Annotated in this window: 35 protein-coding genes and 1 pseudogene (1 of these 36 only partly in view); 10 read left to right on the top strand and 26 right to left on the bottom strand. The window is 55.0% G+C overall.

The features are described from left to right. A pseudogene (locus tag IEX36_RS16925) lies at positions 1-277 on the bottom strand (hypothetical protein); the annotation flags it as partial. A 286-nt stretch (positions 278-563) separates the two neighbouring features. Here IEX36_RS16925 and IEX36_RS16920 point away from each other — a divergent pair. Both IEX36_RS16920 and IEX36_RS16915 read left to right on the top strand, forming a co-directional pair. Beyond that, a complete protein-coding gene (locus IEX36_RS16920) occupies positions 564-1,811 on the top strand; it encodes a tyrosine-type recombinase/integrase (RefSeq protein WP_188760756.1) in 1,248 nt (415 codons plus the stop codon). 29 nt (positions 1,812-1,840) lie between these two features. Further along, a complete protein-coding gene (locus IEX36_RS16915) occupies positions 1,841-2,776 on the top strand; it encodes a tyrosine-type recombinase/integrase (RefSeq protein ID WP_188760755.1) in 936 nt (311 codons plus the stop codon). Between the two features lie 152 nt (positions 2,777-2,928). Here the strand turns inward: IEX36_RS16915 and hxsC are convergent, their stop codons facing one another. From hxsC to IEX36_RS16895, 4 genes are read right to left on the bottom strand one after another with little or no spacing between them, the layout of a single operon-like run. Next, positions 2,929-4,062, bottom strand: a complete 1,134-nt coding sequence (hxsC, locus tag IEX36_RS16910; RefSeq protein ID WP_188760754.1) for a His-Xaa-Ser system radical SAM maturase HxsC — start codon at positions 4,060-4,062, stop codon at positions 2,929-2,931. Then, positions 4,053-5,546, bottom strand: coding sequence for a His-Xaa-Ser system radical SAM maturase HxsB (gene hxsB, locus IEX36_RS16905; protein WP_229669091.1), 1,494 nt, complete (start codon positions 5,544-5,546; stop codon positions 4,053-4,055). The genes hxsC and hxsB overlap by 10 nt, the downstream gene beginning before the upstream one ends. A gap of 16 nt (positions 5,547-5,562) precedes the next feature. Next, positions 5,563-5,973 (bottom strand): His-Xaa-Ser system protein HxsD, encoded by a 411-nt coding sequence (hxsD, locus tag IEX36_RS16900; protein WP_188760753.1) that lies wholly within the window; start codon positions 5,971-5,973, stop codon positions 5,563-5,565. Positions 5,974-5,976: 3 nt separating this feature from the next. Further along, positions 5,977-6,264, bottom strand: coding sequence for a hypothetical protein (locus IEX36_RS16895; protein WP_188760752.1), 288 nt, complete (start codon positions 6,262-6,264; stop codon positions 5,977-5,979). Between the two features lie 970 nt (positions 6,265-7,234). Here IEX36_RS16895 and IEX36_RS16890 point away from each other — a divergent pair. Continuing rightward, positions 7,235-8,137, top strand: coding sequence for a hypothetical protein (locus tag IEX36_RS16890; RefSeq protein WP_188760751.1), 903 nt, complete (start codon positions 7,235-7,237; stop codon positions 8,135-8,137). Then, entirely contained in the window at positions 8,085-8,519 is a 435-nt protein-coding gene (locus IEX36_RS16885; RefSeq protein ID WP_188760750.1) for a hypothetical protein, read from the top strand. The genes IEX36_RS16890 and IEX36_RS16885 overlap by 53 nt, the downstream gene beginning before the upstream one ends. Positions 8,520-8,562: 43 nt before the next feature. Here IEX36_RS16885 and IEX36_RS16880 read toward each other — a convergent pair whose 3' ends face one another. From IEX36_RS16880 to IEX36_RS16805, 15 genes are all read right to left on the bottom strand, one after another. Continuing rightward, on the bottom strand, positions 8,563-9,138 hold the full coding sequence (locus IEX36_RS16880) for an outer membrane beta-barrel protein (protein WP_188760749.1): 576 nt from the start codon (positions 9,136-9,138) through the stop codon (positions 8,563-8,565). Between the two features lie 19 nt (positions 9,139-9,157). Continuing rightward, positions 9,158-12,976, bottom strand: coding sequence for an Ig-like domain repeat protein (locus IEX36_RS16875; protein WP_188760748.1), 3,819 nt, complete (start codon positions 12,974-12,976; stop codon positions 9,158-9,160). 1,085 nt (positions 12,977-14,061) lie between these two features. Continuing rightward, positions 14,062-16,254, bottom strand: coding sequence for a TonB-dependent receptor plug domain-containing protein (locus IEX36_RS16870; RefSeq protein ID WP_188760747.1), 2,193 nt, complete (start codon positions 16,252-16,254; stop codon positions 14,062-14,064). Positions 16,255-16,374: 120 nt separating this feature from the next. Next, the gene (locus IEX36_RS16865) at positions 16,375-16,623 is read right to left on the bottom strand and encodes a KH domain-containing protein (protein WP_188760746.1); all 249 of its coding nucleotides are present in this window, start codon (positions 16,621-16,623) and stop codon (positions 16,375-16,377) included. A gap of 343 nt (positions 16,624-16,966) precedes the next feature. Beyond that, positions 16,967-17,347 carry a hypothetical protein gene (locus tag IEX36_RS16860; RefSeq protein ID WP_188760745.1) on the bottom strand — a complete coding sequence of 127 codons (381 nt, stop codon included), beginning with the start codon at positions 17,345-17,347 and terminating at the stop codon, positions 16,967-16,969. A gap of 785 nt (positions 17,348-18,132) precedes the next feature. Continuing rightward, on the bottom strand, positions 18,133-18,720 hold the full coding sequence (locus IEX36_RS16855; protein WP_188760744.1) for a hypothetical protein: 588 nt from the start codon (positions 18,718-18,720) through the stop codon (positions 18,133-18,135). An 80-nt stretch (positions 18,721-18,800) separates the two neighbouring features. Beyond that, a complete protein-coding gene (locus tag IEX36_RS17635; protein WP_188760743.1) occupies positions 18,801-23,363 on the bottom strand; it encodes a beta strand repeat-containing protein in 4,563 nt (1,520 codons plus the stop codon). Between the two features lie 248 nt (positions 23,364-23,611). Further along, complete coding sequence (locus IEX36_RS16845; protein WP_188760742.1) at positions 23,612-24,841, bottom strand: efflux RND transporter periplasmic adaptor subunit; 1,230 nt, start codon at positions 24,839-24,841, stop codon at positions 23,612-23,614. Positions 24,842-24,857: 16 nt separating this feature from the next. After that, entirely contained in the window at positions 24,858-28,016 is a 3,159-nt protein-coding gene (locus IEX36_RS16840; protein ID WP_188760741.1) for an efflux RND transporter permease subunit, read from the bottom strand. A 2-nt stretch (positions 28,017-28,018) separates the two neighbouring features. After that, positions 28,019-29,527 carry a TolC family protein gene (locus IEX36_RS16835; protein ID WP_188760740.1) on the bottom strand — a complete coding sequence of 503 codons (1,509 nt, stop codon included), beginning with the start codon at positions 29,525-29,527 and terminating at the stop codon, positions 28,019-28,021. A gap of 943 nt (positions 29,528-30,470) precedes the next feature. Beyond that, a complete protein-coding gene (locus tag IEX36_RS16830; RefSeq protein ID WP_188760739.1) occupies positions 30,471-31,028 on the bottom strand; it encodes a PEP-CTERM sorting domain-containing protein in 558 nt (185 codons plus the stop codon). A 90-nt stretch (positions 31,029-31,118) separates the two neighbouring features. Further along, positions 31,119-33,569 (bottom strand): MBG domain-containing protein, encoded by a 2,451-nt coding sequence (locus IEX36_RS16825; protein WP_188760738.1) that lies wholly within the window; start codon positions 33,567-33,569, stop codon positions 31,119-31,121. A gap of 636 nt (positions 33,570-34,205) precedes the next feature. Next, entirely contained in the window at positions 34,206-35,831 is a 1,626-nt protein-coding gene (locus IEX36_RS16815) for a D-alanyl-D-alanine carboxypeptidase/D-alanyl-D-alanine-endopeptidase (RefSeq protein WP_188760737.1), read from the bottom strand. Between the two features lie 13 nt (positions 35,832-35,844). Next, positions 35,845-37,458: a D-alanyl-D-alanine carboxypeptidase/D-alanyl-D-alanine endopeptidase gene (gene dacB / locus IEX36_RS16810; RefSeq protein ID WP_188760736.1), complete on the bottom strand. Its 1,614-nt coding sequence runs from the start codon at positions 37,456-37,458 to the stop codon at positions 35,845-35,847. Between the two features lie 429 nt (positions 37,459-37,887). Next, positions 37,888-38,406 (bottom strand): bactofilin family protein, encoded by a 519-nt coding sequence (locus IEX36_RS16805; RefSeq protein WP_188760735.1) that lies wholly within the window; start codon positions 38,404-38,406, stop codon positions 37,888-37,890. 417 nt (positions 38,407-38,823) lie between these two features. Here IEX36_RS16805 and IEX36_RS16800 point away from each other — a divergent pair, with 417 nt between their 5' ends. The 3 genes from IEX36_RS16800 to IEX36_RS16790 all read left to right on the top strand — a co-directional run bounded on the left by IEX36_RS16800 (position 38,824) and on the right by IEX36_RS16790 (position 40,578). Then, a complete protein-coding gene (locus IEX36_RS16800) occupies positions 38,824-39,168 on the top strand; it encodes a hypothetical protein (protein ID WP_188760734.1) in 345 nt (114 codons plus the stop codon). Between the two features lie 115 nt (positions 39,169-39,283). Continuing rightward, positions 39,284-40,006: a hypothetical protein gene (locus IEX36_RS16795; RefSeq protein WP_229669090.1), complete on the top strand. Its 723-nt coding sequence runs from the start codon at positions 39,284-39,286 to the stop codon at positions 40,004-40,006. 14 nt (positions 40,007-40,020) lie between these two features. Beyond that, the gene (locus IEX36_RS16790) at positions 40,021-40,578 is read left to right on the top strand and encodes a pyridoxamine 5'-phosphate oxidase family protein (RefSeq protein WP_188760733.1); all 558 of its coding nucleotides are present in this window, start codon (positions 40,021-40,023) and stop codon (positions 40,576-40,578) included. Between the two features lie 8 nt (positions 40,579-40,586). Here IEX36_RS16790 and IEX36_RS16785 read toward each other — a convergent pair whose 3' ends face one another. Continuing rightward, the gene (locus tag IEX36_RS16785; protein ID WP_188760732.1) at positions 40,587-41,036 is read right to left on the bottom strand and encodes a CBS domain-containing protein; all 450 of its coding nucleotides are present in this window, start codon (positions 41,034-41,036) and stop codon (positions 40,587-40,589) included. 66 nt (positions 41,037-41,102) lie between these two features. Between IEX36_RS16785 and IEX36_RS16780 the strand changes: the two genes are divergently transcribed. Continuing rightward, positions 41,103-41,783, top strand: coding sequence for an FmdE family protein (locus IEX36_RS16780; protein ID WP_308422332.1), 681 nt, complete (start codon positions 41,103-41,105; stop codon positions 41,781-41,783). A 102-nt stretch (positions 41,784-41,885) separates the two neighbouring features. After that, positions 41,886-44,516 (top strand): capsule assembly Wzi family protein, encoded by a 2,631-nt coding sequence (locus tag IEX36_RS16775; protein WP_188760731.1) that lies wholly within the window; start codon positions 41,886-41,888, stop codon positions 44,514-44,516. A gap of 24 nt (positions 44,517-44,540) precedes the next feature. On the opposite strand, the gene IEX36_RS16770 is transcribed toward IEX36_RS16775, so the two are convergent. The 4 genes from IEX36_RS16770 to IEX36_RS16755 all read right to left on the bottom strand — a co-directional run bounded on the left by IEX36_RS16770 (position 44,541) and on the right by IEX36_RS16755 (position 49,849). Next, positions 44,541-45,587, bottom strand: a complete 1,047-nt coding sequence (locus IEX36_RS16770) for a glycosyltransferase family 2 protein (protein ID WP_188760730.1) — start codon at positions 45,585-45,587, stop codon at positions 44,541-44,543. A gap of 12 nt (positions 45,588-45,599) precedes the next feature. Continuing rightward, entirely contained in the window at positions 45,600-47,132 is a 1,533-nt protein-coding gene (locus tag IEX36_RS16765) for a B12-binding domain-containing radical SAM protein (RefSeq protein ID WP_188760729.1), read from the bottom strand. A gap of 182 nt (positions 47,133-47,314) precedes the next feature. Continuing rightward, positions 47,315-48,436 carry a glycosyltransferase family 4 protein gene (locus tag IEX36_RS16760; RefSeq protein WP_188760728.1) on the bottom strand — a complete coding sequence of 374 codons (1,122 nt, stop codon included), beginning with the start codon at positions 48,434-48,436 and terminating at the stop codon, positions 47,315-47,317. A gap of 66 nt (positions 48,437-48,502) precedes the next feature. Further along, positions 48,503-49,849 carry a hypothetical protein gene (locus IEX36_RS16755; RefSeq protein WP_188760727.1) on the bottom strand — a complete coding sequence of 449 codons (1,347 nt, stop codon included), beginning with the start codon at positions 49,847-49,849 and terminating at the stop codon, positions 48,503-48,505. Between the two features lie 291 nt (positions 49,850-50,140). Here IEX36_RS16755 and IEX36_RS16750 point away from each other — a divergent pair, with 291 nt between their 5' ends. After that, a complete protein-coding gene (locus IEX36_RS16750; RefSeq protein ID WP_229669089.1) occupies positions 50,141-51,385 on the top strand; it encodes a GumC family protein in 1,245 nt (414 codons plus the stop codon). 289 nt (positions 51,386-51,674) lie between these two features. Here the strand turns inward: IEX36_RS16750 and IEX36_RS16745 are convergent, their stop codons facing one another. Then, positions 51,675-53,711, bottom strand: the 3' portion of a protein-coding gene (locus IEX36_RS16745) for an SLBB domain-containing protein (RefSeq protein WP_188760725.1). 753 nt of this gene lie beyond the right edge of the window; the window shows 2,037 of its 2,790 coding nt (coding positions 754-2,790); its start codon lies off the right edge, out of view — the gene reads right to left on this strand; it ends in the stop codon at positions 51,675-51,677.

Here is a 53,711-nt window from a genome sequence, read left to right as displayed (position 1 = left end):
CTCGCTTGTCCTCGGAGACGGCCTGAGCGTACAGCTCCAGCGTGATATCTGCGGTAGCGTGACGCATCAACTCTTGCGTGGTCTTCACGCTTGAGCCGCAGGCCATCAGAAGCGAAGCAGCGGTACGCCTGAAGGTGTGCCAACCGATTCGTTTATGAATGCCCAGCCGTTTTGCTGCTGGCAGGATATGCCGACGTAGCAGCATGTCCGGCCAATAGGGGAGCTTGCCAAGCTCCCCTGATACCCTCTTTATCAAGGACGGATGATGGGCGAGCACGCATGTGGAGTATCCTCTAGCTAATTCACAGGCCTTGCGCCGTCGGGCCTGATTGAGACATCGACGACCTTGGAAAGGGGGCATCGCCTTATTGGGCCAAGGCCCCAGGATCGATTTGGGAATCTAAGGTCATAGCCTATCCATAACCAAAAATCTAAGGATCTTGCTAAGCATGGCAGCCAGTCGTCGCAACGCTCGATCAAATCAAGTTTGAGTCACTGCAAATCGAAGCCGCTGCCAATAATTTGAAGGGAGAGTGGCCCATGCTACTGGAACCGGAATCGTCATGGCGATAGAGACTATCTTTGCTTTCGAAAGCACTCGTAGGCGACAGCGGGTAGCACCGCTGCTCGAAGAGCGGGAGCAATTTCTCTCCTACATGTTGCATCAAGGCACGAGCATACGTCGAATGCGTTCCGTCGCGGCTATGCTCATCAATGTAATTCGCTTGATGCAATTGGAAGCTTTGCGCGACGTAGAGATAGAAGAGGTTCAAGAAGCTGCTCTGCGCTGGATTGTCGACCTCGAATCCAAAAATCGGAATGGTCAGGAAAAATCGGCCGCATTATTCACTTACGTGGCCCTCAAGTGGCTGAGATTCCATAACAAGCTATTGATATCCAGATCCCGTGTCGAACCTGATGACACATACGTTGACCAGTTCGTCCATTTTATGAGGGTTGTCAGAGGCATGGCGCAGGCAACAATTCGCGCTCATCGCTTAAGGGTGATTGCGTTCTTGAAGTGGAACACAAGTCACCATCGATCAATCGCCGACATCTCCGCGGATGAAGTAGATGTATATCTTATGTCTAAACTGAACGCCGGATACCTTCCGCGATCCATGGCATCAGTATGCTCAGCTCTTCGCTTATTTTTCCGATTTGCGGAGATGCAGGAGTGGAACAGGTCGAAAGTAGCCCTGGGCATCTATCGCCCACGAGTGCCGAGATACGATCCCGGCCCGAAAGGCCCCGTTTGGAATGATGTAAGGAGATTGCTCGATCACAACTTTGGAGCAAAACCAGCCGACGTGCGAGCAGAGGCGATTATGTCGCTTTGCTCTATTTATGCCTTGCGGAGTTGCGAGGTTGTCAGGTTCAAGCTGAGCGATTTCGATTGGGCCAACGAGATCATAACAATACAACGAGCAAAATCAGGCCGAGTCCAGCAATTTCCCATTCAGCTTGAGGTAGGAGAAAAGCTCATCCGTTATCTTAAGCAGGTGCGTCCGCGATGCAAATGCAGAAATCTCTTCTTATCGTTGAAACCACCATATCGGCCTGTGGACACAACGATACTATGGACAATCATTGCCAGCCGAATGAAAGCCCTTGGAATTCAATCGAAGAACTTTGGTGCACATTCTCTCCGACACGCTTGCGCCACACAACTCTTGCGTGATGGAACTTCATTACCGGACATTGCAGAGTTCCTTGGTCACAGCGATTTGAAGTCCGTTAGCATTTATGCCAAATACGATGTGGAGGCCCTCAGAAAGGTCGCTGATTTCAGTTTGGCGGGCATCCGATGAGGCTCTTTGATGGGATAGAACAATACATTATGTGGAAGCATGCAAATGGATACCTCTTCGAAAAAGGAGAATCTACTCTGTTTGCTTTTTCAAGACAAACGGGTGATATCCAACTCGCTGACGTCAAATCAGAGGATATTTTGGGGTTTCTCAATGGGACGCCTGTATCGACGATTACGTGGCGACTGAAATATTGGACGCTGTGTAGATTTTTTGAGCACTGGTTTAGCCGCGGAGCTATGCCGGAATTGGCACTACCCACGCCACGGCCGTTCGTGAGACAAACCTTCGTCCCCTATGTGTTTACGAAGCTTGAGCTGCGATCTCTATTGGAAGCTACCGCCCAGAACCAGAAGTTGATAATTAGGATCGATGGAGCTACTCTTCGTACGATCATCCTCTTTCTCTATGGAACTGGTGCATCCGTCGGGGAGTCCACTCGTGTTCTGCAGTCGGACGTTGATCTCCAAAAAGGCTTCATTAGAATACGCAGCCCACATTCCCATCGATCTCGCTATATTCCGATCGGTCAAGATTTAGTCGACGTATTGCGTCAGTATGTGGCTTGGCGATCTCAGATCCGTGGCCCTAGCCAACATCTTTTCGTTACAAAGAAGGGCCGTCAGGTCTGTGCCGAGAAGATCGCAAAGAACTTCAAAAGACTTCGAACAATCGCGGGCATTCATCGCCGGGATGGAAGTCGCTATCAGCCACGTGTATCTGATCTACGGTTCACTTTCGCTGTCCATCGCATCACCAAGTGGATCGAGGACGGTGTCGATTTAAACCGAATGTTGCCAGCGTTGGCTGCGTATATGGGACAAGTGGGACTTGGGTCGACGGAACGATACCTGTCCATGACCCCAGAACGGTTTCGAAAAGATTTGGACAAACTTAGTCCGATGCGCGGAAGAGGCCAGTGGTCTAACGATCCAGAATTGATGCGGTTCCTTACGTCACTGTGATTGAGCTGCGCAGAAAATGGTTTGGGGACCGAGGAATCTCCCAAACATCATATCCTATTACACTTGCAGCGTTAATCCGCGATAAGCATGCGCGGTGGGGGAGTGTGCGTAGATTTCAGTAGGACGTTTCTACCGTGTAATACCTAAGCTCCTCAAAGAGGATGAATATGCTCACTATGTTTCTTGACCGCCCACTTGAAAAGGCCACCGCAATCTTCGAGTGCCGAGCACTTTTCGCACTCCGTCAAATAGAGATTTTTCCAGTCTGAGATGGACTTTTGTGCGTACGGCCATAACGACTGTCTCAGGACGCAAAGTTGATGGTTGTAGATGGAGACTGTCATATTGCGCATCACAAGATAGTTCACAGCTCGTTCGAGTTCTGCCTGATAATCGAACGGATCAATCCATAGCTCAGCGATGTTCCTTGGCGTATATCCAACGTATTCGAGACCCATCAACGCGACATGTTCAACGAATGAAAGATTGCGGTAGATGTACTCGACTAGTCTTGTTAGTCGGGGAATAGTCAGCCGGTGCAAGACTACCCTGACTTCAACACGAATTCCGTTTCGAGCAGCCTGGTGTAGACCGGCCACGGTTTGGTCGAAGGCACCTTTCGCCTGCACGACGTAATCGTGGTCTCCTGCGCAGTCCGAATAAAGGGGGACTCCGAGGCAAAGGTTAGGGTGTTCGATGGCGGCGAATTGTCGGGTGTATTCCGGCCACGCGAATGTGCGCCCATTTGTGAGCATGTGAAGTTCAGTGTTCGGAAGAGAAGTTTTGAGTTGATCTATCAGCTCAAACAGGTGATCTCCGAGCAGCGTTGGCTCCCCACCCGTAATTGTCAGATATTCAGGGGCTGGAGACATGAGTCTGATGAGTTCTTGATTTCGTTTCGTCAGCGACTCTACGTCATCCTTATCCTTTGGTGGCTGCGAACACATGAGACAGTTGCTGCTGCACCGTTCTGTAACAAATAGGGAGTGATGCCGCTCATAAGATCTGTAAAGTGATCTGACGAATCCGTCTCTCTCAACGACAACAACATCACCGTCCCTGAAATGCTCGGACTCTCGAAGGCGGTCAACGACTGGATAATCTGTGGCGAGATCAGCATGTGACAAAATTGCGCGATAACCCGCAAAATCGAGGATCGGCGCTTCCCCTTCAGCAAAGAAACGGATGTATTGCCCCCGTGTGGCATCCGGTAGATTCTGTGTCGTGATACGCCCAACAATTGCTTCTTCGATATTCCTCGCCGATCCGGCTGTTGTCAGTCGCATGTGCCTCCCTTTTGAGGCAAAGGCCTTCCCGTAAGCCACGACCAGAAGATTCCCATCGTCTCGGGATTATCTTCCTGGATAAACGAAAACAGGTGTTTGATTACTTCCATATTACGGGTACAGAATCCGCTCGTGGGGCGATGTCCGTACATATCCCCCTGGGTCGCGTGATGATAGATCGGATCAGCTCCGCAATAGGATTGGAAGGCACAATCGGAACAGCCTGCCAGCGATTGGTTGCAGGACACCTCAAACATCCTCAGAGCGGCTTCACTCGTGAAAAGACTCCGCCGATTGTCCTTATGTACATTGCCTAGGCGGAACGTCCAGTCTTGCATCTCCGCTAACATTCGCGACTCGTCTGAAGCGAAAACGTCTCCATTGTAGTTGTAGACCAGGACGTTCCATGCCCCGCCCGCGGGAGATTGCAGGTCAACGTATCCAGTCCCCTGCGGAGTGAGGATCTTCGAGAGCAGTATCTGGCTGTAGATTTCTGCCAACCGGTACCCAGAACGGTTAATGTTCAAGATGTGGGCTAGACCCTGTTTGTAAAATTCCAGAAACCGCTCCATCTCGTAGCCAGTTCGATTCTTCGTCTTCAATGCGAAGCCATAGGGACTGATCGGCCGTAAAAAGATCGTATGAAAGTCACGCCGAACGTATTCGTCTATGATCTCTTCGACATGGTCCAGGGACGCGGCCGTGGTTGTCATCAAGGCAGCCACATTGCTGTGCCCAAGAATGGCCCTTCCTCGTTCTATTCCGTCTATGGCGCGCTCATAGCTGTCGTTGCCCGGCCGAGGACGATTTTTATTGTGGAGGAATGCTGGACCGTCCAGAGATGTTGAGATCCTTACCTCTTCATCCCTGAAATAAGTCAGCATCTCATCGGTTGCGCATGCGAGGTTCGTTGTGACAACGATATCCAGGCCTTTGTTGCGTATCCGTGCCTGTTCCTTCGCCTTCGGTACAATGTACTGGATCATATCGAAAGCCAGCAATGGCTCGCCTCCCTGCAATTCAAGCGTGACATGTGGAGAGGGAGAGTCCAACATGAGAGAGATGGAGCGGTCAGCCGTCTCTCGGCTCATATCAAATTCGCCTTTAGAGGCAGTCTGACGCGAGACCTGACAATAATGGCAAGAATGCTCACAACGCAGAGTTACGACAAAGATGTGAAGTTTTGTGCCGCCACTTAGATGGTCATACTTGGTACGGATCTTTGTCGCAAGCACGTCGAGCAGGGCAGAGGACGTTTCATCGTAGACGATATGTTTTGCTTTAAGATCTTTGTAGAGCAATGACCGAACATCCACCGCACCTTCTAGCAGTGAATAAGCAGTACCCTCCGGAGCGAAAATGAACTCGCCCGCCTCATTAACCAAGAGTTCTTGTCCAAAAAACCGAGTAAATCTGAAGGGCAACAGAGAGACCTGTTGTGGCGCAGGAGCAAAGTTCTCAATTGGATAAAAGCTACGGGCCATCGACGATTACACCGAATCAGCTATTGCTGAGGATCTTGAACATTCCATCCGGCTTTGCTTCTTCCAGAGTGTCTCCGAACACGCCTAGTGGTTGTTCTTCGAGCACTCCAGATTCAGAAAAAGCTTTTGCAAGCAATAGATCACGCACATCGGACGTTTTCGCAGCCACCCGTTCCCGAAGCGCGAAGTCCATTGCCTGAGCCAAAAACTGCTCGCGCGCGTCACCAAGAGATATTTCGCAAACAGACTTCGGCGTTAGATTCACGATCGATTGTCCACATTCGTCCTGAGTGATATCACAGACGAAATCTCGCGAAAACCAATAGCAGGTCTTTAGCAGCGCCTCTACACTCACGACTTGATGGTTGATCGGAATACGTGCGGCAGCGCCTTGGACAGGAGCTTGATTCTTGATCTTCTCGATCATCGATTAAGAGGCGCGGGATGCGTGAGAGGAATGCGACGCGTGCGAGGCGTGGGAGGAATGAGAGCTATGTTCAGCGATCAGCTTGAATCCGCTGTTCTGCCGTTTCAGCGTCAGTTTCTCCGGGAGAGACTTACGAGCACCGACAGCCTGGATCGTCATGCTGTTCGACTCAGCAGGGGTAACTGTGGCCGAGGTCACTGATGCCTGTGCACCAGTCACGAGGACCGCACCTCCCATAAGGAGCGATACCTTAGTGACGATGCCGTTGAAGAAGCTCTTTCTATCGTTCATTTTGGCTCCGCAAAATAGGTTGATTCGCCTGCCAGGTAAGTATAGGACGTAATTTTCTTAACGCAACAAAATAATTTTCTGCAGCCCGGAATACACACTGCCTGGCGTCGAGGTCTCCGCGCGTGCATCTCTCTGTAGGCTTCAGCTGAGTAATAATATGCGTAGGCAGATCGGCTGACATTGGTAGCCTTCTGAGGACGAATGAGCGTCTGACTTTGAGCGAATCCGCGTATTCATGAGCCTCGGTACTGTGTTCTCCCGTGGCTTTTCTAAGCTGCCGACACTTACCAAACGTACACGGGGGTGGGCGGAACGGCCAAGCAAGCTACAACAGACGATATTGATCGAGGATTGCGTCGAACTAGACAGGACACAACTCGGACGAGGGCCGATCGAAAACCTTGAATCATGCCCCCCCGCTTGTGTGCTGCGTGCTCACGGCATTGAGGAAGGAAGGCAAATGCGGTGAAAGTCCTTCAGGAAATCCTTACTTGGTCAGTAGAAACGCTTCGACAAGCGAGAGATAATCTCTACGGTCTTCCATGAGAAGGCCAGAGCACATCAATGGAAGTCATGCGACCGCACATCAATCTCGCTGAATTGCAGCACACGAACAGCAGACGCCTTCACCGAGATAACGCCATCCTGATTCTGGAGAACGCCTTCCACCACGAGGAACTTGCCTCGTGTCCCCTCCCAGTCGACTGGCGAAAGTAATCGCCCGGATCAAAGGGCGATTATTGGCCCCTTTTCACACCGGCTTAAGGCCCCCTACCAATCAGTGCGGGAGCACAGTTAGAACTGGCCAGGAAACTTCGCTCTATGATTTCCTGTCTATGTGTGCTAACTTCTTGGCATTGTAATTGGTGCTGGATTTGTGAGGCTGAAGGCGCACTCATCGACCAGCACCAGCGTAGGCTGATTTGCTTCATTTTGCGTTTTACGTTTCTCGATCGGCATCGGGAGGGTTATGTCTGCCACGGTTATCCAAAACTCCCTTCAAGGGAGAAGGGTTTTTAGTGTCCCAACAATATCCACGGCCAAGAAATTCATTCGGAAGATGAGAGGAGGTTCTCAGGCGATCCTCATCCAATGTGACGACGAGGAATATGTCGTCGTAAAGATGCTTGGAAGCCCTCAGGGAGCCAATATACTTGCAAATGAGATCATCGGTGGTGTGATTGCCAATGAAGCCGGATTGCCCGTCGTTCCAGGGGGATGTGTCTATCTATCCGATGACTTCATAGATAAGAACCCAAGTTTGTGGTTTGAAACACCTCTTGGCCGGCGACGTCCGAATGCAGGCCTACATTTTGGCAGCGCGTTTTTGGGAGAAATGGCCGGCCCGAATCGTCCTACAGATTTCATTAGCCGATCAAGAGTTTCGGCAATCCGGAATCGGAGTGATTTCCTTGGGATGTACGTTATGGACATTTGGGCAAATCACCAAGATCATCGACAGGCAATCTTTCGCACCAGCGACGATGGCCGCGGTCTTGACGCGTGTTTCATTGATCATGGACACATGTTTGGCGGCCCTAATTGGAACTTTACCGAATACTCGGGCGTTACGTATCATCTCGAACCTTCTCTATATTCTGGCCTCTTCCAACCCGCAGCGGTTGCGGATTGGATTTCCCATTATGAAGATGTATTGCCAAAAGCTCTGGCTTATGCGGTTTCCCTCGTTCCATCCAAATGGTACAAAGGAAACATCGATCTGCTTGAGCAGGAGCTTCTTTGCCGACTCGCTCGCCTTCAGCAGTTAATCGAGGCAGATACAACTGCAGCATGGCGATTTACACAGCGGAGCACCGCAAATGATCAACTACTACCACATTTTGGAATACACCACCTCGGAGCTACAGAGTGACGGAAAGCCCTTCGCGATTGTCCTCTACCAAGATGAAGAGAGGCCCAGCACGCTGGGGGGGTTCATCTTGAGGAATTGGGAGGAAGTTCTCTGTCATCGGGCACCGTCCGAAATCTCCGTTATTAGGGATTTCCTGAGCGATGTTGCACATTACAGCCAGGCAGAAGAAATCTTGTCCAAAGGTTTTTTCCAGCACTTAGGTGCTCTCAGCACCGGGCCGATTCGTACATTTGTGTCAGGAAATTGCTCTCTTGAAGATCTAGATAGCCTTTCAAATACTTTCTTCGGCTTAGCAACCTGTGGCAATCCATGGCAGGCTTTTTTCGATAGCGTGAGGGAAGACTCCTGGGAAATCTCTGATACGAGTGGGATCCCTTCTTGAGCTAATCCACCGCCATGATGACAATAGCCCAGCCTTCTAGATGTCACCTGTCATATGCTCCCAGCCGCGTGTGGCTGCCGGTGCAAAGACGATAACTGAACCCAAAACTAATTGTATAAGGAGTAATTGTGCCGAAGGTAAACTGCGGCCAGCGCTGGTATTCGATATCGACGAGACGGATTTTTACAGTCTCATTCAGGTTAAGGTCTACCCCCGTTCCAGTTGCTATGACAAAGTACCTACCTTGAGCCGAGTTGTACGGAAAACCAAAATATCCTAATCCGACCAAGCTTTTGACATACGGGGAAAGCCTGCCCTGTCGAATCTGGATTCTCGGACCGATAAGATAGGTGCTTTCTGATGTTTTTCCTATTCGGTCGTGCTGGAGCCATCGGCCTTCTGCCTCAATACCGACTTGTCGTCGAGGATTGACATCAACGTATGCTCCACTGCCGCTGAGCACCCTCTGCCCATAACCGGATTGTCCCACTGAAAATGTTCCTCCTACTGAGACAGAAGCGCCAGGAGCACTTGCGGTAGGAACAGCCTGGGCGAAGCTCTTCACAGGGATGCTCGCCAAAAAAACCTCTAAAATCAGGATCAGGATCGTTCTGTTCATATCAATATCCAGTTCAGCGCTACTGTGTGATCGTCATTGTGATACCGACGAACTGCGAGATGCCGGTCGGTCCTGTGGCAGTTATGAGGAAGTGATAAGTGCCTGGGGGCGTTCCGTTGCTCGTAATACTGCCGCACCCTGAAAGAGTTGTAAAAAGGCCCAGAGATATCAAGGCGATGAATAGGCCCTTCATTGGCCGCATCCGCTTCTTCCTGAGACCGAAGACCCCTAAGACAATTGCTCCAGGAAGCAAGCAGAGTACCGTCCCATCTGAGCGAGTGTGCTGTTCAGTCCGAGCCTGTGTTCCGCCGAGCAGCGGAGATCCGGTGTCGACCGTTACATCAACGGACTGGGTGCCGCCAGCTGGCAGCATAGGCTGATTTTCAGAAAACGTGCAGGTGGCGTTTTGTGGAAGCCCTAGACAACCGAGAGAAAATGCACCGGTAAAATTCTTTACAGATGCGAGGGTGAGCTTGAGGGTAAGGTGCTGTTTGCTCTGCATCGACCATGAGCTTGGAGTGGCTTCAAGATTGAAGTCTGGAGCGGGGCCAATAGCGACCTCAACGGGAGAAGAAGTAGAAGAGGAGTAATTGGCGTCTCCCGAATAGACGGACGACACTTCTGCACTCGTTCCAGGCAGAATAGCCGTTACTGTAGCCACGCCTGTGGCATCGACCGGACTAGTAGCGAGTGTCGTATTCCCCGACATGAAGGTGACGTTCCCTGTTGGAGCCGTCGACGGTGGAGGCCCAGCAGGGCTGATAACAGAGATGAGTGTGACCTGTTGGCCACCCGTAAGCGAAGTAGATGAGGTGGTGAGTACATTCGTCGTGCTGCGCGGCTGAACCGTCTGCGTAAAGGGCGCGGATACGCTCGGAACATCCAGCATATCGCCGGCATAACTGGCTACGAAGGTGTGCGACCCGGCAGGCAGCGACTGGAGTGAAATCGTCGCAACCCCTGTTGAGTCAAGCTGCCCGACGCCGATCGCCACAGAATCTTCCGAAAACGTTACCAAGCCAGTGGGTATCTGAGCGCTTCCGTTGGAGACCGAAGCAGCAACAACAACAGGAGTTAATGTAGGAAGAGGAGTTTGACTCGATGATATGGTCGTAGTTGTGGGCGCTTGAACAACTGTTATCGCTACCGCGGAGGATTCGCTCGCCTCATCATTTGAATCGCCGTTGTAAATCGCTGTGACGCTGTCCATTCCTACACCCAGGTTAGTGGTCGTAATCGTTGCTTTGCCGTTGCTGAGCGTTCCAGTACCAAGAAGAATGTTCCCATTCATGAACTTGACTGTGCCGGTCGGAACAGTGGTTTCCTGAGCCGCTACGATAGCGGTCAGAGTGATTGGTGCACCAGACGTTGAATTGGTTGCACTAGCGCTGAGGACCGTCACTGTCGGGACCTGCCAGATCGTTTCCGTGATGATCTGTGTCGAAGTGCTTGGCGAGTAGTCAGCATCTCCCTCATAAACAGCAGTTATGGTGTGTGTCCCCGCCGAGAGAGCCGAATTAACATAGGTTGCACTACCTAGTGTGCTCAAGGGGGCAGCGCCCAGAATGTTTGCACCATCCATAAACTCGACATTGCCAGTTGGCGTTGACGAGCTGACTCCGGTTACCGTGGCAGTGAAGGTAATTGGCGTCGAATACTTGGCAATGGCAGTGTTGGTACCCAGCATCGTCACGCTTGAAGCGAGATCTACTATTTCGGAAAGCTGATACTGGCTCGGGAAATCATTTGAGTCACCCGCAAACTTAGCAATGATCGTGTGTGTGCCAACGGCTAGGGGAGGGGCCGTAAAAGATGCATTACCATTGCTATCGAGGGCCACTGAGCCGAGAGAAGTTGCTCCATCCATAAAGACAATGCTCCCCGCTGGGGGCGTAGTTCCTCCTGTAAGTTTCGCGCTGAAAGATAAAGGAGCGAATACAGTAACTGGGTTTGCGGACGGGATGACGTTGAGCGCGGTCGCCTGTTGAATGATCTCGGCAACCGGAGTATTCGGCGTACTTACGGCATCATAGTCGTCGCCGCTATAGACGCCTGAGATGTTATGGGTTTGCGGCACCGTAAAAGATGTTGTGAGAGTGGCTGTACTTGAATTGGGATCGACCGGTTGAGGGGCACCTATTGCCGTTGATCCGTCGTAAAACTGAACCGTTCCCGTAAGCCTATTTGGGCTTGAAATAAAAGCCGTGAAAGTAACAGCCATGCCAACGCTGGCAGGATTCAACCCTGATGTTACTGTTGTAGAAGTAGGATCGACTGATAGCACGTTCCCACTTAGATCAACACCGATGGGACTATTGCCGGAATCTGACGACACGTATAAGGTGCCGGCGGCAGGGCTTTCTACGTTGACAGGAGCAAATTCGACGCCGAGCGTACAAGTGCTCCCAACCGATAGCGCTTGCGATGTCGAACAGGTTGTTGTAAGCGGGTCACTTGGGTTGAAGTCTAGTGTTGCGCTTGTGGTTCCTGTCGCCATAAGGTTGCTAAAATTAAGCGGCGCGTTGCCATCATTCTCGATGCCCTGATACATCGGTTCCGACGTTTTTCCCTCCTTCATTGTTGGGTAGCTAATTACGGAAAGAACTGCACTAATCTTTCGCACTCGCAGATCGAGGTAATCCGGAATCAGGAGGTTGCCAGCCTGATCAACTATCATTGAATAGGGAAAATTCAGCGTCGCTCTATTTGCGCTGGAGCCGTCGCCACTGAAGAGGCCGGTTCCATTGCCAGCGATAGTGGAGATCATGCCGCTTACGTAATTTATCTTTCGGATTGCGCTGTTTCCATGATCTGCCACATAGAGATTACCCGCTGCATCTGCTGTAACACCTGTAGGGCTATTAAACAGGGCATGGGAAGCTTGCCCACCGTCACCGAAATAGCTGGCAGTATTCGAGCCTGCCACAGTAGACAAGAGCCCCGTCGTCAGATTGATTGCTCGAATTCTATTGTTGCCGGAATCTGCGATATAAAGGTTGCCATCGATAGAGACAGTAATTCCCCAGGGCTGGTTGAGCTCGCCCAAAACAGCAGGGCCACCATCTCCAGCATAAGCTGCTGATCCATCACCAGCTGCTGTAGTAATCGTGCCATTCGTATCTATTTCACGAATTCGATTGTTTCCTGTGTCAGCAATGTACAGATTGCCGTTCGCATCAAAGGCGAGGCCCTCTGGCGCAGAAAGTAAGGCAGCTGTTGCCGGGCCATTATCACCGCTAAAGCCTGCCGTGCCTAAGGTTCCTGCGATCGTCGAGATATTGCCAGTTGCGACGTTTATTTCTCGAACGGCGTCGTTACCGACATCCGAGAAAAAGATATTCCCGGCTCCGTCAATGACGATTGTAGATGGCGTATTGATTTGGGCCGTAAGAGCTGGTCCTCCATCTCCCGAGAAGCCGGCGCTTTCGCTGGCTCCTGCTATTGTCGTGATGTTGCCAAGAGTGTCGACTTTTCGAATTCTGTTGTTAGCTGTATCTGAGATATAGATATCTCCACCACCGTCGGTTGCGACAGCTATCGGCAGATTGAGTGACCCCTGCGTAGCTGGCGTACTTCCGGACGTTCGACACGCAACGTCTGTTACGCACCCGTTACCAGCGACGGTGCTCACGATACCGGACAAGATCACACTTAGTGAACCGATTCCCACTCCTGACAATCTCTGACTAGCCATGATGTGGCCGTCAGTAGCGATCATCACCACCGCACCGAAGCGCATACCAGGATACTTGGGGGTAAATTCAACCGAGACACTGCAAGTCTGTCCTGTCACGTAAGGGCCGGACCCACAGGTCGTTCCAGAAAATGTGAAGTCCAAGTTTGATGCTCCCTCGGTCAACACTTTGATTCCCCCGGGGGTTCCGGCGGATTGGATCAATATGGGTACAGACTGAACCACAGGGCTCCCGCTTACAGATGCTGGTGTAGGGAAAACGAAGGCCACCTCGGCGATGGCGCTTCCGATTCCACAAGTGAGAAGCCATGCGATCGCCAAATATTTCCACACGCGTCCAAGCCAAAGCAGCGCTTCAGCGCAATCGGAAGAAACGCCAGAATTATACGGGGAGAGAAAGGGGTCTACGCAATCGTCTGTGTAGAGATTGCCAACAACACGTGTCGAATACCGATTAGGTCTCATTGAACTCGAGGCTCCTTCGTCATAGCAACCTATCGGCATCTGATGACTTTGGTTTAGGATCTTCGAAGTGAGTTGATCAGCATTTTAATGCGTCCCGTCTTGGAACGGCCCGACAACCATTCTAGAGAATGGTCAATGCGATACTTGTTTCCGAGCCTGTCGGTGTATGAACTAGACTTGACGGCTCGCTGGGCCAAATGCGAAAGCATATATAGCCTGATGTCACAGCCTCTGGCTACGCCGGGGCTTACTACAGCGTAAAGGCGATAATCTCATTTTGGGCCCCGAACATTCCAAGTTGACGACACAACGCGGCAGTGGAAAGACGCCTCACCGTTGACCGTAAAAGCAATTCGCCATCAGACCGCTTTGCCTATCCAAGCATCCTGCGAGCATCAGGAATACACGCATCTAATCGTCGTTCTTCAGGAGGAGAAGTCGCACCGGCTAGTCGAGAATCATAGTGAACAAAGAGTGCCTTCACGAGTGGCTCAAGTTCCGTAACTGGAACACTTCTTATCTTTTATTAACCTCTCGGATCCTGGTTGAGAACAGGATCGTGCAGCGTAGATGATCCCTCATTATGGCAATGCGGAACATCCTATGTTCAATGCCACGCTAACTTCCGGCACAGACCGATCACTTTAGCCTCAGCGCTCATGCTCTCCAATGTGTTTTAGGTACCACCTGCGTTACTCTCGGCAAAGCAACCACATTTGATTACCATCGTCCGGGATTCAATCAGTCAACCGAACCGCAATTTCTTAGAAACTCCAAACAACTCCACCATCTGGATAGATGCCCATCTGCGTCAGCTCATAAGGTCCGCACGAATAACATTGCGGAAGTAACACATATTGATAATAGTTCTTTCGATTTAGCAGATTGTCAACGCCACCGTAGATCTTTAGATTATTCTCCCAGAGCGGAATGTTGATCTCGTAGTGGACATCAACTCGCTCGTACTTGCTGCCGTACAGGGAGTTAATATTGGCAAGATCGTAGATCTCACGCTGCTGTAGTTCGGATTCGTTTTGCAAAAATGGCGTATATGGTGTTCCTGAGTGATAGCTATATCGTCCAGTCAGTGTTTGCCGCCGACTAATTCGAAACGTCCCAGTAACGTTTGCAAGTGTCCTTTCTTCATAGTTGCCAAGACGAAAAATACCATCTAGCGCTTTAAGTAGAGCCGCTTGTTCCGTGAGGTTTGCCTGGGCAGAGACGCGCCTCTTTGGGTTCGTGGTTATACTCATTTGACCTTCTGAGATCTTGTTTTCACCTAGGCTCACCATCGGCATATACAAGTTCGGAAGCCCAAAGGGATCGACGATATCAGCTAGACTGAGTGATGGGAACTGGGTGGAAACTGGATACTTCGTATATTTACGTGTGTAGAAGGTGAAACCCAACTGATCCCCAAAATCGTCGGAGAAGATCATTCCAAACTCACTCTGGACATCTCTGACCGGTTTAAGCGCAATATTTTGAGCGATGCCGAGCATCGTGGGAAGAGAGGGCATCTGACTATAGCTCGCTACACCTCCAAACAGTGAAAAGTGTTCGTCAGCACGGAGTCTGATATCTGCCCGAGGCATCCAAGCAGACGAATCGTTAATCCCCCAATGCTCATAGCGTATCCCTCCTCGTATCTGGATTGCATTGAACCAGTTTGCTCCGCCCTCCCCGTAAGCCGCATAGTTTCTCGGCAACATGGATACCGAGACATTGGAGTTATCGACAGGCGCAGGATTGAGACTATAGGGGCTTGGATAGCCAGATGCTTGGTTGATAATGTAGTTGATTGCATGTATGTTCGCGGTTGCTCCTGCCTGAAAGTTATAGGACCCATATTGGCGATAAACATCATACCGCGCTGTCACAGGAATCTCATTCAAGCGATCGCTGTACACAGAACCTCTTTGATGGTAGGCATCGGTCTGTAATGTATTGGTGGTTACGCTGGAATAGTTTAATTGCAAATCATTTCCACCGGCTGGAACAGTATGGCGCCAAGTCACTGCGCCTGTGCTGCGCCTACCTCGATAATCTGTGTTCACAAGCCCAGGATCTTGAGAGTCGAGCGTGTTCGGTTGAATATTCAAGCTATCGTTAGAGAGCAGGAATAGCGATTTGATGCTGTCATGTTCTGTCAGGGTAACCGTTGCCGTCGAAAGCAAATTCTCGTATTTAGGGACCCCATCAATTCCGATATCATTTGTGAAGTAGTTCAGGATGCTATGCCGGAACTGGGTCATCGTTTCGATCCTGCTCCCTATTGGCTGCTCCAACACAAATCCTGTGCCGGCGTATCCCATAGAAACTTCTCCATGTCTCTGAGTGTCCTCGGGAGCTACAGTATTGATATCTAGGACGGAGGACAGTGTTCCAGAATATTCGGAACCGTAGAGTTGATCATGAAATCTGATTGACGACACCGCATCAGTGTCGACGATCGAAACAAACCCTCCAGAAGATACGGCCGTACTGATATTGTTAATATTGGGGATTTCGACCCCATCAATTACGTACAGGTTCTCTGTGTCGTTTCCGCCATGAACTAGATAGGTGTTACGGGAATCGTTGGTGAAGACCACTCCCGGCAACGTCTGCAGGAAACGGGGTATGTCGTTGTATGCCCCTGCCGTCACTTTGATGTCATTACTCTTGATCAAACGGCTTAACCCATCATCAGGGTTGATCTGAGGCTTGCTGTCTTCGGTCACGACCTCTACTTGCTGTAAAAGCATCAACTTCGATTGCGGCATAGGTGGAACGGATGTAGGAGATCCGTTCCCACTGAACTCTGGGAGATCAGGAGGAAGTGATGATGCAGAGCTGACTTTAGCAACTAATGCTTTAGAGGATGACTGTGCCAGTAAATTAGCTGATCCGCTCAGAGTGGTTATCATAATTCCAAGCGTTATCAATTCGAATACAGCGCCCTCATGTCTCTTCACCGGAAGCCTCCCAAGCACTTTTTGCTTGGAAGTTAAATCGGCAATAATGTCAAGTTCGTGAGACGTGGGAGATGGATTAATCGTGCGTGCTGCGAAATACAATTGTCAGATGCGTGCCCCTCATGAGCCAATGTCAAGCAAAAATGTATGCTTCATCTTGTTGCTCATCCCTCCAAGAATGATGCGCAAGGAGTTTGCTGTGCGGCCTTGTCTTCCGATGAGCTTGCCTATATCGCCTGGAGCGACAGTGATACGCAAGAGTGTCCCATGATCGTGCTTTACAGCTTCGACGATTACCGCTTGAGAATCATCCACTAAACTCTGCGCGATGCGGGCGACCAAGGATTGAATATGCTCGGGACCTGTCATTGCTTAGATTGTAATTCTCTGGCTTCACCATACAAATGAGCGGCTTTTTCTTGGTGCGATGGAATCTCACGGAAAAGAGGCCCTTCAGGATCGTGATCATGCAGGCTCCGCGTGGACCAACATAATCCAGCATTTCCTACGGACTATGCAACTACATGGTGAATCTCGTGGTCAGAACCGCAACCGCTGATCAGTGGGTTCATTGTCCTATAATCACTATCAACAGTCGGCAGAAGCTGGTAAATGGGTGAATAGAAGCGATGGTGTGCGAGGATCCAGCTCAATAGCTCGAACCCAATCGAGGTCATCGAATCCAAATGCGCAGACGCCTCGTGATAATCCACTACTTGTGGAGCAAGCGCGCTATTGCTATTATTGACCACAGCCCGGATCTGGGCGTCCAGTTGATGTGCGCCACAAATGCCACATGGATCGCATAGAAACCCATTGCGAGCAATGTCCAAAGGGCAATGGAAATCAGAAGGCCATTGATTGCCCCAGTGACAAATTTCGCACCAGAATCAGCCAACGCCTGTTGCGCATGAATTCTCCGAATCATTGGACTCGTCTCCTGCTTCTTTATCGGCATATCGGAGGAAGGCTTTATCCAAAGCAAGTCACCAAGCACAGCCACGCCGCCTGGGCCAAGGCCCTGAAGGTGCCCTCCGAGATCGAGCACGAGTGGCTCGCCGAGCTTGGTCCCAGGGATTTCTCTCAACTTCATAGAACTGCTTTTTCGCGTTTGCGAGAGCCCGTTGATCCGTCAGCCACCCGCCTGCTCAGCGAAGCGATCAGTCGCCGCCTCGTGAATGACAGTCATAAGGGCAGTTGGAGGTCAACTGGAGGTATCAGGGCTTACCGTAAATCCACGGCCGGCCGAGAGAAGAGACAACCGAACCGATCATTGACGGGCTTCTCCAGATTCTGCTTGCAGCCCAGATACCTCTCGGTGGTCAGCACGGACACGTGGCCAAGCAGGAATTGAATCTGTTCCAACTCCCTAAAACGAACCGGAATTCATACAGATCATGATTGAGGAATCGTGAAACAAGAAATCGCAAACAGCGCCGCATTCAAGCCACAGTACCCAGCCCCGAATTTAAAAGCAATTCCAGATGCGAGAACCTTAAAACCACTGACCAAAGCCGTCTTGGCTTTTGGTGTGGAGGACACCCATGCTGGTTGCCGTTCGTGTCGCGTTAATAATCGCGAACCGTCAGCGTGGGTCCATCTGCGGGTCCAATTTGGGTCCAATAAGTGTTTCGTCGGATTCTTTTCCGCTCTTTTTGCGCTTTGTCTTGTGCTTCTAAGTTACTCAAATTGTGTCAAAACGAGGATTGGGGTGGGTGAGGTCGCTAGTTCGAATCTAGTCGTCCCGACCATTCTTCAGATTTGCCCTTTTGACGATCTGCTCAGGCTGTACTTCTTCGTTCTCCCCATACCATGCTCCTTCCGTACCAGTTGTCTCACTCCCGTTGGTACAGAATTTGCTGGGCACTCCAATGCTTACTACCTGGAGCGGAAGACGATGCCAGCGCCGAGCAGAAGATTGTTTTGCACATTCGAGCCGGAGTTAGGCAGTTGCGTACGCAACCAGCTGGCTTCGATCACGCGCAGCGCAAGATGACGCCTAATGCTCAAATCGACGCCACCGCCCAGATTGACCGCCAAGCCACTGGCCGAAGTGATCGATTCTCCCGGTGCCGGAAACAGCCCATGGAAGCCATGCGCTTCACCTACAAGCCCTTGCGCAAAGATCGCCACACTGCGTGACGATTGTCTTCGCGGAACCCACGTATAGCGCGGTCCGAAGGTCGCTGCAACCAAGTTCACCGGAACACCATGCCCGGCATTAGCCGTGTGCAATCCGGTGACGTTCGCGACTGCGCCGAAGCCGTCGGCGAGCGTGCCGGCAACCTCGGCCCCTCCGCCTTGCGTCCAGAAGCTGCTTGAGCCGGCCCCCCCTCCTGCATGCATCGCGTTGTAGCTTACCGACGCGCTGATGACGCCGTTCGCCGACGCAGGCTTGCTCTGTGCTCCCGCTCCAACCGCCACGCCAAGCAGCGATACCACGACTAATCCAGTCCAGATCTTCACCCTTCCATCCACTCCTTTTTAAAAATCCCTTGCAGTGACAGCCGTCCGCGAGTTGGGCTTCAGCCGTGCTGCTCATGGTTCTACTCGACGATCAGCGTTGCCGTCGCAGAGTGTTGCGCCTGCCCGCTGGCAGCGGTCACGGTCACGGCATAGCTCTGCTGCGGCTGCGTGAAAAAGCCATCCCCTGCACCGCAGCCCGTCAGCGTGGTAAGTGCAGCCGCGCCGCCCAACACCATGAAGAGCACGCAGACCAGCCGCATCCGTCCTCGTCGTCGCAGGCCCAGCATCGGCACCACCAGCAGCGCAAGCAGATAGCCTCTGCCATGGCCCTCCACCTTCGCCGTCGCAGCAGCGGTCTGGATTGTCATCGTCACCGTCTGCCTTCCTCCATTGGCCGCGATGCTCTGCGGCGAGAACGTCGCCGTCGCTCCGGCCGGAAGCCCCGTCACGCTGAAGCTCACCGCCGCCGGATAGCTGCCGTACAGAGGAGCAATCTGGAAGCTGTAGCTTGCCGTGCCTCCAGGAGCCACCGTCTGGCTGCCTATTCCACTCAGTCCCAACGTGAAGTCGAGCGGCGTAATCACCACCCCAGACGCGAGGCTCGCATTCGAGCCGGTAAAGTTCGCATCCCCGCTATAGACCGCAGCCAGCGTATGGGTTCCCGACACCAGCGCGGTGGTCGAGTACACAGCCACCCCTCCGCTCAGCGTCGCCGCGCCCAACTGCGTCGTGCCGTCAAAGAACGTCACCGCACCGCTCGGCGTTCCTGTACTATTCGCACTTGCATCCTTCACCGTAGCTGTCAGCGTTACAGGCTGTCCTGGCGCAGCCGAGCTGGCGCCCGCCGTCAGCACAGTGGCAGACGACGCCTGCGTAATGGTCAACGTGCCGTTCGTCGCACTCACCGTGTAGTCGCTCAAGTTCGCACCCGTCACACTGGGGACAATCGCGTAGCTGCCAATACCCGAGCTCTGCGTCGCCGTGGTCGTGTAGCTCTCCGTAAACGTGTCGCCATTCGCCGCACCCGTCACCGCACCTGTAAAGACAGGATTCCCCGCCCCATACACCCGGCTCGCATTATTCGCTACCACCAACAACTCGCCACCGGTCACATTAAGAGCGACAGCCACCGGCTGCGGCGTCGCATAGTCCGTCGTGTCCGTCGGAATGAAGCTAACCGAAAGCGTGTGTGAACCGGCCGACAACACTGTGCCTGCGGCAGGACTGTAGTTGAACGCGCCCGCCACCGCCGCACCGTTGTAGCTTGCCGTCGCATTCAACTGCGCCGCACTCAGCGCCGTCCCGTAGCTGATCGATGTCGGCGCAGACCAGGTCACCGTAGGCATAGCTTGCGTCACCGTAACTGTGACCGTTCCGGTGACTGCGTAGTAATCCGTCGTGTTCGCAGGCGTAAAGGTGACAGACTCCGTCTGCGTGCCCGCCACCGGCGCAGTTGTCGGCGTTGTCCACGCGAAGCTGCCCGCCACCGTGCCTCCGTTGTACGATACAGACCCGCCGGAGAGTGTCGACGAAACCAGCGTCTGACCGTACGCAATCGCGCTCGCCGTGGGCCAGGTATTCACCGTCGGTGTCACCGCCGTATAGGTGAACTGGTCCGATGCGCCCGTTCCGCTCGTTCCCTGCGCCGTCGTCACCACTATGTCCACCGTACTCGCGCTCGTCGACACAGGAGATACAGCTACGATCTGTGCCGCGCTCACCACCGTGAAGCTCGCTGCCGGTGTGCTGCCGAAGTTGATGCTCGTTGCTCCCGTGAAGTTCGTTCCCGTAATCGTTACCGCTGTTCCACCAGCAGCCGGGCCATTATCGGGGGCCACTGCAGTCACCGTCGGTAACAGAGACGTGACGCTCAGGTCAGCCCCAGAACCTGTAGTGATCGAATCAGATCCCACAAGATTGAGCGTCGCGCCCAACGTATAGCTGCCTCCCGCAGTGGCCTTCAGGGAGCCAAAGGTCGCACCGGTCCCGGTCACAGTCGTCACCGGCCCAAGTCCCGTCACATTGCTCGCGGTCCCGCTGGTTACGCTCAGCATTACTGGCACGCCGCCTAGGTTTTGCCCGTTCTCCGTAACACTCACCACCGGAACCGCAGGCGAGCTGACCGCCGAGCCTTGCAGTGCCGTAAAGGTTGTGTCGTTGAACTGTATGGACTGGTAGTTGGTCTGCACCGCGCCCATGTCAACACAGGGTGTGCTCGAAGAATAACCGGTATAGGTAGTGTTCGTACGCGGGAAGCCGCGCTGGTCAGTGGCACCCGCAGGAATGCCGCTCGTGAGGCCTGCGCAAATCGCCGGACTGCCGGGCAGCGGAATCATCGTCAGCGTCGGCCCGCCGTAGTCGCCAAGAGGAGCGAGATTGACGCTGCTGACACCCACGATATTGCCGTTCGTGCCGTTCGTCGGACAGCTTCCGCTTCCAACGACGCAGTCACCTCCGGAGTTGGCAGCGAGCACGCTATTGCTCATCGTCAACGTTCCGCTGCTGTAGAGACCATCGCCGCTGTTGTTAGCGACGATGCTGTTATTCATCGTCAGCGTGCCGTAATCCATAATGGCCCCTCCTCCGTCGCCGGAATTTCCGGAGAAAGTGCTATCGGAGACCGTCAGCGTAGCGCCAGTGTTAATAAAGACTGCGCCACCCGCGTAGGACGATAGAGCTGCGTTGCCGGAGAACGTGCTGTTCGATACGACCGCTGTTCCACCGGTGAGAGCAATGGCGCCCCCTGGCGCGGACGTGTTGCCCGCGAACGTGCTGCCCGTGATGGTCAGCGTCCCGGTGTTATAGATCGCGCCGCCTCCATTTCCGCCGCCGGTGACATAGCCACCCGCATAGTTGTTGTTGAAGGTGCAGTTGCTCACGGTGAGCGAGCCATTGTTCAGGATGCCGCCGCCCTGTGTGGCCACATATCCATTGGTGATAATCAGGTTCGCGATCGCCGCTCCTGTAACTCCACCGTTCACCGTGAAGATCGAGAAGTTGCTCCCTGAGCCACCACCCGAGACCGTCACCAGGTCTGTCAGCGTCGCACCGCTGCCACTCGTCAAACCCTCGATGGTCGTACTCGCGGGAACGATCAGCCCGCTCGAAAGCGTAATCGTGTTCTGGGCTGCAGTGTTCGTGGTCTTAAACACCGTGCTGTCAAACGTAATCTTCCCTCCGTTTGCATTCGAGGCCGCCAGTGCATCGCGCAACGTGCAGCTCGTTCCTCCGCCGCCCACCGGACAGTCACCCGCAACACCCAGTGCATCGTCCAACGTTGTCTCCACCACGAAGGAAGGAATGGGGTAAGGCAGAGCATTGGCAATCGGGCCTTTTGTGCTCGAGCCGTCAACCGTTCCCGCGTAGTTGAAAACTGGCGTCGCGTCGGCGCCTCCATTGCCCGCGCCGCTTCCACCTATTCCGCCGGTCGCGCTGGCGCCCTGGCTGTTGCTGTTCTCGATAATGAGAGTGCCCTGATTGACAAAGATATCCGGACCACCGGCCGCGCCACCACCGCTACTGCCAGGAGCTATTGAACCATTCCCTCCCTTGAGCGCTCCTGCGAGTACACCGCCCACGCCAGCTGTGCCACCGGCGGTGGAACCTCCGCCACCACCGCCGGCCCCGCCGTTACCGCCCAACTCTTCGCCACCGCCACCGCCGCCTCCGAAGCCTCCAATGCCGGCGAATGTAATGGCTGCGCCACCGCCACCGCCGAAGCCTCCATTGCCTCCCTGCGAGGCGCCGATTCCCCCTGTCGCATTCGTTCCGTATCCAGCTCCACCCGGGCCGCCGAGAGAAGATACATTTCCGTTGGAGTCGCTGCCGCCTCCGCCACCCTCACCTCCCGCAGATCCATTGAGGCCGACGGCGTCACCAGCGGCGCCTGCACCGAGCACGCCACCACCGCCTCCGTCGGTATAGGTGGAGGAGGAGATGATTCCGCCGTTGCCCCCGTTCCCGCCCAAACCACCTCCGCCGCCAGAGCCCATGTTGGACGAGGCCGCACATCCGTTCCCGCCCACCGCACTGTCATCTTCGAAGAGCACATTGCTCACCGTCACGGTAGCCGCTGCTGTGACTCCATTCACAAACAAGCCGCCTCCCAGCCCAGCTCCGCCACCACCGCAGGCAAGACCTCCGCCGCCATTGCCACCATGGGCCTGGCCATTGCGGATGACTAAGTTCTCAAGCATCACCGTACCGATATCGACAAAGAAGACGCGATACTGGCTGTTCCCATCGATGATGGTGTTGCCCAGCAGGCCGCCATCGATGGTTAAATTGGACATAATTGGGGGCAAGGGGCCATTCAGCGTAACGACACAAGGGCTTCCACAATTGAACACAATTGTGTCGCCAGATGCTGAACTGAGAATCGCGTGGCGCAAATCACCTGCCTGACCGGGACCGTCGCCGGGATAGGTGGTCGTAGCCGCGGCATCCGTGCTCGCAGTCACCGTGAATGTAGTTGCATGGGCCAGAGGTGCGCCACACAGCACAGCCAGAATCGGCAGCCACGCCAGACGCCGCGCGCGCAATCGCCAGCCAGGATTGCGCCCGCGCTTCCATGCGCCTTGCAATGCTTGATGAACCGAACAGAATGACGAAGCAAACCAACCAAAGCAGAAACAGGGAGTCATCGTAAATTCCCAAAATCAGGGCGCAATGCGCCGCATGGAGTCAACACAGATCGAAAGTCAAGCCACCGAACAGCGGTGGAAAATCCGGCCGCCGCGTCATACGTCTACCGGGCGCGCCACCCACGCGCAAGCTATTGTAGCAACTGAATTAAGCGATGATGCAATTTTTTGCATGCCCACCTGCCCAAGGAGCTTACGTCGCCAATATCCAGCTTGATGGCTATCGCCTGATGGTGGCCCTACCATGCCTATTTCCCATCGTCAGCCACAAAATGAGCAACCGCCGCAGTGCCCGGACGCAGGTCTTCGCTCGTATGCACTGCCACTTCATCTCCCGCATTAAGCTGGCCGAAGACCTCGGTCAGGCGTCCCACCGTCCCACCGGTCTTAACGCTCACCTGTTCAATCTTGCCACCGCGGATACATAGTACATAGCTCTGCTCCATATTGCGGGCCACGGCTGTTTGCGGAACAAATAGCGTCTGCTCAGGCCGATGCACGGGCCAGCGCACATCAGGGAACATTCCTGAATGGAGCTCGCCGCCGCGGTTCCACACGTCCATCTCTACTGGCATGGTGCGCGTCGTCGCATCCACCGAGTCCGCCGGCCGCGCAACTACCCCTGTGAAAGTACGGCCCGGGAAAGCAGGCACAGTAAAGCTGACCTTCTCCCCTCGCTTTACCCCAGCTACATAAATCTCCGGGACGGCCACTACCAGACGTAGATGCGCGATCTGTTCGATGCGCAACATCGACTGCTCTGTTCCGGAACCTCCGCCGGGACCCACCAGCGCGCCGGGATGAACATTCCGTTTCGTCACAACACCATCAAATGGCGCGATGATACGCAGGTAGCTCTCCATTTCAAGCGCAGAGCGCAGATTGGCGCGGGCGGCTTCCACCGTATTGCGCAAGGCGACCACTCGCGCGCGGTCGCCCTCGGCTGTCCTCTGCGCAACATCCAGCTCCTCATCGGAGATGACACCGGGGGTCTTCGCAGCATCCTTGAGCCGTTCATATGTGCTCTCGTCGGCGGAGAGCTTGGCCTCGCTCGCCAGGCGCTGGTTCTCGGCGCTGAACACCTTGGCCTGTGCCTCGGCTTTCTGGGCCACAATCTCGGGAGCTTCCAGAACCGCAACAAGCTGGCCCTGTTTTACAACCGACCCACGGTCCACACCAATCCATTTCAGGTACCCGCTCACACGCGGAAAGATGCGTACCTCCTCATACGGCTGCAACTCACCCGGCAGGTTGATCTCCATATTCAGGCGCTTCGAAATGACACGCACCGTGTCCACTTGCACCGGTTGCGTAACCTTGGAGACTGCTGCGGCCGAAGCTGGGGGGCCGCTCATCCGCGAGTCGCACCCGCTAAGAGCCAGTCCGGTCGCAATGGCTCCAGCCGCCAGCAGCATGCTCATCGCGGACCATCCAGGCATCCGTGGTGTATCGCGGTGAATCAAGTATTCTCCGTGCATGATGACTCTCCTAAAATCACAGCGATGCATAAGGGCTATGTTGATCGGTCACGTCCAGTGAGGCTGAGGCTTTCGACGCGCGCTCCTGCGCCGCTGAATATACCGCCGGCAGGATAAGCAGTGTTGCGATAGTCGAAGCCATCAGTCCGCCGATGACGGCACGTCCCAGCGGCGCCACCTGACGTCCTCCTTCGCTCAGCCCCAGAGCCATAGGGACCATCCCGGCAATCATGGCGATGCTGGTCATCACAATGGGGCGTAGTCTCGTCCCTCCGCCAAACACTGCCGCATCCACGGATGAGAAATCTCCCTGGCGCCGGTGCTCTTCAGCAAACGTCACCAACAGAATTGAGTTGGCCACGGAGACGCCGAGTGCCATGATCGCGCCCATGAACGATTGCAGGTTCAGCGTGGTGCCTGTCATGAGCAGCATCAGCGCCACGCCGCAGATCACCGCCGGAGCGGTTGAGACCGAAACCAGCGCCAGGCGCAGTGACTGGAAATTCGCCGCCAGTAACAGGTAAATGGCGACCACGGCAATCAACAAACCCAGCGTCAGATAATGCATCGTCTGCCGCAGGGGTGTAACCTGTCCGCGGATCTGCACCTCTACGCCACGCGGCGGAGCGCCAGCCCTCTGGAGCGCCTGCTCCACCTGGCTGGCCGCGCTGCCCAGATCTTCACCCACAGCATTTGCCGTGAGTGAGATCATCCTCTGCATGTCATATCGGTCAAATTCACCTGTGACCTGCCCATACGAGAGATTTGCAACATCTCCCACGTTGGGATGGTTCGAGGACCCGCCATTCATCAGTGGGACATTGGCCAGATCATCAATCGACTTCATCTCGCCCTGCGGCACCTCGACCTGCACCTGGTAGCCGACACCAGTTGAGGGGTCCTGCCAGAAGTTGCGGGAAACAAACCTGCTCGACCACGTCGCTGTTTCGACCGACCGCGCAACATCTTCCACAGTCAGGCCAAGCTGCCCGGCGCGCACGCGGTCTATATCTACGTTCAGGCTGGGATACTCAAGCGGTTGGGCGTAGTGCAGGTCGCGCAGATGATCGAGCTTCCCCAGCTCTGCTCTCACCCGCTCCGCATAGGCGTGATCCGTAGACAGGTCGAACCCCTGTATAGCAACTTCAATAGGTGTCGGAGAACCAAAATCCATGATCTGGTCCACGATATCGGCGGACTCAAATGTCACAGCTGTTCCGGGAAAATCACGCGCCAGCACCGGCCGCAGTTCTTCCTCAAGCTGCTGGATGTGAATGCGCGCGCTCTTCCTGAGCTGAATACGCAGCACAGCCTCCTGGGGCCCGCTGGTCCACAGATACACCAGATTCACCGGATAGCTCGGCGCATAGGTGCCCACATATCCCAGGCTGATCTCTACATTCTCCGGTCCCGCTATGCGCTTGATCTCATCCAGTGTCTTCAGCGCGATCTGTTCTGTAACTTCAATGCGGGTTCCGGCCGGCGCGCGCAGACGAAGCTGGAACTGCGTCTCCGGAGCGTGCGGGAAAATCTCCCTCCCCAGTTTGGGTATGGCCAGTGCCAGAATCACTGCCGCGCCAACCAGGTAGATTGCAACAATTGTCTTGCGGCGTCCCAGCAAGCGTTGGACCAGATGCGTGTAGCGGTCACGGAAGTGGTCAAAACGGCTGCGTCCTGTACTCTCCTCCACACTGCGGTGCATGCTCCGGTTCAGCCAGATATACAGCACTGGAACAAACGTGCTCGAGAGCAGGTAAGAGGCAAGCATCGTAAAGCCTACCGCCAGCGAAAGCGGTATAAATAACGCACGCGTCACGCCGACCATCAGAAAGGACGGCACAAATACCGCAAGGATAGACAGCATTGCCAGCAGTCGTGGGATCATCGTCTCGCGCGTCCCATCCAACACCGCCTGGGGTATATTGTCCGTAATCTGGAGGTTGCGGTGAATGTTTTCGATTTCCACCATTGCCTCATCCACCAGAATGCCGACAGCCAGTGCAAGCCCGCTCAGCGTCATGATGTTGATCGTCTGACCGGCAAGCCATAGCCCCACGACTGCCGCGATCAGAGCAAACGGAATGGACGCAACCACAATGAACGAGCTCCGCCACTCGCGGAGAAACAGGAAGACCATTAGACCGGTCAACACCGCTCCAATCACGCCCTCCCAGATAAGTGAGGCCAGCGATCTGCGCACCCGTCCCGACTGGTCAAACTCATAACTCACCTGAACGTCCGGCGGCAGAACATTGGCAAAGCGGCCCATGCTGGCCTTTACTTCATTCACCACGTCCAGCGTGGATGCGTCAGCACGCTTAGTCACAGGTAGATAGACCGTGCGCCGCCCATTCACGAGCGCATAGCCCAGCGTAAGATCGCTGCCGTCTTCGACTGTGCCAATATCACGCACAAATACCGTTGGCCCAGAGCCGGTGCGGATAGGAAGATCGGCAAGGCTGCGAATGTCAGACACCACCCCATTCATCGGCGTAATGCGATCCAGGTCTCCCACCTTCACATCGCCCGAGGGTGCAATCACATTGCCCGAAAGCAGCGCCTTCACCACCTCTCCGGTCGACATCCTGTAACTGTTCAGCTTGTCGCGGTCAACTTTAATGACAATCGTGCGCGAGCTCCCGCCAAATGTTGCCGGCGAGGAAACACCTGGAAGCGTAGTAAACAGTGGACGCACCCGATTCAGTGCCAGGTCCTGCAGCTCATCCACACTATGTGTCTTGCTAAAAAACGTCACATAGCCCACCGGTACGCTGCCTGCATCAAACCGCAATACAAAAGGCGGTACAGTGCCTGCTGGCATGTAGGCGTGGGCACGCTCAATGTACGCAACAGTCTGTGAGAGCGCCTGGTTCATGTCTGTACCCGGACGAAACGACAGCTTCAGCAGCGCGAAGTTCTCCACCGACTTCGACTCCACGCTCTCCAGGCCAGAGATATAAAGAAAATTCGATTCGTAGTAATAGGTGAGATAGCCCTCCATCTGCGCCGGGCTCATACCGCCATACGGCTGAGCAACATAAATCACAGGCAGATTCAGGTTCGGGAAAATATCCACCGGCATCCGCGTCAGCGCCAGAACCGAACACAGCGCGACCGCGATCACCGCCACCAATACAGTAATGGGACGCCGCAAAGCTGCATGTACCAGCCACATAGTCAGTTCCCCCCATGACCAGGAGCAGGAGTAGGCGCAGGAGCCGCATTCCGTGCGGCATCCAGGAATGGCGTAAGATCGCCATCGGCTGCCGCTAGTCCTGCCAGCGCCCGCCAGATGCTCAAGCGCGCAAGTGAATCGTCCATCTCCGCCTGCGCCAGCAGGCTCTGCGCTTCAGCTACATCCACAATCGTCCCCAGACCCGCATGGAACCGCGCAACCGCCTGAGACTCGCTCTGCTGCGACGCCGTCAGCTCGACAGGAGTATTCTGTGCAACCCGTCGCGCTCCATCGAGCTGCGCCAGCGCCGTCTGCTGCTGGCTGGTCAGCGCCTGCATGGTCTGCGCATAGAGCGCCTCTTGCTGTCTGCGGTTGGCAACCTCAACCCTCTTGCGCTCGTGAATAGCAAAGATGCTCGTCAGATCAAGCTGTACGGTTAGACCAGCCTCCCAGTTGTAAACATCAAAGCCCAGCCCGTTCAGCCCCGGTTTCACATCGCCGTTCGATTCCTCGCCGCTGCCACGCGCCGAGATCAAACTCTCTGTCATAAAGTGTGGGTAGTAAGAATGATTCAGCGCAGTGATGCGTGCGTTTACCTCATCGATTTGCCGCTGCTGCAGAACTGCCGCTGGGTGCTCAGCCAAATTGGCCTGCGTCCAGGTCTGCTCCGGTGGGACCGTCAAAAACGGCCCAGGCGTGATCTGCACCGTGGTTCCCGCCAGCCCCAACACCTGCGCCAGTGCAATGCTTCCAACCTCGCTGTTCTGTTGCGCCTCTATAAGCCTCGTGCGCGACGCGGCCAACTCCGCATCGGCACGCGAAGCATCCGCACCAGGACGCAGGTGCGCATCCACCAGCGCGTGAACCGACTTGTCAAACACCTCGCGGCGGCTCACATCCGCAAGCGATGCATTGACACGCTGCTCATCAGCGAGCACGGCAAGCGACGCCTCTGCCACCGCAGTGGCAACCCCTAGTCGCGTCAGCTCCACCTGCGCCTGCATCCGGTTTGCCGTCGCCTGCGCCGAGCCAACCTGCGCGTGGCGATAGCCGAAGTCAAACGGCTCCCACGAAAGCAGGAGCCCCGCTCCCGATGTCCAGAAAGGACGGTTCGAGTGTGGCGTTACGCTTCCCTGCGTTCCTGTAAGAATGTTGGGGCTTTGCGGCAACAGCACACCAAGAACGCTCTCGCGTGAGCCACGGTCGCCCTGCCATACGCCGTCAAGCCGCGGCAGGTAGTTCGTCTCCATCACACCCACTCCGGCCCGTGCGGCGTTGTATTGCTCCAGTGCGGCGCGCACTGCGGGGTAATGGGCAAGCGCATAGTCTACTGCCTCCTGCACCGTGAACTGCCGCGCCTGCGTGGCTGCCACTGGCGTTCCAGCCTGCGCTCCAATTTGTGCACCCGCACCCGCGCATAGGAATGCCGCAATTACCGCTGCGGGGCCAATTAAATAAACCTTATTTCTGCTTTCGGTCAGCATCTCAGCCTCCAGCAAGTGGTTCGTCACGAACCGATGTACCTCGGGCGTACCTGTGGCCTCGCATTGAGGAAATCACCTCGTCGCCTGCCAGCCCGTAGAAACAGCTGCGCTATATGTGAGTAAACAGTGCATGCATCTCTCATAGAGACACAGACTGCATTCACTTACGAGCACACTTATGAATTGATATGAGACTGGCTCTGAACTTCAGAGAGGATCAACACGAAGGGGGTGAGCGCCCCGGCAATCGAATTGAGGCTAAGGAAGGAACGTCAACTGTGAATCCGCATAGAACGCCGGTTTCAGCCACAGTAGGGGCCGACCATGCTCTGGCAGCATCCAGCTCCGGCCGTCGCACACGACGATGCAACGATGAAGGCAGGCCGTCTTCAAGCTGATTTGCCCCCTGAAAGCTCTTCTTGCCGATCATCAGACGGTCGAAGTGCGCCAGGTACAAACCGCGAACCGGCGCCGCCATCCTGGAAGCCGACACACTGCGCCTCGATGCCCCGCGCGCCGAATGGTGCGGCACGGCCAGCATCAATGCCGTTACCAGCATCAACCAGAAAAATGGATTGACTTTTCGCAGGTATGAAAGCTCCCAGGGAGTTAGACGCTCATGGTACAGCATAGTTCACATTCACAGCACTCGAATTTGCGTCCAGTCAGCGCTCGAATCGATCGACTTCCAACACTGTTGCCGTTCATGTCGCATTGGTCGCAGCCATTTGTTCAGTGCTGCTAAATTATTCCAAATGTGTGAGGTTGAGGATTGGGGTGGGTGAGGTCGCTAGTTCGAATCTAGTCGTCCCGACCATTTACCTCAACAACTTAGCGAATAAGGAAGGCCCCAATAGGGCCAACTGTGGGGCCACAAAGGGCCATTACGCGGGAACGCTAGTTTGGACGTTCTGATTTTGTGTCCCCATGATTGGGCAGTAGAGCTGACACGCGTTGGCTCTATTCAAAACTAGGCTCTAATGGTACGACATCGATAAATAAGCGCGCTCCCCATAAGTAGCGCTGTACCTAACAGAATAATGCTGGATGGTTCAGGTGTGATATTCACGTTACCTTCACCGGAGCCGGGCAGGAGGCTGTCATTAAGGCCGATTTCGGCACTGTAGTTGCCGAAGGCGAGTGAGAGGTCACTGCCTACGTCATCCGGAAAGTAAAGACTGATGATGCTGGCTCCCGAGGAGCTGTCTACTGGAACGAAGAGATCGAAGCCTCCGCCATCCGCTACCGAGTAGAAGAGTATGCCCCCAGGCATGGAGTTGATGACCTCAGAGCCGTTGAGGTCGTAGGTGAAATTGGTGACTTGCGTGGATGGGTTGCTGGCGATGGGGTCGGGTAGATTGAAAGAAAAATACCAGCTTGCTCCGGCCACGCTGTATGCGGTTGTGGGAGTGGCCGCGTCCCAGGTGCCGGACCCGGAGACTGATACGGGGTCCGCACTCGCGATTGGCGCAATTGCGAGTGCGGCGAAGAGGCCGAAGAGAGCAATGATGATTCGTGCTTTGTTCATTTTCATTTGAAGGTTCCTTTCTCGTGTATATCCGCGTTGTGCTTCAGGCTGGTTCATGCGACTGGTTCAGGGCGACGAGTGATGCCGCTTTTATCGTCGGCCGCCGTAGATGTCGATGACGCCATTGGCGAAGGTGAAGGTGTAGTTCGCCGCTGCCAGTGTTCCCTGAGAGACGGTGATCGGGTAGGTGCCGAGTGGCGAAGTGCTGGTCGCTGTCGTGCTCAGGGCGGGTGATCCGGAGACAACACTTGATGTATCGCCGTTCACGTAGCCTGTGATGTTGGCTGTGAGTGCGGGCACTGGAGAGCCGTAGAGCATACTCGTATTCTGCGCAGCCAGGGTGAGCACTGCGGGCGCTACCGTGAAGCTTTGTACGACTGGAGTTGCCGCGGCAACGTATTTGCTGCCGGCCTGCGAAGCGGTCACAGTAACGACGCCAGCACCGGTGATGGTGAGGGTTTGGCCTTGAAGCGTAGGCGAGCCCGTCAGGATTGCAGGTCCAGTAACCGTGTAGGCGACAGGCAGGTTCGAGGTTGCCGCTGCCTGTAGATGAATCGGAGCGGTTCCGTAGACCACGTTCGAGATGGATGGGAAGCTGACGGTTTGCTGTGAGGCCTCTACGGTAAGCCGCGAATAGCCCTCATGCGACGTAGCGCCACTGGTCGCGATTACACCGAAGGGCCATTCTCCACCGGGAGTTGTGGGCAATGTGGCTGCGACAACACTGGAGACGCCTGTTCCGCTGCTGATTGCAATGACAGGTGGGTTGAAGGTGACGCTGGTGCCTGGCTCGAGCAACGGAGTATCGGGGCTGAGCGTGACATTGCCGGTGAAGCCGTTGAGTGGAGTGATGGTGACGGTGAAGCTTCCCGGGTTTCCTGCCGTGACTGTGCTGGTGCTGGAGAGCCCGATGGTGAAATCGGGAGCGGTGACGACAATCGAAAGACCCAGCGATTGAGTTCCGTTGCCGTTGCTTCCAGTGAGGGTGAAAAGGGAACTGCCGTTGATGCTGCCGGTCGCGGCAGTGACGGTCAGGGTTGCGGTGGTGCCTGAGCTGATTGATGCGTTGTCGAACGAGGCAGTGTCTCCTGAAGGAAGGCCGCTCACGCTGAGTGCGACCGGTGTGGTGGAGGTAGTCGACACGGTATAGGTGGCCGTACCGCCAGCAGAGACTGTCTGGGTGTTGGAAGCGACTGAGATGAGGTCTTGAGGATGGTTATAGACCCAGTGCTTGGAGTAGAGAATGCCCGCAGTCATGTAGGGGTTGTTGTGATAGTTGTTATGAACTCCGGCGCCGTATGCAGCAGGGGACCAGAAGAGCGTGTTGTATGGCGTCAGGAAGTAGAACTGCGGATAGAGATAGTCCTGCGTTGCGGTTCCGGCTGGAACTGGCGGCAAGCCGGCATCGATGGTCTTGTAGTACGCGGTGGTCTGGTTGGCGTTGTAAGCCGCAAAGTTGAAGAGAACGTATTCGATTGTGTTGGCGTAACGCTGCATGTCGGACTGCGTCGCGGAGGTATATGCGGGACCTGCCTCGAAGACGCGAGCGAGGCCCTGCATGTCGTAAGAAGCATGGCTGGAGCTTTCGCCGGTTACTTGCCCGAGGAGGTCGCCTTCGTTGCCGTAGCCCCAATCGTAGGCTGCCTGGCCGTATGCAGTGACGAGGTGCGCATTGGCAATGAAGGCGTCGGCTGAGGTTTTGACGATGTTGGTGTAGAAGGCCTGCAACGTGGGATTATCGCCAAGAATGGCATGGCATTGCGCGAGACGCAGATAATCGTTGGTCAGCAGGAACTGACGGTTCCATGCATCCATGTTCTCGTTGAATGCGACCCAGACGGCAGAGGTGGGTGGAACGATCTGGTAGGTGGTGGGGTTGATGAAGTATTTGGTGAAGTAGTTCTGCGTGGTGTACTCCATCATGTTGATGTAGGTCTGGGCGCGCTGAAGATAAGTGGTTCCGAAATGGTTAGGGTCGCCATCGGGGACTGTCTGGTTCCAGATGGAGGGCGTTTCGAGAATGTTGAGCGCGGTGAAGAGAATGTGACCTGCCGTATCTCCATTCTCCGAGCCGGCGTATCCGGCCTCGCTGCTGGTAGCGGCGTAGGTGACCCAGACGGGATCGACATTGCCGGTCCACATGACCTGGTGCGGTCCCATTGCCTGATCATTGCGCAGGAGGATGAACCGCTCGGACCAGGTGATGGCAAGATCCATGAGCTGCATCTGCTCGGTGGTCAGGTTCAGATCTCCGGCGATGCGGTACATGTAATTGAGCCCTTCAAGATTGGTGCCGGGCGTGCCGAAGGCGAGGTTGTCGCCGAGCGCATTGGTAGGGAGGGTTGCGTTTGTATTTGCGGGGTTGTTCATGAAGCTGATGTAGGTGTCGATTTCGTTCTGGTCGACCTCGCCTTGCAGAGAGTCGACGACGAGATTGGTCGCCTGCCCGAAGGCCCGATCAATATGTAGGAATGTGCAGAAGAGAAGGGCGACGAAGCCCAGATTTCGAATGGCTGCACCCCTACGCCAAATGTTTCGCATCAACGTCCTCCTGATTTCTGTTGCGGAAAAGCAAGCGGCTACCGATGTCTCGCATAGCTCACCTAGCGGGACCTCCGCTTCTAACCCACGTCATCCTTGCGAAGGAATGACCCGTGACAGAGCGGAAATTCACCATCTTGTTTGAACAGACAGCAAGATGGCAGATCGCGCGTTGTATTGTCAATGAAAATTTATTTTTATTGACGATTATTAGATGTGAAGCCGCACTTCGTCATATAAGCCCCTCCCCGGAATCAGAGAACGACCTGATCGAGGCCTTATGCACATGGACTGGGCCGTTGTGCGGGTGAGAGCCTACCTTTGCCGGGAAAACCGGTTCCAGATTTAGCGAGTATGTAAATGGGGAGTTGCTACGCGATCCTCACCTTGCCTTCATGAAACCTAGCGCACGCCGGTGAGCACTACTGGCGGCAAAGCCTCGCGAGCACACCTTCTCTCTTTGCAAGCTGGCAATAGCGCTTGGCTCACCAAAACGCATTGAAAATGACCATTGCGCCCTGTTTTCGCCAATTCCTCGGCGATACCGAGCCCAATGCCGCTCGTCGATCCTGTTATTAGCACGTACTTTCCTTCAAGATTCTTCATGAGCGCATGCTTGCTATTTAGGCGGCTTGCCTAGTTGTCGCGCCAAAGGATTGCCGAGATCGTGCTCTCGTCCTGAATCACCTGTATGACGTCGTCAATGGTCTTGAATGGAGCGTCGTTAACGACTAACAGATAGGCGAGCTTTCTCCCGCTTTTCGCATCAATGTAGCCTGCAAAGGCTTGGCCTTTGATCAGCGATCCTCCAGGTGGAATGAACGTACCGGTTTTGGCATGCACTTGCCCCTTGGCGGGCGCAAGAGTCTCATCGGACTCGAAATCGGTGAAGGTCGCGAGAGAACCGTCAACGCCAAGGATGGGAAACGAGGCGAAGTAGTCAGGGAAGGTGGGGCGACGATACATGTCCGCAAGGAAGTGAGTGACGGCTGGACTTACAGCAGTAGTCTCGCCGCCGCCGCTACCGTCGACAAAGGAATATTCGGAGGGTCTGATGCCGTAATTCATCAGTAGGTTTTTCTTTTCTACCCCAAGCGCAGCTTTCATGTTATCGACGCCTTGAGTCAGGCCATATAGGAGAAGGCTGGTATCGGCGCCGATGTTGTAGCTGATTTTATTGATGAGCCTGGCGTCTTCGGAGTACGGAAGACCCTTGAGCTCCGCTACTCGCGTGTTTGGGTCGTAGCTATTCTTTGGGGGAAGAAGGTGACTGGGATTCGGTTCAACCATTGGGGCGTCGACCTCGACACCGGCAACGCGGAGTTTCTCAATGAGAACAGTGCGGGCATAGCTCGATGGGTCGACGATGCGGAATATGCGGATGAGAGGATAACTGCCTGTCAATAGAGGCACGAAATCAATCGGAAGATCGCCCGTGAGGGTAGCCGTGCAGTTAGGTTGTCCAATACATTGCGGAAGACCGGGTTCGAGGTTGATATCCGTACCGGGGCCCGTCATGCGAACGGCATTATCGACGGACAGCGCAGCAGAATGTGGACGATGCTTGAGCGAAGCCAGTTCTCCAACATTCACCGGATCCGAGGGATTGATTATCAAGTCCACCGCATCGTCGTTGACGAAGATAGGCTTAAGATCAAATTCTTCGCGAAAGTAGTAGGGCTTAAATAGCCGATCGTCGATGATAATTTCACCGGTTATCTGTTTGATCCCACTCGCTGCAATTTGATGGGCCAGTGCGGCATATCCAGCTAAGGGATCGGGTTTTGTAAGTTCGGCATTTCCTAGCGCATTTGCCTCGTTGTGATCAAAGTCGGTTATGGCGACTGTGCCGTCTGGGTTGGTACGACCGCCCATGGTGAGGTCGCCCGAAGCGACGAGGATAAGATCGCCGTATAAGGTGCCCTTTTCGCTTATCGTGCCCCGGCGATAGATGGGAGTATCGAAGGTGTGACTGGGGCCTATCTCGTTCATGAGTTCCCCAACCGTAAAGACCTTACGTACCGATCCGATCAGGAATTGGTGGTGTGGATCGAGATTGATCAACGGCTGACCGGTTTCGAGATCAATTACGCGGAGGCTCCAGACGGCTCCTTTGTAACGCGGCCCGTCGATGATGGCTCGGATGTCGGAGGGAACGTTGGCCTCGTCTGCAAAGGATTGGGCGCTGGCTGACGTTATAGCTGAATACAAGAGCGGCACAGAAACTGCCAGGACGTACAGACTACGTCGAATATTATTCATGGAGGCCTCCGTCTCAATTCAGTTGCTGAATGATCGTCGATATTTTGCCTTCATCTTGAATTACATCAATCACGTCAGGGATGCCGGTAATTTCTCCGGCGTCGTTCACGAACAACGCATATGCCAACCGTCTGCCACTGCGCGTATCGATGTACCCAGCCAGCGCCTGCGCTTTGATTTTGTCGCCATCAAGAAATGTCCCGGTCTTCGCGAATACCTTTCCTCGGGCTGGACTGTCGATTCCTATTTCCGCAAGAGAGCCATCTACGCCCAGGATCGGAAGCGCGTCAAAATATGCAGGAAACGTTGGCTGGCCAGCCATGAACGTGAGCAAATCAACGGTTGTGGCCGCCGACGCCATGCTATCCGGGCTGCCGCTTCCGTTCGTCGGGAAATAAAACCCCTCGCCATTCAATCCATATTGGCCAGTTAAGGTAGACCGCTCCTCTTCAAGCGCATCGGGCATCGTGTTTACGCCATGAGCGAGTCCGAAGAGCATTAGGCTCAAATTGGCCCCGAGATTATGGCTGATTTTTAAAATGAGCTTCGAATATTGCGCATATGGCGCCGATACTAACTCGGCAACCTGGCTATCCGCCCAGTATGAGTTCGGCGGTGGGAGCTTATTGGAGGGATTCGGACCAACAAGCGGGCCTCTCACCTTTACCCCGGCCCTCTGCAGGGACTCTATAAATGTCGTGCGCGCGAAAGTGGCAGGATAGTCGGAAGCAGCAGCGTCTTGCGCAGGTTCAGGGTAGTCCAGTCTGAATGTCTGCACTAATGTCTTCACTCCGGGCAGAGGCGAAACATAGTCCATCGCGATTTGCCCTTTAACAATTCCCTCCTTGGGACTAACTTGAATCAGTGTGACATCGGTTTTGCCTCCAGCAGCGACAGTGGTCACTTGCGAGATAACATTGAAGGCTGCAGTGTGAGGTCTCCATTCAACCTGAGCCCATTCACCAGGCTGGGTCGGAAGAACCGTCACATCGATGCGATTGTCATTTACGACGATAGGCGTGATCAAGAGCTTCTGATTGGGAACTCTGAATGCCTCAAAAAGACGGTCGTCGATAATGACATCACCTGACACTTTCGTGATTCCGGACGCGGCGACCTGCTGGGCTAATTTGTCGAGACCCGCGAGAGGATCCGGAGCGGTAAGAATCGCGCCTCCCAGAGCATTCGCGTCATTATGGTCAAAGTCGGTGATGGCAAGAGTATCGTCGCCGTTGTCCCGACCACCCATTGTTAGGTCTCCCTTTGCCACCAGAACCAAATCGCCTCTTAAATCGCCGGACCCGTCGACTTCTCCGGTCCGAAATACAGGCGTTTTGAATCGGTAGTCCGTGCCAAGTTGATTTAGAGTTACAGCAACGGAGTAAAGTTTTCGAACAGAACCGGTCAGCAGTTTTTCCTGTGAGTTTAAGTCGTAGATCACTTTCCCCGACTTAACGTCCACCACGCGAAGTGCCCAGGTTGCCTCGGAGTATCGAGGCTTTGCCATGATTGACTGGATCTCGCTGGGTAGGTCGCCAACATTGGTTTGGCCAAAACTGGCCATACTAACCCCAAGGGCAAAGAGAAAACTGAAGAACATACCCACCAGCTTGCAACGCGCTTGCATGCGAGATATTGCTTTCATGATGTGAACGGATACCGTAGATTGTCACGCAACCCACGCTAGATTACATCTGTATCCTCCTCCTATTTACTGATAGGCGCGAGAAGTCGAGGCGAGCACCGGAGAAGGTGTTTTTCGAGTGGGTGTCCGCAATCAAGATCCGACGGGAGAACTGTAACCGTCATCTGTTCTCCCTCAACTTCGATAAAAACAGCGCGACTGTCAGTTCTGGTGAGCCGGAAGTCTAGCATAGCGGGGAAAATAATGGAAGAAATGTCTGACAAGATAATAGAACTCAGACATCCTTCATGAACGACAACCTGCCATCCACACTCAGCGGGCTCTTGGATTCGGCTCCATTGAATAGCAATGATTTGCAGAGACAAAGCACAGCCCCGGCAAGCCGGGGCTGTGCTTTGATGATGGTACTGCTTATGCTTCGGCTGCAACAGGTTCAGCTACGGGCGTTGACGACCCGCCTTTTGACTCAGAACCGGGCTTGCGGATGTCGATGCCACCCTTGAAGAAAGCTCCATCTTCAATGGAGATGCGCGCAGCGATAACATCGCCGGTGAGCGATCCTTCGCTACGAATGTCGACGCGATCACTAGCCTGGCAGTTTCCGCGCACTTTGCCGAGTACGACAATCTCGCGCGCGACGATGTTAGCCGCAACTTGGCCGTTGCGGCCAATAGTGACGCGGTTGCCGGGGAGGTTAATTGCGCCTTCTACTTTACCGTCGATGTACAAAGACTCGGAGCCTGTCAGCTCACCTTTCACAATCAAGGACTTGCCAATGGTGGCTTGCTCGCCGGTCGGTACCGCAGGGGTGGCGCTGCCAACAGAGGGACGCGCCGCAGGGCTTGTCTCAAATCCCGCCGCCGGGGTCGAGGGACGGACCGGCTCGGGAGTTGCGGGCGTATTGCTACCAGGCTGATTCGGTTTCCACATGTTCGTTGCTTTCCTTTCATTGCTTGAGAAAATTGTCCCGCCGCGTACTGCCGGACGCGCCGCCACGACGGCAGCACTGTTGCTTTCCAAGATACTACTCTGCGGAGGCCGTGTGTCGGGCGCGAATCCACAATCTAATCCACAGTTTTTGAACCTTTTTCAGTACCTCGGCAGGAATTCCTATGAAGAGCGAAGAATCTTTCAGAGACCCTTACTTTTCTTCCACTTGACACAAAAGTGGCAGGCATCGGGGACGATAGTTGCTGACCGAATTCGTAGCCAGCGCATTAGCATTGCAGCAATTAGAAGCTCGCAGGCCCGGAAACGTTGCCGCAAGCCTAATCGACTTAGACTTCTTTTTGCCGAGGTGTAATGATGCGATTCTCTCCTACTTGTGCACTCCTGCTAGCTGCGTCTATGACAATGCCAGCAATCTGCCAGAGCAACTCTTTTGTAAGCTCTGCTCCGGCGACAACTGGCGCTACAGCTCTTCCCGCTAATGCTGCTGACCCCTCGGTCAACTTTGCTGCGCTGCGTGAAGATCTCTCCAGCCAGAACAAGGTGCTCCAGAAGCAACTCGATGTGCAGCGCGGCATTTTGAAAAAGAACCAGGAGCTTCTTAAAGAAGCACAGAAACTGGATGCCGAGAATAAGCGCCTTGAAGCAGAACGGAAAAAGGTTGAAGCGCAAAACGCCGATCTGGAGAAGCAACGCGAGACCTTAAAGTCAGCCCAGAAACAGGTCGCTTCTGAGTCGAACTAAGAGCCGCCTTTTTGGACTTTCGTCCCCTACGGCGCCTCGACTTGCACGCTGAGTATAATCGGACGAAGCTCGTTCCAGTGTTGCGGGACGAGCATTCATCCTAGCGAGCATCTACTTGCCCTTTCTCTGCACCGGCACCCTCTTCGCTCGGAGATCGCAGCTTCGCGTTGCGCTCTTTCTCTCGTTGCTTCCATCCTCGTTGATCGTCTTTGCATCGGGTCCCAAAGTCCACACAGTGACACTGGGACCAGTACGCCACGTGGCCTTTACGCCGACCGATGCCACGCCGGACAGTAAGGCCGACGAGACCTCTAGCTTGCGGGTTCGCGCGCTGTACGTTGATGATCGTTTGAAGGAGTGGACCACCGGCGAGGTTCACGACATCACCGACCGCACCTTTGCGGTGCGCCGCGCGCTACGCATCAATGACGCCCTGCCCACCGACAGCAGCCCACACTGGATGTGGCAGCCAGGACCGTGGCTGACAGTCGATCGGGTGACCGGCCACATCACCGCGCTGCATCTCCCAGACTTCGACTCAACCGTGTCAGACGTGGTCTGGTATCGCGACTATGCTGCATACTGTGGCGTGGGGACGACAGCCAAGGGCGGTCTTTATGCAGTCGTCGCCCAGGTCGGCGCGCGGCGAGCCGTTGTGCAGAAACTGATTGGCCAGTGGCCACAAACAGATCACTTCATGCCTGTCTGCCAACCGGCTGTGTGGCAACGGCTGCCCGTGCGGGTAACGCTGAAGCCCACCGATGGCGAGGCGACAACTTACAGCGTCCTAGGGTCAACCTCGATCATCGAAGAAGGAGACAACTCAGACGATAACTGAGAGGAATCCGCACGATGGGAAAACGATTTGAACGAATTGAACCGGCGCACCGTGAGTTCATCCTGACCCAACGGGTATTCTTCAATGCCTCAGCGGCACTTGAGGGACGCGTAAATGTATCGCCGCGCGACGTAGCTTCGCTGCGGGTGCTGGACGAATACAGAGTGGTTTATCTCGACTTGACTGGCAGCGGCAATGAAACGGCCGCGCACCTGCGCGTGAGCCCGCGCCTGACATTGATGTTCTGCGCATTTACCGGCGCTCCGATGGTATTGCGTTTGTACGGTCACGGCAGGACCATCGCCCATCATAGCCGCGAGTATGCGGAGTTACTGGCATCTGCGTTTGGAGGATCTGAGACACCGGGCGCTCGCCAGATGGTGATGCTGGATGTCGAGATGGTGCAGACTTCATGCGGCTACAACGTGCCGTTCTTCGACTACACAGGTGAGCGCGAAACACTGCGCCGATGGGCCGAAAACAAGGGTCAGGATGGACTCAAACAGTACTGGCGCGAGAAGAACACGGCCAGCATCGATGGGTTTCCGACAGGAATACTGGAAGAAGATTAGGCACACCGTCAGGTTGCCGAGCCGCTGATGTACGCCTCAAGATGGCGAATCGTATTTTCCTGCTCCGTGATGACCCAATTGACCAGGTCGCCAATGGAGATCATGCCCACGACCTCACCATCTTTCAGCACCGGAAGATGGCGGATACGGTTCTTCGTGACGATGCGCATGCAATCACCGACCGTGTGATTGCGCGAGATGAAGATGACCGGACTGGTCATAATCTCGGCAACGCTCGTCTCCTTTGACGAGTGGCCCCTCAGGATAACCTTCCGAGCATAGTCGCGTTCGGAGACAATGCCCCGCAGCACGCCCTTATCGATGACCAGCAGCGCACCCACCTGCTTGTCGGCCATCATCTCGATGGCCCGGTAAACAGATGCATCTGGCTCGATGGACCAGACCTGCACAGGTTTCTGCTGCAACAAAGCGCCAACAGTTGTGGTCAGTTCGCTCATAGGCAGGGCCCTCGGGGATCGAATATTACCGCTCGGATCGAGCCGCGTCAATTGAGGTTTCGTTGCATGCAAAACACACGGCGTATCATCAACGGTATGCAGAGCTTCGAGGAACTTCTTCGTGAAGCAGAGGTTGCGCACGGGCACCTTTGCGCAGGCCAGATCCTGGGCGTGCGGATGGCCATGCTGGGCTGCCAGCGGCTCGGCATCGATGACCCGAAAGGTGCGGACCGCAAGCGTCTGGTAACGTTCATTGAGATCGATCGTTGCGCGACCGATGCCATCGGCGTAGTCACCGGCTGCCGGCTGGGCAAGCGCGCGCTCAAGTTCCGCGACTGGGGAAAGATGGCCGCCACGTTTGTCGACCTCGGCTCACCGCTGCCGGAACAGGACGGAGCGCCGGCTTACAAGGCGATTCGCATCGCTGCGCTTGAATCATCAAAAGACCGTGCACGCGAGCTGTACCCACAAATTGAACAGAAAAACCGACAGCAGATGCTGGCCTACCGCGAGTTGGCCGACGAAGATCTCTTCACCGAAGAATGGGTAAGCGTTGTGCTCGATCCGCGCGAGATGCCGGGATATAAAGCCGGGCGCATCTCGTGTGCTGTATGTGGTGAAGGCATCAACTACGACCGGCAGGTGGAAACCGGCGGCAAAACTCTATGCCTCGGCTGCGTCGCTCCTGAGACACGCTACTATCAGCCGCTCGGGGCGCAGTCGTCCGCTCATCAACATGATCACTAGACCCTCCCACGCTGTCCCTGTAGGCTTAAATCATTGCATTCCATTACAAATCCCAGCAGGTGCATCCGGCGTTCCGTGAATTTTGACTTATCTTCCTCCCCAATGCCCGCGACCCTGAAGAGATGGAGCGCAGCGTTCTGTCTGGTCGCGCTGCTCAATCTTGCCACGGTTCGCCTTTGCGCCGCGCAGGACAGCAGCTCTTCTCTTGCGCAAACAGAACCCGCCGCCGAGAATGCAACCCTCCCCGATGCTCCCACGCCGCATCGCGCTCCGTCCGGGAACGCGGCGAACTCATCTTCCTCGCTCGATGCCCCAGAAGATGTCACACTGGCCAGCACACCACGGCGTGTGCTCGCTGACCAGAAAGCGATATGGACGAGCCCACTGCACATCCAGCCGAAAGATGCTATGTGGCTGGTGCCGCTTGGGGCTGCAACCGGATTGCTTATGGGCAGCGACCACCACACGATGACCACGCTCGTTCACACCAACTCCACAGCCCAGGACCGAGCCAGCAAACTTTCCGACGGTGGCGTGGTCGCGCTAGGCGCGCTGCCCGCAGGGATGTACGTCTGGAGCCTAGGGCACTATGCGCCACAAGCACACGAGACCGGCTTGCTGAGCGGTGAAGCATTAGGCAATGCTTTAGCAGTCAACGAAGTCATCAAGCTCATCGCACGCCGCGAGCGCCCCAACGTCAACGACGCTGCAGGAAAGTTCTTCCACTCCGGCTCGCTTGACTCTTCCTTTCCTTCCACGCATGCAACCGCAGCATGGAGCCTCGCTGCGGTGCTTGGCGATGAGTACCCTGGCTGGCTTGCACGCACGGTTGTATATGGCGCAGCGACGGGCATCAGCGTAAGCCGCGTACTCGCAGACCAGCACTTCCCTTCCGATGTACTGGTAGGCAGTGCCACCGGCTGGCTCATCGGCCACTACGTCTTTAACGCTCACCATAACTTCAGTCTCTTCGGCGGGACAGCGCCGATGCCAGACGATCTTGGCAAGCCACGCACCGCCGCGCAAAAAGCTGCCGTAGCCCGCGCCGCGCAAGCGCTGCCGCCCGATCCCATCAAGCACCGCAAGCCGACCCCCTACTCCGAAATAACCGACCCTGACGCTATCGGTTCAACCAATGTACCGATGGACAGTTGGGTCTACCCTGCGCTGGAGCGGCTCTCTTCAATGGGCTTCATCCCCGGCCAAAGCGTCTCAATCCGTCCGTGGACACGGCAGGAGTGCCTGCGTCAGCTCAATCTCGCACAAGATCTCTTGAGCGAGACCTATGCCTTCTCGCCGTCAGAGATTCGCGAAGCCACGCGATTGATTAACGACCTGCATGAAGAGCTGGCAACGGAGCCATCAAGCTACGAGTCGCTCGATCTGGAGTCGGCCTATGCGCGCGTGGGAACCATCGCCGGGCCCGCCCTCCACGACAGCTTCCACTTCGGCCAGACGTGGTGGAACGACTACGGCCGCCCGCTCGGTCGCGGCACCAGCGCCATCGCCGGATACTCCATCCGCGCACATCAGGGCAGACTCTTCTTCTACGATCGCCAGGAGGCCCAGCGCGACCCCGGCCGCCCGAACGAGACTCCGGCAATCAACCAGCTCATCAACAACCTGGACCGCGTCAGTCCAGATGATCCGGTAATAGCACCTGTGCCAGGATATGCTGCCTACAACCGCCAGCGCCCCATCGAGCTCTACGCCGGCTACGCCTTTGAAGGCAACGCTCTGACGTTCGGCAAACAGGAACTTTTCTGGGGCCCGACCACGATGGGCCCGTGGGCATTTTCAAGCAACGCCGAACCGACCTACAGCCTGCGCTTCGTCTCCACGCGCCCGCACCCTCTGCCGCTCGTTCCATCCTGGGGGACGTATCGCTTCGACATCGTGCTGGGCAAGCTCTCCGGCCACCACTACACAGCCCGGCCCTGGTTCAACGGCCAGGTCGCTGACTTCAACTTCGGCGACAACCTGGAGATCAGCTTTACGCGCTGGTCGATCTTCTGGGGTGTCGGCCATCCCATCACCCTGCACAGCTTCAAGCAGAACGTCTTCAGCTTCAACTCCACCGGAGATTACACAGGCAACGCCGGTTCCAGCTACGGCGACCGCGAAGACCCCGGCGACCGCAAGAGCGACTTCAGCTTCCGCTGGCACCTGCCTTATCTCCACAAATATGTGACGCTCTATGCCGACTCCTACTCGGACGACGACCCCAACCCAATGGCAGCGCCGCGCCGTGCCGCGTGGAACCCGGGCATCTACTTCGCGCGTCTACCCTGGCTGCCGCATATGGATCTGCGCGTAGAGGCTGCCAGCTCCGAGGGCCTCTTCAAAGACTTCGGCAACACGCACTTCTTCATCAACAACCAGTACCTCGACGGCAACACCAACAAAGGGTTTCTGCTCGGCAACGCCGTAGGTCGCGATGCCCGCGCCATCGAAGGCCGCACCGGCTACTGGTTCTCGGCCCGCACCCGCGTCGAAGCAGGCTACCGGCAGAACAAAGTCGGGACGCTCTTCCTGCCTGGTGGCGGAACCGTGACCGATGGCTTCATCAACGGCTCATACGCCATCAACCGCCACCTCCAGGCCCAGACCTTCGTGCAGTACGAGCGCTTCCTGCTCCCGTCCTATCTGCCCGGCGCGCACCACAACACCAGCGCATGGCTCGAACTCACATGGACTCCGGAGCTGCATTTGCACCGTGACTCAACACGCTGAAGTTTGACTGAGGGATGCCTGCTTTCAGGCAATTGCCGGCTTAGGTGATCGAACCTTTGCGCCCAATATGCCAGCAGCAACACCAAAAAACTGTGCGCAAGCACGCGCGGCAAGCAGTATAGGTGAGAGCAGACCAACCACCGGGTCCTTCCTGAACGCGCGCAATGCAAACGGCAAAGTGCTCAACAGAAAGGCCGCCAGAACAACAGCCGTAGCCGGGACCGAAGGGCGCACGATCAGATCGAAGATAACGGAGGCCACCAGCGCTGGCGCAAGCAGCAGTTGCAGTTTCATCATCTGCGGTGTGTGGCTATCCTTAACACCTTTGCCGGGGTTCTTGCGCACGGCAAGCACACGCCAGTAGGCAAATTTGTACTTCTTCTTCAGATAGCTCGAAAACGTAGCCGGATGCGTGTGATACACAATGGCCTGAGGCACAAACACCATCTTCCATCCACGCGCCGACATCCGATAAGAGAGCTCAATATCTTCCGCACACGCCACAGGAAACGATTGGTCATAGCCGTCCATCTCCAAAAAGCGTTCACGAATAAAACCAGCCGAGTAGGTATCAACGAAGTCGATGCTCGGTTGATTCGCCATCAACAGGTACTTGTCTTCGTACTCTATCTGCACAAAGCGCGCAGCGAGACTCTTTTGATGTGTGCGATAAATGCCCTTCGCGCCGACGATCTCCGGGTCGCGAAAGCTTCCAAGCATCGCGTCAAGCCAGTCGGGCATGGGAACACAATCATCGTCGGTGAACAGGAGAATCCTACCCTGTGCCTCCTGCGCTCCGCGGTTGCGTGCAGCAGCAGGGCCAGCGTTTTTCTGCCGGATGACTCGAACTGATTGGTAACGACTCGCCACAGCCGCCGTATCATCCTTTGAGCCATCATCGACGACGAGTATCTCGATGCCGGTTCCGGCTACCTGAGGCTCTAGAGCATCAAGACAGTGCACGATGCGGGCTGCGCCATTGAATGTGGGGATAATAATCGAGGCCGGTCTGGAGCTGGATGCAACTCCGGATGCCGGCCCCGAGCCTGTGTTCTGTGCCTGGTCAGTCATCGAATCAGCAAACTAAGCCGTTGCGCCCTGGGGCTTGCTTGCAGCATCGGCCTTCTCGCTCTTGTCGTGCTGGCTTCCCTTTACCAGATACTTCGAAAGCGTTAGAAAGCCTTTGACGTTGCGCTGCAACTCACGACGATCTGTAAGTGACTGCTTCAGCTTGTATCCGAGATACTTCGGCGCCAGGTAGAAGCTGCGGCGCGCACGGTCGCAGAAGCTGACCAACTGCTCATGCGTAATATGGGGCAGTGTGACGACGCTGTTGTGAAGGCCATCCTTCGTGAGCCACGCGCCCCAGTCTTCAATCTGGATATACTCGCGCTTCTTTGCTTCCTCATAGGCAACCGTTCCCGGATACACCATGATGGGGAAGAACTGCGCGGTGTCCGGGCAGAGCTTCTTGGCAAAGCTCAGAGTCTTCTCCATGCTGGCCGGAGTCTCGTTCAGGTTGCCGACCATGAAGCAGCCATGCACCATAATGCCGGCGTCGCGGCAGCGGCGAACGAAGCGGTGTGCCTCCTCGTGATACTTCGCATCGCGCCGGTCGTCGTTGTTCTTGTGCATGCCGTTGATGACTTCAACGTCGCCGCTCTCGAAACCAACACAGAACAGGCGGGCGCCAGCTTTGTGCAGGACCGAGAGAAATTCAACATCGGAGCCCACATCGGCACGGCAGTTCGCGTCGAAGGGCAGCTTGTTGCCGCGGCGAATCAGCTCATTGGCCAACTCCAGCGTACGGGGCTTGCTGACAATAAACGTGTCGTCTTCAAGCATGACCGTCTTAATCTCGGGCATCTCGCGGGCAACAAACTCAAACTCGTCGGCGACGTTCGACACCGAGCGGAAGCGCATCCTGTGCCCGCTGAAGGTCTGCGGATATACGCAGAAGGAGCAATGATACGGGCAACCGCGGCTCGTGTCGAAGACGACAAGCGGCCAGAGCGAGTGACCGTAGAAGTAGTCGGGCGTATGCAGAAAACGCTTGTAAACCTCAGAGACAAAAGGCAACTCATCGAGGTTCTCGATGGCTTCGCGCTGTTTGTTGGAAATAATCTCTCCGGCTGCGTTACGCCAGACCAGACCATCTACCGTCGCCAAATCCGCACCGCATTCTTTCGCCGAAAGCCAATCGCGCACCGTGTACTCGTACTCACGAATCGCGACGGCCTGAAGAGCAGACGACATCTTGAGCGTCTCCCGCGGAAGCGACGAGACGTGGCGTCCCACCAGTAGGACATGCAGAGACGGATGGGCGGCAATCAGCGCTTCGACGACGCTTACGTCGTTGAGAATACTGGGCGTGGAAGTATCGCAGACCACAGCTTCGATGCTCTTCGCCGTGATCCGGTCGATGACCGCCTGGACCGAAAACCCGCCCGCGGGCGCATCGACAAGATCGACGTCATGCCCGTTTTTGATCGCGACCCCCGCCGCGGTCGAAAGCCATTTGGGATAGTAAAGCGTCCCGCTCTTGGTCACGGCAGGACTGCGCTGCTCACGCGAAAATCGCGGATGAAATGGGGGATTAAGAAATAGAACACGCATCGGGGAGGGCCTCCATCTTCCTCAATTAGAACACATATTCAACGTATCAACTATGACACGTCATGCAAGGAAATGTTGCAAAGTGGATGCTCAAAGCTTCCCATTTTGGTTCACCTCTCATCTGCCAATCTGCAGGAAGACCCTCTGTAAAGGGCACCCGGCACGAGTGACCGAGGCTGAACTCAAGAATCAATGATCTGCCCGTCATCGGATTCCAAATGTGCCCGTAACCCGTCAGCGGTCTTTGTCGAGCAAAATTCCCAGCGGTACAGCCTGCTTTGACCCAATCCCTTTTCCGTCAGATGCTTACGCAAAGCAGAATCGGATGCGATCCGAACCAGTTTGTTGGCAATGTCTTCCACGTCCAAAGGATCGAAGTAGAGTGCTCCATCTCCGCAGACCTCGGGAAGAGACGCTGCATTCGCCACTGCAACAGGAACGCCGGCCGCCATTGCCTCGACAGGCGGGAGTCCAAACCCTTCATAAAGCGATGGCATCACCAGTGCATCGGAATGTCCAACCAACGAGAGCAATTCCTTGTAGGGAACGGGGCCCGTAAGTCGAATACGTTCACCAGCCCCCCTAACACGTTCGAAAAACTCAGCCGATTCTCCGGTAATCAGACCTTCACTCTGTCCCACAATGAGAAGGTCTTGCGGCACCCTGTCTTTGATCCTGAGGAACGCCTCAACGAGGCGGCCAAGGTTCTTATAGGGTTTGATGTTTCCGACATAAATGAAGTAAGGGCGAGTGTGTGTACGCGGCAGCTGAGCGGCGCCATACCACTCGGTCGAAATGCCGAGATGAGTCGGGATGATATTGTCTTCGCGTCGTCCCGTGGTTAGACGAACAAGTTCAGATTTGCTGAAGTTCGAAACGGTAAAAATGACAGAAGCCCGTTTGCGTAGCGCGCGGAACATGGTTTCGGCATAGATCCTCTTTTTGCGATCGCCAATAATCTCCAGAACAACCCGATGACTCAGATCATGAACTGTAACCGCCAGCCGTCCCCGATAAAGCATTGGAATCGTGTAGTAAGGAGAGAAAAACAGGTCCGTGCCACGGGGAATCGCAAGCGGGAGCTGTATCTGTTCAGCAAGGGAATAGCGTCCGGCCTGGCAATCAACCAGCTGCATATTATCAGCCTGGCTCCAGGAGAACTGCTGCAAACGGCTGCGATCTCCGAGTCCAACAATTGACACGTCGCGCAATCGCTCGACGATTCCTGGCATAATGCCCTTGATGTAAACCCCGACACCGGACGAGTCAATCCAGCGCAGATCGATACATAGCGTTTTCTTCATAAGCTTCGATACATAGATAGGGTGGCGCAACTGAGTTGAAGAATCCACTCAGAGGTTTATGGCGGCTCAAGCCATGTCACAGGCCAGCAATGGTACTTTCCGGCTTGCCTTGCTTGTCAGCCCTTCTTGAACCTCTAATGCAATCGCGATGAAGATTGGAATCCAAAATACGGGCATAGTGATATCGGGAAGTCCCATACACGCATTGAGAAGATACGCTAAGGCTCCCCATCTAAGCCAAGCATGGCTCTTCGCTACATTCTTGAACAGCTTGAAGTAAAAAATCCCGAAGGATAAGGTACCGGCAACGCCTATATTGCTCAGCAGCGTTGCAATCATGCTCGAGGAGCGGCTGCTACCAAGTCCCACTCCAAGCCCATGAGTCACAATGGCCAGATGCAGTCCATATAGGTCCGATGTCGTTCGGTTGATAAAGGATCCGGTATCACCCTTTGACACTGTGGCCGACCCAAGTATTTCTCTGTATCCGGAAGACAGAACGAGAGCGGCAACCAATGGCCCAATTATCAAAAATGACATCCACGCTATCTTCTTGACTCGACGTAGATTGATATACCAAGGCATCCGGAAAGGAGAATAGCGGATCATGAGTGCAATCGGAGCAACCCCTAATACAAAAATGGAAGATGTAGAGGCTACAAGCGCGCTACTCAGCATTCCCAGAATTGTTCTGAAAATACCTTGCCTGTCAGCAAAATACTCTGCCATGAATGAAACACAATAGAAAATCACGAATCCGCCGGCAAAGGAAGGCTCGGAAAACGTTCCCGGGTTTCTCGTACCATAACCCTCCAACGAGCTCGTCCAGATCCCATACCCAGGATTATTCAGCACCAAAGAGAGCGGAAATTTGATTCCAACAAGCTGGCAAGCCGCTTCGGTAAAGATAAACCCCACTTCAATGTAGAACGCCGCAAGAAATGCCTTGCGCGTCTTCACGGGAGAAAACTTGATCGCAAGCAGCGAGAATGCAACTGCAACATGAACAGTCAAAAAACTCGCTTGCACAAAATTGTTCAGCCCCAGATGCAAGGGGGGACGAATGAGGAACCCCGCGTCGATACCTACCTTCGGATCGTAGATTGGAATACCTGCAAAAATGATGGGCGCTATAAATGCTGATGCAACTGATATGCAACCGAAGATCACCAGCCACTTAAACGATGAGGGGACCTTGCTGCTTTTAGCACCAAGAAGCTTGTTTAAGAGGGCCCTTCCGATAATGAGAATCGCGACCACATAATATGGCTGGATTCCCCGCTCTCCAAAGTTCGCCGCCGACGCAGCCTCAAAAACACATGCGATTATCAGCAGTCCCAGAAGACCTTCTTCTTTAAACAAGAAGAAATATACAGAGCAGCATAAGAAGATCAGGCCGATGACGGTTGGCATGGATTGTCAGCAACCTTCCCGAATTGAAATACCTGCCTGGCTTGGCAAATGCGCCTGAATCATGGAGAGCTAGAGGAGGCAGCCGCTTCTCTTCTGCAACTGCCTTCTGATGATACCCCATCGTTAATCTACAGGCATGCGGCGATAGTCTCACGTCGTACCTGCCTCTTATCCATCCCGATTCTGCAGCCGAAGCCAACGTGCACGCCCCAGATGAGTATCCGGACCGTTAGCTGTTTAGCTTCCATAAGCTCTCCAAACAGGATTTACATCTGTGAGAACATAGTAGCTGTGAGCCCGACCGAAGAATTGCAGCAACCTTCTAAAACCGCCGAAAAACCGGACCTGTCTGCGTTCTCCTCGCCGACGGAGGATGAGGTTTCGCTCTTCGATCTGCTCATCGTGATCTCGCAGCGGCGTTGGCTGATCTTCAAGGTTACAGCTTGCGCAATCTTGGCGGGTATCGTCATATCGCTTTTGCTTCCGGTGCATTACACCGCAGTCACATCCATCCTTCCTCCACAGCAAAATAGCTCAATTGGGGCATCTCTTATGTCACAGCTTGGCAACAGCCTCGGCTCCCTTGGATCGTTGGCCGGAGGAAGCCTCGGACTGAAGAACCCCAATGATTTGCAGGTTGCGCTCCTGAAGAGCCGGACCGTAGAGGACGCAATGGTGGATCGTTTCCACCTGATCGATCTTTACCATGTAAAGCGGAAATCGGATGCGCGCAAGAGATTTGAAGATGAAGTCAGCATTGATGACGGCTCAAAGGACGGACTGATTCGCATCTCCGTCACCGATCACAGCGCACAACGCGCGGCCGACATGGCCAATGGATACATCGACGAATTCAAGAAGTTCACTGCCACGCTGGCGGTCACTGAGGCCTCGCAACGCCGGCTCTTCTTTGAGCAGCAATTGCAGCAGGCAAAAGACAATCTGGCAAACGCAGAAGAAGACCTGAAGATTACCGAGCAAAAAACAGGCTTGCTCCAGCTTGACGCACAAGCGCGGTCCGCCATCTCCCTCGCCGCCGACCTGCGCGCCCAGGTTGCTGCAAAGCAAGTCGAGATTAACGCAATGCGCTCCTTCGCAACTGCAGACAACCCGCAGTTGCAGATTGCCGAGCAGCAATTAGCAGGACTCGAAGCCCAGGAAGAAAAACTGGCATCAAGTTCCAGCAATCCTGCCAACTCATTTCTCTCCAAAGGCAACTTGCAGGAATCGGGCGTCGAATACGTGCAGAAACTACGCAACGTCCGCTATTACGAAACAATCTTCGAACTGATGGCGCGGCAATACGAAGTTGCAAAGGTCGACGAGGCACGCGAAGGATCGACGATTCAGGTCGTCGACCATGCAGTCGTTCCCGATAGACGATCGTTCCCCATGCGGATCCTCATTGTGCTTGGCTTCGCCTGTTTCGGCTTTGTCATCGGTATTTGCTGGGTACTCGTCGAGCAAAGAATCAGGGACCCCAAATTGGAACACGATATGGAGAATCTCAGGCTGGCCTTCAAACAACGTTCCTGATCTGCGTCTTAGCCTCTCAGATCCGCCGGCCGCCTGGAATCTGCCAGATCATCTCATCACGCGATGACTGCCTGACAAGTCTGACCAGTAAGCCCGTCCTCGCATCAGGCATCAGATGTGAACACTGCCTACAACCACATCCATCCGGCATGATCGCTCATCGCGTCGTGAAGCTCTGCGTTGCTCAGAAATTGCCGCACCGCACGGAACTTCCACACACCCTGAGTGCAATGCTCTATCTCAGCAACCCTTTAAACGCACACCACAAGCCGCTCTATCAGCATCTCGCTTAGAACACCACATTCGCCGCCGCTATAGCGATTCCAAGCTGGCCAACAATCTGTGAAAGATCTACGATCAGGCGCAACGACTTGCCCTTGTTAAGATTCAGTGGAATCACAACTGTGTCACCCGGATAAAGCCGGAGCGAATCGAAGCTATGACCGCGAAGCGATGAGCTGTACTGGCTGCTGACTACGGCGCCACTAGCTCGGATAACAAAAGCCCGGCTCTTGTCAGCGTCACGGTTCGCACCTCCGGCAAGATGCACATAGTCGCCGAGCCGCTTTGCCGGATCATAGACGAACGAATTTGCGTTATAGACCGCGCCTTCAACACTAACCGTTGATGGGATGTGCGGCACTACAAACTGATCGCCATCTTCGAGCGGCAAGTCGGGAAGGTCGGCAACTGTGCGACTGCCAGGCGCAAGATTGAGCACGATACGGCCGGTCGCCTTGGCCTGGCGCAAGCTATTGACCACATTCCGGTTCTGCTGCTGTGCTGCGGCCAGCGCTGCGCTGTCCTGCGCGCTGATAGCGCTGTTGGCGCTATTGATCGCGGCTGTGCTCACCTGAAGCGCGATCTGATTGACGTATTGATTCAGTCGCTGCTGTTGCACGCGCCGCTCCGACTCGCGCGTAAATTCAGACCCATACAGGTAGGCATCAGGAGTAAGCCCTCCCGCCCGCTGGACCAGTTCGCGCAGCGTCTCACCCGGCTTCACACTGTACACGCCGGATGATTCAAACTCACCTTCCAACCTGACAAAACGCGTGCGCTGCTCCTGTGGGACACGCAAGTCGGACTTCGAGAAGATCGTCACAACGTCGCCTGGTATCAGCTCAAGGTTTTGCGACGCATCGCCATCGAGCACTGCTTTGCCTAAATTGAAGGGCAACAGGACAGTGGTCAGGTTCTCTTTGTTCTGACGCTCAATGACCGCATAACTCCAGTCGATATCCGGCTCAGTCAGTTTGACCTCGTTACGCGGCTTGAACTGGCTGGCAAAGGAGCTTGAGTTATCCGTACCTACCGTGGCTTGAGCAGAACTGGTTGCATTTGCTGAATGGGCTGAAGTGGACATGCCACCGTTTTCTTGGTCAGATCCGTTAGCCGAGTTATCAGTATTGTTATTGCCATTCGGAGCAGTTGTTTGCTGGTTGGGCGGTGGGGTATAGATATCGTTCATCCCGGTCGCCGATGTTTCGGATCCGGGAATCGTCACACAGTTCAGGCCACCATCGCTGGTCGGCTGTCCATACTGGTCCAGGCCCGGCACCCCGTCAGTAGCCCCCTCAGGGCTGCCAAACGGCATGCCCACGAGATATGGATTTTTTCTGACGGACGAATACCTCCAGTTCGGATGCTCTCCCTCATCACCCGGAGAGATACCATAGCGAAGACTGGGAAGCCCATAAACCGTCTGCGGAGCGCAGGTAGGAACATACGTCAGCGTGGGCTGTCCCAGTTGGCTCTGCCTCAGCCAGTAGTCGCGTGTAATCAATGCTTCTTTATTAGGAATCAGATCCAGCACGCGCATCCCAGGGCGCCACATATAGCGTCCCGGATTAGCAACATTCCCTCGTAGGGTGACCGCGTCCTTATACTGGTCGACCATCGCAGTCACTTCCAGCAAATCGCCATTGCGCAGCGCAGTCGACTGCCCCTGTGCATCCAGCGACAACTCCATAATGCTGCGGTTATGGCCTTCGTCGATTCGCTCCAGGCGGACCTCTTTGCCCGAAGCCGTGCTCGTCAGGCCTGCTGCAAGCCCCAGCACATCGCCGACGGTTGTCTTATCCGACTTCAACTCATAAATTGCGGGGACATTCACGCTGCCCGCCACAGCCACCTGCGGGCCCACCGGAGGAATATAAATCACGTCGCCAGGCAGCAACCGCACGTCCTGCGATTTGTCACCGCGCTCCAGCAGATCGTACATATCAAAATCAACGATCACCTTGCCTTCGCGCTTCAGCACAATGTGCCGCAAACTGCCCGCAGGGCTCGGCCCTCCGGTGGCGAAGATGGCATTCGTCAAAGT

This window comes from Edaphobacter acidisoli (genome assembly GCF_014642855.1).
GTDB classification, from domain to species: Bacteria; Acidobacteriota; Terriglobia; order Terriglobales; family Acidobacteriaceae; genus Edaphobacter; species Edaphobacter acidisoli.
The sequence above is the reverse complement of the archived record's forward strand: the minus strand, read 5'-3'. Positions and strand labels throughout refer to the sequence as shown.

Coding starts and splice junctions, on each gene's coding strand:
- hxsD (WP_188760753.1), bottom strand. CDS start 5,973: ATGATCGAGAAGATCAAGAATCAAGCTCCTGTCCAAGGCGCTGCCGCA.
- IEX36_RS16880 (WP_188760749.1), bottom strand. CDS start 9,138: ATGAACAGAACGATCCTGATCCTGATTTTAGAGGTTTTTTTGGCGAGC.
- IEX36_RS16895 (WP_188760752.1), bottom strand. CDS start 6,264: ATGAACGATAGAAAGAGCTTCTTCAACGGCATCGTCACTAAGGTATCG.
- IEX36_RS16830 (WP_188760739.1), bottom strand. CDS start 31,028: ATGAACAAAGCACGAATCATCATTGCTCTCTTCGGCCTCTTCGCCGCA.
- IEX36_RS16915 (WP_188760755.1), top strand. CDS start 1,841: ATGTGGAAGCATGCAAATGGATACCTCTTCGAAAAAGGAGAATCTACT.
- IEX36_RS16865 (WP_188760746.1), bottom strand. CDS start 16,623: ATGACAGGTCCCGAGCATATTCAATCCTTGGTCGCCCGCATCGCGCAG.
- IEX36_RS16805 (WP_188760735.1), bottom strand. CDS start 38,406: ATGTGGAAACCGAATCAGCCTGGTAGCAATACGCCCGCAACTCCCGAG.
- IEX36_RS16920 (WP_188760756.1), top strand. CDS start 564: ATGGCGATAGAGACTATCTTTGCTTTCGAAAGCACTCGTAGGCGACAG.
- IEX36_RS16775 (WP_188760731.1), top strand. CDS start 41,886: ATGCCCGCGACCCTGAAGAGATGGAGCGCAGCGTTCTGTCTGGTCGCG.
- IEX36_RS16755 (WP_188760727.1), bottom strand. CDS start 49,849: ATGCCAACCGTCATCGGCCTGATCTTCTTATGCTGCTCTGTATATTTC.
- IEX36_RS16760 (WP_188760728.1), bottom strand. CDS start 48,436: ATGAAGAAAACGCTATGTATCGATCTGCGCTGGATTGACTCGTCCGGT.
- IEX36_RS17635 (WP_188760743.1), bottom strand. CDS start 23,363: ATGACTCCCTGTTTCTGCTTTGGTTGGTTTGCTTCGTCATTCTGTTCG.
- IEX36_RS16785 (WP_188760732.1), bottom strand. CDS start 41,036: ATGAGCGAACTGACCACAACTGTTGGCGCTTTGTTGCAGCAGAAACCT.
- IEX36_RS16890 (WP_188760751.1), top strand. CDS start 7,235: ATGTCTGCCACGGTTATCCAAAACTCCCTTCAAGGGAGAAGGGTTTTT.
- dacB (WP_188760736.1), bottom strand. CDS start 37,458: ATGCAAGCGCGTTGCAAGCTGGTGGGTATGTTCTTCAGTTTTCTCTTT.
- IEX36_RS16770 (WP_188760730.1), bottom strand. CDS start 45,587: ATGACTGACCAGGCACAGAACACAGGCTCGGGGCCGGCATCCGGAGTT.
- IEX36_RS16815 (WP_188760737.1), bottom strand. CDS start 35,831: ATGAATAATATTCGACGTAGTCTGTACGTCCTGGCAGTTTCTGTGCCG.
- IEX36_RS16825 (WP_188760738.1), bottom strand. CDS start 33,569: ATGCGAAACATTTGGCGTAGGGGTGCAGCCATTCGAAATCTGGGCTTC.
- IEX36_RS16860 (WP_188760745.1), bottom strand. CDS start 17,347: ATGAAGTTGAGAGAAATCCCTGGGACCAAGCTCGGCGAGCCACTCGTG.
- IEX36_RS16765 (WP_188760729.1), bottom strand. CDS start 47,132: ATGCGTGTTCTATTTCTTAATCCCCCATTTCATCCGCGATTTTCGCGT.
- IEX36_RS16885 (WP_188760750.1), top strand. CDS start 8,085: ATGATCAACTACTACCACATTTTGGAATACACCACCTCGGAGCTACAG.
- hxsB (WP_229669091.1), bottom strand. CDS start 5,546: ATGGCCCGTAGCTTTTATCCAATTGAGAACTTTGCTCCTGCGCCACAA.
- hxsC (WP_188760754.1), bottom strand. CDS start 4,062: ATGCGACTGACAACAGCCGGATCGGCGAGGAATATCGAAGAAGCAATT.
- IEX36_RS16780 (WP_308422332.1), top strand. CDS start 41,103: ATGCAAAACACACGGCGTATCATCAACGGTATGCAGAGCTTCGAGGAA.
- IEX36_RS16845 (WP_188760742.1), bottom strand. CDS start 24,841: ATGCACGGAGAATACTTGATTCACCGCGATACACCACGGATGCCTGGA.
- IEX36_RS16840 (WP_188760741.1), bottom strand. CDS start 28,016: ATGTGGCTGGTACATGCAGCTTTGCGGCGTCCCATTACTGTATTGGTG.
- IEX36_RS16790 (WP_188760733.1), top strand. CDS start 40,021: ATGGGAAAACGATTTGAACGAATTGAACCGGCGCACCGTGAGTTCATC.
- IEX36_RS16800 (WP_188760734.1), top strand. CDS start 38,824: ATGACAATGCCAGCAATCTGCCAGAGCAACTCTTTTGTAAGCTCTGCT.